Raw genomic sequence first — 57,671 nt, forward strand, 5'->3', positions numbered from 1 at the left:
TACTGCTCTCTGTCGCTTCCCTTCATTTGGTCCAGCAAATGCTCGCGTACTTTGGCTGTGGCCGGAACACCGCGTTCGCCCAATAAGATTTCGTTCGCTTCAAGATCATTAATGAAAAAATCAATAAACAGGGCAGCCTCCTCGGATTGCTTGGTATAGGAAGAGACAGAAAAATACATTGATGGCTTGACGTAGTTTCCTTCGGAGCCGCCCTTAAGCGCCGGGAATGGCAGGAGCCTCATGGCTGTGCCCGACAAGCTGCTGTAAGAACCGACGTTGTTGCTCGTGATGGTGTGGAAAGCGGCTCGCTTGTTGATGATCAGCGCATCCTTATCGGAGGACAAGGCATTGATCACATCGGGACTCGCCATCAGCCCCTCATCAATGAGCATTTTCTCCATCTTGAAGAAGTCGGATAAATATTCATCCTTGTCATAACCCAGTCCTTTGCCGTCAGCTGCATAGTAGCTGGCTCCATGTTGCCTAAGATAATAGGCGAAGTCAAGCGCGCCAGAACCGATCGGTATAAAATCCGGCTGATTGATTTGTTCTTTGAGCTCCCTCGCTGTCTGAATGAGGTCCTCGTACGTATATCCAGCCGATAGCGTTGGAACGCCCGTTTGCTCGAATATTTCGGGATTGTACATGACGGATGGGGCATTCACGCCAGTAACGATGCCGTAGAGCTTTTCGTCAAACGTGCCCGCCGCGCGTGAACTGTCATCCAAATCGGAAACATCAAGCTTCCCGGAGGCAACCAGATCATCCAGCGGCATAATCAGCTTGCGTTTAATATATTCGTTGATATATTTGTAGTCCATCTGGATAACATCCGGAAAATCCTGATCGGCTGCTTTCATTGCAAGCAGCACCCAATAGTCGCCGTTCGGCGCGTCCGTTGGTTCGACTTTAATGTTTGGATATTTTTTCTCGAATAATTCAATCACCTTCATTGTTCTTTCTTTCCGTCCATCATTGCCCCACCAGGCCACTTTAAGCACTTTTTGACCCTTTGCTGCACCTTCGGCTTGTGGCTGTACGGCAGCTGTTTGACTGGTGCAGCCGGTACCGATCAGAGCCAGGATGATGAGAGTCAGGATAACGCCCCGGATGTCTAATGCTGTCTTCACTTATTTCCCCCCTGCGGTCTTTGCAGACCTGTATGAATGACTTCTAACTAATTTATCGGATTTACAAATGTTTTAATTAGAGCACATATATCAAATTCACAATGTGATTATTTTTCGTTGTTAAAAGAATTTAATGCGTGTATGTAGAGAAAATAGTTTCGCGAATGTAAACGATCGGCCGTGTTATCTGATGACAATCCATTTACCGTTGACTCGTCCCTGCGAAAAAAAGTTAAAAAAACGGCAACCGGTAGTTGGCCGGCTGCCGTCATGTATTGTTCAAAATTAAGAATCTACTGAATTAATAATGCAGTGTCTTCGCTGCTCTCGGGCTGCCGAAGATAACGAGATTTTTGCCAGGCTGCAGTCTGTTCGATGTTTCATTGAGCTATCGATACCCGTCCCTTAAGCTTTGTTGATCGCAAACCAACCCGGCATTGCCTCAATCACATTCAAAAGCTTGTCCGGAATTTCCAGCTGATCGAGTTTTGATACCTTCAACTCTGTATCGATTTCGGCCTCCCGGCCAGTTTCGACCTTTTGAACCCAATCTGGGTCCGTAATTAACGCATGACCGATCGCAATTAACGGTAACCCTAACTCTGCAGCTTTAAGCGCATCGTCCGGTGTTTTAACAGAACCAGCTGCGATAACCGGTACTCTGCCGTTTACTTTTTCGAGAATCAATTCGAGTATCGGTTTATTACCTTCGTTATCAATCGGTCTCGAGGCCAGGTCACCTAAAGAAGCATGGATATAATCGACATCCAATTGAACAAGCCGTTCGATTAATTCGTAAGTATCTTTCATACGCAATCCCCCATCTCCTGATTCTTCGGGGGAAATGCGGAAGCCCAAAATAAACGGTTTTTGCGTATGTTTCTTAATGACACTCTGGATCTCTTTAATAACGGCTGTAGGAAAACGCAAGCGGTTTTCGAGTGTGCCGCCCCATTCGTCGGTACGTTGATTTGACATTGGGGACCAGAAGTTTTGAACCAAGAATCCATGTGCCCCGTGAATTTCGATACCGTCAAACCCAGCTTCAATTGCTCTTCTCGTGGTTTCTCCAAAGGCACGGATCATGGATAAGATTTCCTCGTGGGATAGCTCTCTAGATTCTACGCTTGGAGCAAAAGGCGTCGCTTCCGTTTTCATTGCACTAGCACTTACGATATCGAGGTCCGGCAAAGCTTTATTACCGGCATGGAAAATTTGAAGCAACGCAGGAGCCCCGCCACTTTTCGCAGCATCTGCGAGTTTTCGCAAGCTCGGAATAAAGGAATCGTCGTAAGCGGCATATTCATTCGTAAAGCCTTGTCCGTTTGCAGTGACCTGCGTGCACCCTGTAATCACGAGTCCAACCCCGTTCACTCTTTTGCGGTAATAGCTCGCCTCCTCGTCGGATATAGTTAGATCATCGTTGCTTGCCCAGGTTGTCATTGGTGCCATAACGACGCGATTCTTGATCGTGATGCCGTTATTGAAGGTGAAAGGTTGGAACAGTTGATTATATTTAGTATTCACTTTTTCTCCTCTTTTCATAAAATATTAATCGAACGTTCGTTTATTGTTAAAACAAAAAAATTCTGGATTACCTTATGATCTCCCGATTGATCCATTTTATAATAAACGATCATTCGATTAAAATCAAGCGGTTTTTAATCAGAGGGACTTGACCCTCTGAAAGTATCGAACTATGCTTTTACAGCATCCCAGCACATTTGAATCAATTCGTTCACGCTTTCCTCTTTCAACTCCATTTGTCCACCAAAATATCCTTTAGCATATTGCATGGCTGGATTAAACATGAACATATGGAGCAGACTCGTATCAACCTGTTTGAAAACTTTCTGACTCTTACCTTTTTCAAATAAGTTAAAGATCGGCTCAAATAAATCTATTCCTTCTTTGAGGGATAGCTTATGAAGGAGAGGCGAGTTTGAAAATTGCTCAACAAATAAAAATTCATCTTTGTTGGTCAAAATAAAGTTAATAAACTGTCTCAAGGCATGATCAAATGCTGCTCGGATGGAGATGGAGTCATCGTAATTATAAAACACTTCTAGACTCATCTTCTTTTTGATGCTCAAATACAATTTATTCAGCATATCCTCCTTGTTTTCAAAGTAAACGTAAATCGTCGAAGCAGATACGCCTGCTTTCTTCGCAATCTTGGACATTGAAGCATCCGATAAACCAATTTCATTGATCAGCTGGATCGCTGCCTTAAAAATACTCTCACTTTTTTTTTCATCTTTATGTCTCATGGTTCAAAGTTAAACGACCGTTCGATTAAAGTCAAGTAGATCCTTCAAGGATAAACTATCTTCCCGGTAGCTTAATCCCCATCTGAGTCTTTCTGTTTGTCATAATAAACATTTCATCTTGCCGGCATAACCGATCCCTTTGCTTTTTTCAAACGAGTCGTACAGACGATTAGTTGGCGATCTTGGTCCTGCATCCGTTTCTGCAGAAATATTTTGTGCACGGCGTTATGATCGGTGCGCTCAAAGAATGATGGATAGCATGGTTTCGAGTATACAATAGATAGATAAAACGGCATGTCCCTCTCTTTTACAGGAACACGCCGTTTGCCCGTTTTGGCGCAATGTTTGCTTATTGCATACCTTGCATGATGGCATCAATGATGCCTTGCTGGGTAACGGTATAGTTTGAACGGTTAAACAAAGCGAAACCATGCTGACCGTTATGTCCATTGTCCCAATAAACAGGAACCATTTTGTATTTCTTCGCGGCTGCTGTCACAGCTTTGGCATAGGCTTGACGATATACATGATTGCTTGAATCATACGGCGTTTTATCGATGGAGCCGAATTCACCGATTACAACAGGATAGCCTTGAGTTACAAACTTATCGTACATGGATTTGAATTGCGAATCCAGATAGTCCTCTTGTCCCCAAGTAGACTTTTTGGAAGGATTCGTGGCTGTTGCTCCCCACTGTGTAATCGTACCGGATTCTTCACCTGCAAAATCCCAAGGAGAGTAATAGTGTGCCGAGATCATGATTCTCTTTTGCGAGCTAGGAATTGATGGGGATCTGAAATTGTCTGTCGGAAGGACGAAGCCATAATTACCTGCAGTATAATCAATATTGGTATTCCAGCCCGGAATGAGCAACCATCTGGCATTGTTATTACCACCGGTCTTCCGGACAGTATCCACGAAGATTTGATTGTAGGCGTTCAGATTAGTGTAATATGCCTGATTGGGATTGCCGTAGTTCCCGTCAAACACTTCGTTCATGGATTCGAAAATAAGACGCTCATTATAGCTGCTGAACTTGGTAGCAATCTGCTGCCAAACCCGCTGATACTTTTCCTTAATGGCAGCTTGATTGCCTCCATTCACCAGCAACCATCCACCCGGCATGGAATTGTACCCATCGCCATGGATGTTAATGACGACATACAAGCCTTCATTGTAAGCATAGTCAACCACGGTTTGGATTCGATTCAACCATGCGTCGTTAATCGTATAATTGGGAGCGCTTCCAATATGATTGAAATAAGAAACGGGGATTCGAATCGTTTTGAAGCCCGCAGCCTTCACCTTTTTGATCAGCTCCGGGGTAACGGCAGGATTGCCCCAAGCTGTCTCATTCGGTATGCCGTTTACCGTTGCTTCAAGCTGATTCCCCAAATTCCATCCTGCACCCATCTCCGACACCATTTGCGAAGCCTGCAATGACCTGAAATCAGCTGCTGATGCGCGGGTACTCCATCCGGTAAAGACCACAGAAGCCAGCAATACAAGTGCTAAGCTGCAAACTCCATATTTCTTCATTTTTTTGAGCATAACCCAACCTCCGCTTATCATATTGTTTTCCTTATCGATCAAACAAACGAAATCACCCCCATTACCAACAATAACACATTTATGGGAAATAAAGAAGCGTATTCTGTGTTTCCTTTGACTATTTGTTACAAAATACTCCATCCCCAAATTAACTGAGAAAGCCTTTGCCTTTAGGTATGGGATGAAGCCAACAGCCTTTGGGCCGTTCAATTGCTCGACATGGTTTTACTTGATATAATAAAAACAAGTGTTCGCTCTTTTGGAAACAGCAACATAGATATGCGGTTGCTCGGTCTTAAAGAAAAATTCCCAAATGTTTATACGAATGATCTGGCAATGGTACCGAGTTATCGTTTATAAAGTTCCATTTACGGGTACATATGCGCGTACTATTGCCTTTGAGGTTTTTATCAATCTTGTCGGATATAGTTTCTTCTGTTTGTCTTATGTTTTTAAAATTCTTTTCACACCATTTGCGGTAATGATGTTATGTTGGGGCTTGCCTTACATTGGTTTTTATACCAGGAAACATGGTAGGCTGGCTGGCGGTCGTATTAATGTCATACTTTTGACAATCATCGTGGCTTTAAACGTTATAACTTACTTATGGGGCACGATTCTGCAATTGTATTTGTAACTTTCGGTTTTTTTCCTTCGATATGAATTGATGTTGTGATAACGGTCTCAGTTCTCTTTCTGTTGTGACCGTGACCATACTACAACTGGGATAAGCAATAGCGACAGAATTGCTCCGGACATGGAAAGTGTCGCATAACTAGATTGCGCGACAACCATACCGGACAGCGCACCTCCCGAAGCACCACCCAAAGCGACTAGGACATCTATGGTACCTTGTGTCTTCGCCCGGACTTGAGGCGTAGTGGCATCCACGATTGCTGCAGTCCCGCTAATGAATCCAAAGTTCCAGCCTAGTCCAAGAAGGATAAGTGCCAGTACAAGGAGCGTCATTGAATCACCAGGAACAATGGCTGCTAATATACCAGAGAGCAATAATGTAAAGCCGGCTATGTACGACATCAAGACACGGCCCAGTTTATCAACAAGATATCCGGTAAGTGGAGATGGCAGATACATCGCTGCAACATGTAGTCCGATAACAATTCCTACCTCACCTAAGCTATGACCATGGTGTTTCATATGAACGGGAGTCATGGTCATAATTGCGATCATCACCACTTGGGTAAGAACCATGACGGTTGCTCCAACAATAATACCTTTTATATTACCGCTTTGTTCTTGCACACGAGATTGATCATTTTGAATACGATCACCTGCTATACGTTGCTGCTCAGCAATAGCCTTGGATACAATGAGAGGATCTGGGCGCAAAAATAGCAATAGAACAAGCCCAGCTACAAAATATGCCGCTGCGGCCAACATGAAAGGCCCCGACAGTGCTGGAGCTCCTAATGATGTGGCAAAGTGCCCGGTGACATTCACGAGATTAGGACCTGCAACAGCTCCTAAGGTGGTAAATACCATAGCCGTACTAATTGCTTTTGCCCGATGAGCGGGTAAAGCCAGATCCGTACCTGCATAACGCGCTTGGAGGTTCGTCGCTGTCCCTCCTCCGTAAATCAACATGGAAATAAAAAGTAACGGAATGTTGTCGTAAATAGCTGCGAGGACCACGCCAATAGCTCCAATGCCGCCTGCGAGGAATCCGGTAGCTAAACCTACCCGGCGACTCAATCGTTGAGAGAGACGGCCGACTAATAGAGCAGCAATAGCAGAGCCAAGCGTAAATAGTGCAGTAGGCACTCCAGAATAGCTATCTGTTCCAAGCATAGCCTGTGCTAGCAACGCGCCTACCGTAATACCTGCTGCCAATCCTGCTCCGCCAAAAATCTGCGAAACAATAACCACTTTCAATGTTCTTGCATGCAGCCGACGCTGTTTCTCTGGTGAATTCACATATTCCATGATAGGATCTTCAATTATGTGTTCGTTACCGCCAAGCTCTAACGGATTTTCAGCCATGATCTCCCTAGTCCTCTCTTTGCTCATTTCTGGTGCCAGTTAACTTTCGAAATTTAGGCTATATCGTTAACCACGTGCTTCCCGTTTCTTCACATTGAAAAAGCCGCTGAAGCTGAGGCTTACTACATTCTCTTCTTACCATACAGCAAGGGGCTGTTTTATGCTAGGTTTTGGATAGATTGAGTCTAATGAGTGAACGTAAAAAAATCGGCAGCTGTCATGTGCTTGATAGCTGCCGATTCGTATTTTTATAGCATTTTCATGTTTCAATATTCATGAGAAATATGCATTCAAATTTAAATCCTAGTCATAAATACTGACGTTCACCGGTTTGTGCTGCTTTTTCCACAGTATCAAGGAACTGATGAAGTTTTACCGCGTCTGCAAAACTTGGAGTAAAGGATGTTCCTTTTTCGATATCCTGAGCGAATTTGCGGTAGGCCTGAGCAACATTCAGAACAAAACCTGAGTCATTTTTCAGGGAATCAGGTACCCGGTAATAGGAATCGGGAATTGTTAGCTCACTAAGCTCTTTGTCAGTAGGTCCTGCACCGCGTAGTTGGTGTGACCCGAATTGAATGGATGCAGGCGCGCTCAGCACGATCGTGCCCTTGTCTCCGAAGATTTCAAGCGTGAATCCTGTCTGATGTTTGACACCTCCTTGGATATGAACGCTGGCTGCTGCACCGTTTGTTAATTTTCCTGTAATCAGTATTTGATCATCTGTCGTTTTCTCAACGACTTGTTGGATATCCACCAACTCGACTTCAGGGAATTGTTGCGCTGTAACGGCTGAAAGTTCTGTAAAGTCCCCGAGCATGTAAGTGAATGCATCCAGATTATGTCCGCCTACAATCGTGAGCAAGTTGCCTCCGATCTTGCGATCAAATAAGTATGCCGTAGCTTTGTCAGCGACGCCACCCATTCCATCGATCGAAATCTTCAAATTGGCCGAAAGGACTTTTCCAACATAACCTTCTGCCAATAAATCCTTAACATAATTGATAGCTGGAGCCTGTCTTGCCTGTAAACCGATTGCGTTTGGCAATTGGCGGGACGCTGCCCATTCCTGCATTTCGAGCGCTTCAGCGGTATTTGATCCCAGTGGCCACTCGCAGTAAATCGGTTTTCCAGCAGGGGCAATTGCTTTTACTGCCTTATAGTGATCTTTAACGTTTATGCTGATGACTACCATATCCACATCGGGATGTTGAGCCAATTGCTCCATGTTATCGAAACCATGCTTTGCCTGAAAAGCCTCAGCACTCTTCTTTGCGCTCTGCATATTGCTTGTTCCAATTGCCGTGAGCTCAAATTCATGCAGATGCTCAATGGCTGGAATATGAGTACCTCTTGCCCATCCGTTGTTAATTGACCCACCAATAATTCCTGTGCGAATTTTTTTACTCATGTAAAACAGCTCCTTATTTTGAGTGATATATAACTTTGGTATCCACTATTTAGCTTGCTAAATATTTATGAAAGACGGAAGAACTCATGATAAGTTATCCTCCATCTTTTGCATGAGTTGTCTTAGTATCAACCGTTCCTCCATTGAAATAGAATGTAGCAATTTTTCCTGTTGCGCTCTCCATTTTACTCCAACTGGGACCTCTAGTTCTTTGCCTTTGTCTGTAAGATAAATGCGCATTACTCTTGCATCTTGTTTATCACGTTTGCGGTATATAAATCCATTTTGCTCTAGTGATTTAACCATATTCGTTACCGTAGGAGGTTCGCATTTTAAATGTTCACATAGTTGCATTTGTGTGACCCCATCGCCTAACCACAAACGATACAGTAAATTATCCTGGCCAACATAAAGGTTAAGCTCTCTTAGAGATTCGCTGTAATGTCGACGCATTTGGGAGGAGATTCGATCTAACGACTGACGAATATCACAATCCACTGAATCTGTCATGAATTAATCATCCCTCAAATATTATTTAGCGGGCTAAATATATCATGACGGATTTGCTGTGTCAAATTCATTTTTTGGCATATCCCTGTTTGTGATTACTGCTCCGGTTCCATACAGGCGCAGGATGTTCGGTGGCCCCTGAAATGCGCAGAACATGATCGTGATTCGACCGTTCTCTTCGATATGGGCACTGGTCTCATTGCCGCTGCCGGTCAAATCCAAATACGCGACCCTAGACTCGGACAAAATCCGAAAACTATCATATCCTTTCGGCGACAGACCACAAAACTTGAATTTTGGTTCGCATGATGCATAGATACACTCAGGTTATGAATGAGCCAAAAAGAAGGCAAATAAAAACCCGATGAAGTCGATTCACCGGGACTCTTGCTTATGCGGATTCGTAGTGTCTATTTAATTTTAATAGCCATCTCCTGAGCTTTCAGGCACAGCTCCGCCGCGAGGAAGGCATGCTCTTGTGTCATCGCGTTTTCGGTTCGATGCAAGCAATCCAGAATGAGCTCACCGAAGAAGGGATAGCCGATTTGTCCGGCCACCTGGAAGTGGAATTCTCCTTCTTGATTGACCAGATAGACGTGATCTCCTGAGTCGTCCCGGGCAATATCGACATTCTTCCGCAGCTCGATGTAGCCTTTTGTTCCCAAAATTATCGTACGTCCGTCTCCCCATGTACTTAATCCGTCCGGGGTCAGCCAGTCCACCCGGAAATAATTCGTCGCGCCATTATCCCCCAGCAAGGTCGCATCGCCGAAATCGTCAAGCTCCGGATAATCGGGGCAGCTGTAATTCGCGATCTTGCTGTGCAGCACTTCGGCATTCTTACACCCGGCATAATAAAGAAACTGCTCAATCTGATGGCTTCCGATATCGCAGAGAATGCCGCCATAGTACTCCTTCTGGAAAAACCACTCCGGACGTGAGGGCGCGTTCAAACGATGCGGGCCAAAGCCGGTGACTTGTACGACCTGGCCAATCGCTCCCTCCTCGACAAGCTGGCCGCCATAAACGGCCGATTCGTCATGTAACCTCTCGCTATAATAAACCATGTATTTTTTGCCCGTTTCACGAACTTTGGCACGGGCCTGTTGCAACTGTTCCAGGGTCGTGAACGGAGCTTTATCCGTAAAATAATCCTTGCCCGCGTCCATTACGCGCAAGCCCAAGTCGCAGCGTTCGGAAGTGATAGCGGCTCCGGCCACCAGTTGTACTTCCAGGTCCCCAAGCACTTCCTCTTCCGACGACGCTATTTGTACTTGAGGATACTTGTGCTTAAAAGCCCCCGCTCTATCCGGGTCCCGATCATATACCCACTTTAAGGTGGCGCCCGCTTCGAGCAGACCGTTTACCATTCCATAAATATGACCGTGATCAAGCGCAATGGCTGCGATGACGAATTCCCCGGGCTTGACGACAGGCATCGGTTTCCCGACAGGTGCATAGTTCATTCCATCCTTCTTATCCATAATTCACCTCGAATTATTTAATGTGATTGGCTATTCCAATTTCGTTCCAATCGTGATTTGCTGGTCGGCGAAGTTATCAACATGACCGCTTTTCTCGTAGAAATGAATGGCATTCTGTTTAACGCCTGCTTGCGTATAGAACGAGTCGCCCGCAGCCAGCGGAAGGCGGACGTTCTCTCCCGTGCTGGCGGACTTATAGATGCCCATAATCATCTCCAGGGTCGTGCGGCCGCTGACTCCGTCAATTAACGGCGGCTCTCCCGAATCGATGGCATGCAGGACGTTGTCGATTTGAGCGGTATGCCCTTCATACGGCAAATCCGGCAAGCTGTCGTAAACCTGCTGAAGCCGTTCTTCCAGCTCCGTATTCTTTTCCGGGAATCCATTCGATTTGGACGAGGAGGCCGTTACTTTCCAGGGAGCCGAGATGCGGGCATGTTGCCCCTGGAAGATAAACTGCTGCTCCTCACCATGATGAACGACCGAGCTCGTGATTTGCCCCAATGCCCCATTCGGATAACGAAGCATTGCGATCGATAAATCTTCGACCTCTGCATTGTCATGCGCGACATTGCTCATGAACGCCTGAACCTGCTCGGGACGGCCCATCATCCAGAGCAAAGCGTCGATGTGATGAACCGCATGATTAAGCGTACAGCCGCCTCCTTCCTTCTCCCAGGTGCCGCGCCACCAGAGATCGTAGTAGCAATGGCCACGCCACCAGAAGGAATCGACCTGCGCATGCAGGATAGGGCCGGCCAGTCCGGTGTCAAGCATCTTCTTAAGCTTCATGATGGGATTCGTGAACCGATTCTGCGCCACGACCGACAGCACTTTACCGCTTTTTTGCGCTGCTTCGATCATGAGATCACATTCCTCCAGCGAGGATGCCATCGGCTTTTCAACCAATACATGACTTCCAGCATTCAGAAAATCTACCGCAATCGGCGCATGCATATACGGAGGCAAACAGATGGAGACGAGATCGATCCCCTCATCGAGCAGCTCTTTGTAATCGCTAACAACTTTAGCATTCAATGCATACTCCTGCTTCTTCGCTTCTGCCTTGTCGGGATACATATCGCATAAGGCAGCAATCTCGCATCGCTCCTTAAACCGCAGGTAACCCTCGATATGAGCTTTGGAGATCGCCCCTGCGCCTATTATCGCAACCTTTAACATGATGATTTCCTCCCACGAAATTGATGTCCACAACATGATAGTACCCGAGGAAGGCTGCTCATTGTGAGGCTGCAAGGTGGAAAAAATAACGCTATATTGCGGTTTTGCCGGAGACTCGTTATAGTGAAGATGATTGAAGCAGGGGGTGTTTATTCATGCGATATGATCTGTATAAGTTTAATGAGCATCCCATTTATTTCGCCTATAAACGCAAAAGCGTAAACAACGAGCATAAAGAAACCTTTCATTCCCATCTGGGCATCGAGCTGCTGCTGATCCACCAGGGCCGGGGCACGATGATCGTCAATAACAGGAGCTACGAGATCAAACCCGGCATGCTCTGTATTTTTCAGCCTTTTCAGCTTCATCATCTGACGCTGGATTATTCACACGACCAATGTTTCGAACGGTCTTTGGCTATTTTTGAACCCACCATGTTCGAAGCGTATTTCGAGAAATGGCCAGCGCTTCATGCCTTCTTTACCTATATTTATCTAGGGAAGCTGCCCTTCCCTTGCCTGTACGGAGTTGACGATCAGCATATCCTGGTTCATCTATTTAGAAACTTTCAGGAGAGGTTGCCTTTAGGGGCAGAGACGAATCGATCGGAGGAAATTTCGCTTTTTCTCGTGAATTTCTTTCATTTTCTCAAGCCGATGTGGGGTCATCTGGAGGGGAACTACGCAGCGTATCCTGCCGGACGCAAAAACCACCAAGTGGAAAAAATATTAAGCTGGATCGAGACGAACTATCATATTCCCTATCGATTGGACGATTTGGCCAAATCGCTGCATCTATCCTCCTATCATCTTTCCCATTTATTTAAGGAAGCAACCGGGCTCAGCATTTCGGAATACATCGCGGCCCGCAGGATTCATCAGTCCGTTCGCTTATTGACAACAACGACCAAACCGATTTCGTTCATCGCCGAGGAGGTCGGCTTGACGAATGTCTCGTACTTCTGCAAATTATTTAAGGAACATATGGACATCACGCCCCATCAATATCGCAAAAGGTGGACAAATCATTCGTTCTACTAATATTTCCATTTCCTTTTCCTTATTTCTATATCCGGGATGCGGATGACATAAAAAATTAGCGAGGGGGAATTGCGTCACGTAAAATGACACCATTCCCCCCTCGGTGGTCTGCTTGCTTTAATATTCTCCTTTAATTACAAAAAACGAGCCACGAATGGTTCCGGCCAGTTTAGACTTCTGCCTGGCAAACTTAAACTTCCCTTCTAACTCTTCTGGTACCTCCATCCCCTCAGAAAGCTTCAAACCAACGGCCCGCTTTTTAGGGTCATCAACCGTATACATGACATTGAGCCCCAGACCATCCTCATAAAAGACGTAGGCAAATTGGATATTTGCCACTTGAAAACGCGATGTTTCCAAAGGCTTGGCCGCAAACTCAAGATTACGTTCTTCTTTCAAAATCCGGTTCACATAATCAAGGGTTTCCTGGCTTTCACTAGCTTGTACAACCGTAAATTCATGCTTATATTTGTTCATAAAGTAGCGGGCTTCATTAGCTCGTAAACCAGCCAGCGCTTCTGCTACTGGTGAAGACTCCAAGCCAACCGTAGACACATCTTTAAAATCAACGATATAGGACATTTCATTCCTCCTAAAAGTTTTGCAAGCGTTGCTTCTTAGAGCCAGCTTCGAGCAAAACTCGCATCGGAAGCATTCGCTTAAAGTTTTGTGAGCGTTATTTCCTTACAACAGGAATCCACATTTCGCCAAAAACTAAGCCGTTTAGCTGTCCCATCTCAACCGTTGCATTTGGCCCGCCAACATAGGCAACATTCTTTGCTTCCGCCAAGGCTTGACCAAATGCAATGCCAGTGAGCATATTACTCAACTCTTCAGCCGTCTTGCCTTCCCCTTTTACAACCAGGTATTCCCCTTTAGGAAATTGAATAATCCTGGTTGCTTCCGGCAGCGATGCCTCTGTCATGACGCCAGCATAATGCATCATCTTGTTATTCACCGCTTCGTTCACGGCAAAAATGTAGTCATTTGCGGCTATAGCCTTTAAAGTGTCGAGCCTTCCATCTTGTTTTACTGCCTGCCAAAAGTCTGCTTTTTCCTTGTTAATGCCGGCATAGTCTGTGTAATCGCTCTTAAGCTCAGTTCCAATGCCTAAAACGATAAAGCTGTCTTTTTCCTCAAGAGTATAATTTGCCATATTCAAAACCGTCCTTTTTTTAAAATTAATCAAGTGATGTTGTCTTTTCAATTGATGAGTTTATAATAACCATAAATCATGTCAAAAAATGAACCTGTTTAGGGGGGCCAGATGAAAAAAGTTGAACGGATTAATACCATCATGCGTTATGTCAACAACCGTGCCCACTTTACCATTTCTGAAATCATGCGAGAATTTAACATCTCTCGTTCGACAGCTCTTAGAGATATCCGAGAAATTGAAGCCATGGGGTTACCGCTAGTCGCTGAAGTTGGCAGGGATGGGGGCTATTTTGTCATGAGCAACTCTGTCCTGCCCACGGTTCGCTTTACCGATAATGAACTTAAAGCTCTGTTTATTGCCTTTATGGCCACAAGAAATCAACAGCTCCCTTATCTGAAGAGTCGTCAATCCTTAGCCGAAAAATTACTGGGCCTGATCTCGGAAAGCCAGCAAGATGACCTTGTTCTTTTAAATCAAATATTGCTGTTTGAAGGGACTAACCCCCATAATCCCGATCTGCTTGATCTGTCAGACCTGCCCCATCCTATGTTGGAAAAACTCATCCAACTCCTTCTGTTAGACAGCTATTTATTGGTTTCCATCGAGGAAGAGAAGGAAATAAAGTCTTATCCCATTGTTCTTTTGCACCTATATCGGGAAAAAAGCTTATGGTTAATTGAAGGTTTTGACTTAGAGGAAGAAACGAGGCGGATTTTTCCTGTCGACAATCTGGCCGATGTAGAACCATACTCTGCGAAGAAAAGAGTAAGCAAGAAAAAGATATTAGAAAAACTAAGCAAGCAGGAAGAAGTCATCAACCTTGTCCTTGAACTTGGTCCAAAGGCGATTGCCCAGTTCAAAAAATACCATCCTTTAAAAATTTCACTTTCCTATACGAATCCTTACCAAACCACAGCCATTCTAAAGACTTTTATCAATGTTCATCATTCAGAAGAATTAACCGAAATCACAAATTGGCTGCTTTTCCTGGGTGAGGATATCAAGGTCAGAGAAGTGCCAGGTGAAGTCTTGGAAGGTTTACAAGAGAGATTACGCTCATACTGCCCATAAGCAGTGCCGGTCAGGTATTTACTGCCAATTACCTAATTAAAAAGCTTAATTAGAATTGGGTGTTCCAAGGTCGTGTATACGATCTTCATCTAGGCACTGTCGTTGACTCCCGAACGACCAACTCCGGCTTCAGGATCATATTCCGCGCAGGCTGGCGTTCCTGCTTCAACTCTTCAATCAGCAGGTCAACTGCATGACGTCCCAGATCTTCGATCGGCTGTGCAATCGTCGTCAGCGGCGGGCTCGTTACGGAGGCGAGAATCGTGTTGTCGAAGCCAATGACGGACAACTCCTGCGGCACCCGCAGGTTCAGCTCCTTGGCTGCTTGCAATGCGCCGATGGCCTGAATGTCGTTGCAGCAGAACAGCGCAGTGGGCTGAGCGGATTGTCCGAGCAGTTCCAGCACAGCTGCTTTGGCAGCATTAAGCTCGGCCGTCGATTCCCTGATCCGCTCTGGTGCCAGCGTGTGCCCCGCCTTCTCCAGAACTTCGCGGAAGCCGCGCAAGCGCTCCTGACTGCTGCTTACTCCCGCAGGCTCCGACAGCACCGCCACACGCGTATGTCCAAGGTCCAGCAGGTGCTGTGCCGCCAATGCACCACCGAGCCGGTCATCCGTGGCAACCGTATGAACAGCGAGTGACGGCATATGACGGGCAATCAGCGCAAAGGGGATTGACTGCTGCAGAAGCGGTGTCAGTATCCCGGCATTGCTGATACCTGTTCCAATCATCATGCCGTCGACTTTTTTTTGCTGAAGCAGGTTCAGGTATCGCTCTACCCGCTCGTCCTTGTTATCGGTGCTGCAGATCACGACACTGTAGCCCAGCTGCCGGCTCCGATCCTCCACCGCCCTGGCGAGCTCGGCGAAATACGGATTGGAGATGTCCGGCACGAGCAGCCCAAGCGTATACGTCTGCTTGCCTGTCAGGGCAGTGGCGATAGCGCTGGGCTGATAGTTCAGGCGCTCCATGATTTCCATAATCTCGGCGCGCCGCTTTTCGCTGATTTTGCCTTTGCCGTTAATGACCTGGGAGACGGTGGCAATGGACACTCCCGCCTCCCGTGCAATATCGTAAATAGTTGCTTTCATTGTGACTCCCCATTGTTTTCGTTTAACTCCCATTATGCAGGCGGATGCCGCCATAAGCAACCTGATGCACACAGACGGCTCACGCGCTGAAAAAAGAAGATGGGTTGGGTTGGGTTGGGTTGGGAGCTTCATCAATTAGCTGGGCTTCATCAACCAGTCATGATCCGGGTCATTCTGGAATCTCCAGGTTCGCGTCGGTCCGGCCATCACGTTCAGATAGTAGACCTCATAGCCCGGAGGAGCGCTTACCGGGTGGTATCCGCAAGGTACAAGCACGACTTCCCCATTGTTCACCGCGAGAGTCTCATCCACGGAGCGGTCATCCGTGTAAACCCGTTGAATCGCAAATCCCTGCTCCGGTTCTACGCGGAAATAATAGGTTTCCTCCAATAAGGATTCCTCTGGCAGCGCATCCCGATCATGCTTGTGCGGCGGGTAGCTGGACCAATGTCCATCCGGCGTGAATACCTCTACAACAAGCAAACTGTCCGCTTCCTTTTGCTCCGGTAAAATGTTGTGGATCTGCCGCTCCAAATTGCCGTACCCGCGCATCTCCACTCCAACATCTTCAGGGGCAATCAGCCGCGCCGGATAGGTGCCATGGCCCGATGCCGAGCAAATAGCCAGTTCTACGTTTGTCAGTGCCGTGATCTCTACCCGATCCGAGCATGGAACGTATACAGCGTACGGCGGGATTTTTTCGAAAACGCTCATTCGTTTCCCTATATTGTCCCATGTCTGACTGCGGGTCGCGACATTCGCCAAACCGCTGAGCAGCACAATGCAGAGCTCCTGATCCCCGCTCTCGCGGGTCAGCGTCTGCCCTTCTGCCAGCTTTGCCACCTGAAACCCGACATAGCTCCATCCGGCAGATTCCGGGGTTACGGTCAGCACCGTTCCATCTTCATCCGGTGTCCGCTTAGGTTTAATGATGTAGTCTGACATTGTTACCTCCACTCCCTCCCCTGGTGATTTCTTTCATCCGATTCTCGAAAACAATCCTCGAAAAGGCAGCAGCTCATGGGGCAGCCGTCTGTGTTCCAGCAGTCATCCCAGGCACCTCGCTCAGCTTCACGGGTCTTTTCTGCTGCAATGACATGCGAGCCGCCAGCGCAATGCGCTCCGCTTGTACGGCATCGTAGCCGCCCACCATCACGGGGGTGTCCTTCAGAATGGACTCGATAAAAAGGGCTGTTTCCTCCACATACGCTTCATTGTAGCGTTCCAGGAAAAAGTGCAGCGGTTTGTCGCGCAGCAGGCCACCCGCCGTGCTGATTTCAGCCGTATTCGGATGGTCATTGGCAGCCGCGGCGTTTCCAAGCGATCCGAACACTTCGACACGCTGATCATATCCATACACCGCCTGACGGCTGTTATCAATAACACCGATCGCTCTGTTCGCAAATTTCAGGGTGACAATGGCCGTATCCACGTCCCCATGCTCCGCAAATACAGGATCAATCAGCACATTGCCCAGGGCATACACCTCCTCCACCTCACTTCCCGTCAGGTAGCGGGCCATGTCGAAATCGTGAATCATCATGTCCATGAATATCCCGCCAGACACCCGAATGTACTCTGCCGGGGGCGGACTTGGATCGCGTGACGTGATTCTGATAATGTGCGGCTCCCCGATCGTACCCATCTGCACATGCTCACGCACCCGTCTGAAATTATGGTCGAACCTGCGGTTGAACCCGATCTGCAGCTTCACACCCGCCTGCTGTGCCGCAGTCACGGCGGCGAGGGTCTGTTGAAGGTCCATGCTGACAGGCTTCTCGCAAAAAATATGCTTGCCTGCCCGCGCCGCCTGCTCCATCAGGGGCACGTGCGTGTCGGTGGAGGAGCAGATCAGCACAGCATCCACTTCAGGCATCGCGATCAGCCTGCTGCTGTCAGTTGTGACGGCCGCAATGCCGCGTTCCGCTGCCCAGCTCTGCAGCTCCGGTCCGGCGAATATATCACTGATACCCACAATTTCGGCAAGCGGGTTGCGCAGCAGATTGTAGGCATGGATTTTGCCGATCCGCCCGGCCCCGATAATTCCGATTTTCACTTTATCCTTCTCCATTCGCTTATCCTCCCTGTATGCGTCTGACCCTGTGCGCATCTAGGCATACTGCAGCCAAACTGTGAATTTCGCTGTGGACTACCAGCGCGCTGTCAGCATTTTTTTGCGTGTATAGAATTCAACTCCATCCGTACCATTGGCATGCAGGTCACCATAGAAGGACTTCTTCCATCCGGAAAACGGGAAAAACGCCATCGGCGCAGGTACGCCCAAATTAATGCCCAGCATACCCGCATCAATCGTTTCGCGGAACTGCCGCATGCTCGCTCCGCTCCGGGTGAACAGACACGCCCCGTTGGCAAAATCCGAGCGGTTGGCCAGTTCTACCGCCTCCTCCAGCGTCGCAACCCTTGCCACCGAGAGCACAGGCGCAAAGATTTCGTCCCGCCAAATTTTCATACTGCTCTCCACTTCATCGAAGATGGTGGGTCCAATAAAATAACCGGACTGATCGGCAGCCTCATCTTTCCGGCCATCCCGGATCAGGGCGGCTCCCTCCTGTTCCCCGGACTCGATATAGCCCAGCGTACGCTCCTTATGCGGGCCACGGATGACCGGGCCAAGGAAGACCCCTTCGTCCATGCCGTTCCCGATCGTAATCCGGTCGGCGGCCTCCGTCAGTTTCTGTACGAGGGTGTCCGCGATATCACCAACGGCAACAACGACCGAGCAGGCCATGCAGCGTTCCCCGGCCGAACCGAAGGCGGCCCCCGTAATTTCCTTGACGGCCAGGTCAAGATCAGCGTCAGGCATGACGATGGAATGGTTTTTGGCGCCGGCGAGCGCCTGCACCCGTTTGCCATGCGCAGCGGCCGTGGTGTAGACATATTCGGCTACAGGCTGTGAGCCGACAAAAGAGATGGCTTGAACATCCTGGTGTTCAAGCAGTCCGTTCACGACGTCATGCGCACCGTGAACGATGTTCAGCACGCCGTCCGGGAGTCCTGCTGCCTGAAACAGCTCTGCCAGGCGGCACGCCAGCAGCGGTGTACGTTCGGACGGCTTCAGGACAAAGGTGTTCCCGCATGCAATCGCCAGCGGGAACATCCAGCACGGTACCATCATTGGGAAGTTAAAGGGGGTGATGCCCCCCACAACGCCGACCGGGTACCGGTACATGCCCGATTCAAGTCCTGTGGCGATGTCGGGCAGCTGCTTGCCCATCATGAGATTCGGGGCGCCTGCCGCGAATTCGACGCACTCGATGCCGCGCTGCACTTCGCCGTAGGCTTCGTTATAGCTTTTGCCGTTCTCCAGCGTCACCAGCCTGGCCAGCTCCTCCCAATGCTCGACCAGCAGCTGCTGGTAGCGGAACAATATCCGTGCACGCCGCGGAACCGGCGTGCGGCTCCAGGAAGGGAAGGCCTCCCTGGCTGTGCGTACGGCCAGATCAACGTCCGCCCGCTCAGACAGCGGCACGTAAGCAATGACCTCCTCCGTCGCCGGATTCACGACCGGCTCAGTGTGGCTGCCCGCCGGGGTGACCCAGGTACCTTTAATCCAGTTTTGTACGTGAATGATTTCCGTCTGCTCTGTTAATGCTCCTTCTCCCATAATCTTGTCTCCTTTGCTCCTTCGTACTATGACACTTGCCTTCGTACTATGACATTGTGATCTCGCCCCGGTTACAGCGCTCGATATAATCATGCACCTGGTCCACCGTTGGCATCGCATCCGAGCAGCTGTGGCTGGAGATGACGATGCAGGCGGCCGCACTGCCATAGCCCATGCTCCGCTCAATCGACCACCCCTGCATCAGACCGTACAGGAACCCGGCTGCATAGGAGTCGCCTGCCCCAAACGTTTTCACCACCTGCGCCGGATAGCTGGCCGCACGATGGGAAAGCCCTTCACGGGTATAGGCGATGGAGCCCTGCTTGCCATGCTTGATCACGACGATTTTTGCCGTAAAATCAAACCACTTCTGCGCCGTCAGCTGATCGCTGTGCTCCGGATTATGATCAAACGTCTCCATCATGTCGAATTCCTCGCGCGTGCCCAGAATGATATCGCATTTCTCGGCAGCAAGATTGTAATACACCGCCGTCTCCTCCGGCGACGTCCATGTATAGGGACGATAGTCAAGGTCAAACACGATCACGACACCATGCCGCCTGGCATAGGTCAGTGCCTGAAATACCGCCTCCCGGGACGGGCTCTGGGCCAGGGCCGTGCCCGAAATCAGCAGCACCCTGGAGTCGGCAATCAGCTGCTCCTGCACCTCGCGTGACTTCAGCTTCAGGTCGGCAACATGGTCACGGTACATGAGGATGCTGCAGTCGGCTGGGCTTTTGATCTCGGTAAAAGCGAGCCCGGTCACCGCACCAGTATCATCCGTTACGACATTGGATGTGTCGATGCCGTTGTTCTCCAGATAACGGTGGATGAATCTGCCCATCTGGTCATTCGCAATTTTGCCAATGAAGGCCGTCTTCATGCCAAGCCGGGACATGCCGATGGTGATATTGGCCGGAGAGCCACCAACGTATTTCGTAAATGTCATCGTTTCCTCCATCGGACGGTTGATCTCATTGGCATTCAGGTCGATGCACAGACGCCCGATCGCCGTGAAATCCAGCCTCTTGGAAGCAGGAAAGGATACATAGCTCATAACTGTGGACTCCTTTCTGTGCCGGGCTGCTGCTCAAGCAGAGAATGGAGATATTGCAGGGAACGGCTCGCATACGCATAAGGATTATGGATTGCCGGATCCTGCTCTCCTTCAAGCATCGCCCACCCGTCATAACCTCTGGTGATCAGCTCCTGCACAATCGCACCAAAGTTAATACAGCCATCTCCAGGCACTGTAAATACCCCTTTACGAATGCAGCCGACAAAATCGCTCCCCTCAGCCCGCGCCTCCTCCAATACATGTGGACGCACATCCTTGAGGTGGATATAGGCGATCCGGTCATAATGCTTGCGCAGCACCTCAAGCGGGTCGGCACCGCCATAGTAGGCATGGCCCGTATCATACAGCAGATACACCAGCTTGGGGTCAGTCAGCTCCATCAGCCTGTCAATCTCCTCTGGCTGCTCCACCACCGTGCCGCCGTGATGGTGGTAGGTCAGCTTCAGTCCGTGCTCACGGGCGATCGCTCCGGCCGCATTCAGCCCTTCCGCCAGGCTGTACCATTCCTGCTCACCCAACCTCAGCACTTCCTTTTCATGCGGTGTTCGCCGTGGATCAAAATGCAGGGAGCCTCCCACCTCGGCCGTGCTGATCACCACACTTCCCATGGACTGCAGAAATTCGGCATGGCGGCGATAGCTGTCCAGCTCGGACTGCCGATAGGCCGGATCGGAGAACAGCACCGATTTCCACTGGGATACCAGGCTAATGCCGCGCTTGTTCAGCTCCTCCCTCAGAACCTCCGGGTCTGTTGGATATTTGCGCCCCATCTCCGTGCCTGTCAGTCCAAGCCGCTGAATATCATCCAGAATCTGTTCACACGTCGTATCCTCACCGTGCTCCTTCACATCCTCGCCGACCCAATTGATCGGATGAATACCGAGCCGGAATGGCAGCTTGCTCATAGCTCCACGTCTCCTTTGTGAATAGATTAGATGAGTCTTGCTTTGGCGCGATTTTCCTGCATGACACCATGGGCATGAACGACCTTTTCCGCTGTGGACACTTCGGGAACGCTCACATTCCACCACGAATCATACCCGCCGGTGTTGGTGCCGGGAACGACCGGAATTTCAATCAGTGTGGTTACGGTCTCCGCCTGTGCCGCTCTGAGCGCCTGCTCCAGCTCTATGGCGGTTTCCACCCGATAGCTCTTGGCCCCCAGGCTGCGGGCATGGGCGGCAAAATCCATCGGCATATACTCCCCGGTCAAACGTCCCGTGTCTGCTTCCCGGTAGCGGAATTCATTGCCGAATCCGTCACTGCCATGTTCCCGCTGCAAATTGTGAATGCATTGGAAGCCGTTGTTGTTGAACAGTAAAATCGTGATTTTACGCTGCTCCTGCAGGCTGGTCACCAGCTCGGAATGCAGCATCAGGTAACTGCCGTCACCCACCATGGCGTACACCTCGCGCTCCGGCTCGGCCAGCGCGGCTCCCAGCGCTCCGCTCACTTCATAACCCATACAGGAGAACCCGTATTCCATGTGATACGTCTTTGGCTCCGCGGACCGCCACAAACGGTGTAAATCACCGGGCAGGCTGCCTGCCGCGCACACAATCACTGAGGATGGCGCAATAGTCCGGTTGATGACACCAATCGCAGCGGTCTGTGCCAGTCCCGCCTCATGTCCAAGCCCGTACAGCCGCTCCACCTCGGCATTCCACGCCTGACGCAGCGACGCGATTTCGGAGTCCTCATATCCACTGCGGTATCCGCGCTGCTGCAGAAGCGACTGAAGAGTCTGCAGACCTTCCCGCGCATCGGCCAGAATAGCTTCGCCCCCCAGCTTGGCGGCATCCATGCCATTCAGGTTAATGTTGACGAACGATACATCCGGATGCTGGAAAGCAGACCTGGACGATGTCGTAAAATCCGAAAACCTCGTACCGACGCCGATGACGATATCCGCTTCCCTGGCCAGCCTGTTAGCCGCCAGAGAGCCGGTTACGCCGATGGCCCCCACATTGAGCGGGTGGTTCCACGGCAGAGCGCTCTTGCCTGCCTGCGTCTCGGCAACCGGAATGCCAAATGCCTCGGCGAAGGCCGCAAGCTGCTCGGATGCCTCGGAATAGAGCACGCCGCCCCCCGCGATCAGCAGCGGCCTGCGTCCACGGGCGATCTGTGCAGCCGCCCGTTCCAGCGCTGCCCGAACCGGGGGGCGGCGATCCAGATAATGCACTCGCCGGGTGAAGAACGCTTCGGGGTAATCGTACGCCTCAGCCTGCACATCCTGCGGCAGCGCCAGCGTCACTGCTCCTGTCTCTGCCTGATCGGTCAGCACCCGCATGGCGTTGGTAACAGCCATCATCAGCTGCTCTGGGCGAATGATGCGATCCCAGTACTTGCTGACAGCCTTGAACGGATCGGTGGCCGAGATCGTATAGTCACTGCCTACTTCAAGCTGCTGCAGCACCGGGTCCGGCTCCCGTGAGGCAAAATTGTCACCAGGCAGCAGCAGCACCGGAATCCGGTTGACCGTGGCGGTAGCCGCCGCCGTGATCATATTGAGGGCTCCAGGCCCAATGGAGGTGGTGCAAGCATAAATCTGCCTGCGATTTGTCTGTTTGGCATAAGCCGCTGCGGTGTGCACCATGCCCTGCTCGTTTTTGCCCTGCAGGTAGGTGAGGCTGCCCGGGCTGCGCTCCAGCGCTTCCCCGATTCCTGTCACATTGCCGTGACCGAATATGCCAATGACGCCTTTTACAAACTTCGTCTCCACCCCGTCTACGGAAATGTATTGCTGGTCCAGATAACGGAGCAGTGCCTGAGCCATCGTCAATCGAATCGTTGTCATGATGAACCGTCTCCCTCCCCCAAAGGTTAAGCGCTTAATCTATCTGAAATTAAACGCTTACCATTAAAGGTTAAGCGCTTAATTTCATAATATTCCAGTCAACATGGTTTGAGCAATAACTTTTTTGCAAGCGTTATCATTTTTCATCGGATTCTTTAATGACCCTGCTTAAACAGTAAGTAAAAAAATAGGAAAGTAGGACAGCAGCAATCGGCGATACCAGGTACGGAACAATAGACAATCCCCCTCCTACAACCATTGAGTTACAAGGACGCGGTGAGGCCACTGATCCACGCGCCCTTACAGATATTCGACTGCTTCTTCCTGGATGTTTCTTCCGCCCGAATTGCTGCCATTATAGCATATACGAATGGATTCGCTCCCCTATTCGATATGCTCAAAGAGGAGAATACTTTCAATGAAATTGGAGCTTCTTCTTAATTCTTTTTCCTGTTCTTTATTGATTTCTCCCGTTTCATACATCGTGCGTATAGCCAGTCGTTCTGCATCAATTACTTTGAGCCTTAGTTCTTCCTTGAAGCTAACATATAGATCATCCTGATGTTCGTTTACACGCTTGAATCTCATGAGCATACTTTCATATTCCAGCATAACAGCATACACGTACTCCGGCTGCTGCAATGTTTTTGCATGTGCCTCAAGGCCTGTAATAGCAGCCTGAATCGCTTCCATTTGAACAGCCTTGACCTCACGCCATGTATCTTGATTGGGAAAAGCCCATTTCCGGAAGATTCGACTGAAACGAACAGCAGCATGCCTGATTCTTTTGGTCATTAATTTGGCTCCGGAACGCAGACTATACTCGAATGCCGCTTCCTGCATATCATAAAATTGGACTAACCGATCATGAACCAGCATATCAATTTTGTGGTTGTCTAAAAGCGTGGAGACATAATTCCTCTGAATATCAATAGCCAGCTTTCGAAATTCATCAAGGTTATCGTTAAATCGCATCACGTATTTATCATTAACATTCTGTCCTGAGAAGTTTTGTTCAAAACTGAGTATATATTCTTGCATCAGTTTGAGTGCAGCCGGTTTATTCTGATCATTCATTTCTTCTTTGATTTTTCGTAGGGCAACAAGTAAAAGTTTGGTTCTCGCTGCTCCCAATTCTAACTCATCCGCTTGATTATTTTCTTCCTCGCCTCTGCTGAGTATGGGAAGAAAAACAGTAGCCAGAATTAAAAGCAGCAAAATGACCCCGGCAGCAAGGAAAATAATTAACGAACGTTCAGGAAACACGTCCCCATTGGCAACGGAGACAGGGATCGTAAGCACGCCGGCCATGGTAACAGCACCACGAACCCCGGTTAAGGTCGTGATCAGATCCGTCTTTATTTGTGGTTTTTCTCCTTGTCTTTTGTTAGCCACGTTATACGTAAGCAGCGAGGTGATTATGGACCAGACCAATCGTGTTACAAGAATGGTCCCCCCGATCGCGGCAACATAGCCAAAAGCCAACCATCCGTTTATATCCGGTTGCGAAAAGATATCCATCATGGAAGACGGAATGTTCATGCCCAATAAAAAGAAAACGAAACCATTCAGGATAAATAACAGCATGGACCACGTATTTTCAGTAAGAACTTGCTCTTCCGCAATCAACGTCTCCGTGTATTGTTTCACGATAGAGTGAACAATGCCTGCAATAACTACAGCAATGACACCTGAAGCATGAAAAAAATGTTCTGTAACCATATAGATGCCAAATGGAGTCAAAATTTGCAGCAGCGTATGGAATGTGACGTCATGTATTCCTGCTTTGCGCAATCTGAAGCGAAGCGAGGTTACAACTACGCCAAGGATAAGCCCCAAAATAGCTCCGACTACAAAAACATAGGAGAAGTTTAAAGCAGCATCCTTCAAGGAAAAAAAGCCAGTAACCACCGCAGCGATGGCGAATTTGAAAGCGACCAGTCCTGAAGCATCATTGATCAGGGATTCCCCTTTGACCAAAACCATAACTTTTTCCGGTATTTTAATTCTCTTGGCGATACCGGTAACTGCAACAGGATCTGTAGGTGACAGAATTGCTCCCAGTGCAAATGCGGCTGCAAGCGGAATGCTGGGGATTAGAAAGTGAATGACGTAACCGCAGCCTAATGTTGTCAAAATGACCAGGAAAAATGCGTTCCCCAATATGAGAGTTCTCATTCCCCACAATTCCTTTTGCGGAAAGAGACGGCCATCATTATACAAAATGGGTGCGACAAATAATAACAAAAACCACTCGGCGTCAATTTCGAATGAATAATGGCCTGGTATTAGTGTAAGGATGATCCCTAAAGCGATCTGCGTTAAAGCAGTAGGAAGGGCTGGTACATAATGACTCACAATATTGGATACCAGCAATCCTACCATGACTAACAAAACAATCATTAGAAAATCCATCGTTGGCTTCTCCGTTTCCTATAGTATTTAGCATATCAGTAAAGGATAGGTTTATTTAGTATTTCTTGCGGAGAAGGCTCTTTATTCAGTTCGTATCAAATCAGCAAGCACCTGAGCAATTATTCCAGACTAAACAGTCTGTTCATGGGCACTTGCAGATCTTTAAAAACGATAGATTGGATTATCTCTTGCTCCGTATACAGAAATGAAATCGGTTGTTCCAATTACAATATTTCGATATAGCCTTCTGTTCCATGCACACGAATTCGTTGCCCGTCTTGGATCAGTTTGGTAGCATTCTCCACGCCAACAACGGCCGGCAAGCCATATTCACGTGCGATCACGGCTCCATGGGTCATCAGTCCGCCAACTTCGGTGACCAGACCTTTGATGGATACAAACAAGGGGGTCCAGCTAGGGTCCGTAAAGGCAGTGACCAATATATCCCCATCCCCCAGATCAGCATCTTTCATGTCTAAAATGACACGTGCGCGCCCCTCGATCACTCCGGAAGAAACAGCTAGACCTGCAATAGCCCCGTCTGGGAGATTTTCCTGTTTATACTTACCTGTAATAATTTCACCATCAGACGTGATCATACGTGGTGGAGTTAGTTTTTCATATCGTTTGTGATCGTCTTTTCGTTGGCTGATGAGCTGGTAATCCAGTTTGTTGGTGCGTACAGCTTCGTGAAATTCTGCAAAAGTGAGATAATATACATCTTCTTGTTCGTGAATAACGCCCGCTTGTACGAGTTGTTGTGCTTCTTTCAGCAAAGCCTGCTTGTAAATGAAATAACGATTCACCATGCCGTATTTTGGATATTCCCGATAACCGATGAAATTCCGGACGAGATCGATCATTCGTTTGGTTTCTGCGGCTTTTTGTTCACCATCCGGTAATCGCTTCAATCGCTCCAATATTTCTTGTTCTTTGTTTAAAGCTTCCTGTCGCCCTTGCTCAAATTTCCGCTGGCTGGCATTAGGCGTAAAGTTTTTGATATTACCCAGAATCATGGGGACAAGGGTACTTGGTTTTTCGCTCCAACGAGTTCTGGTTATATCGATTTCTCCGGCACAGCGCATTCCGTATTTGTCCAGATAAGCATAGATCGCATCTCTGGTTTCCCGGCCGCCCTCCAACTGAAGCAGCTCATCCAAGAAGTGATCATCTTGTACATGCTGCAAATATTCAATGACTTCCGGATAAGGACGAATCACATCTGCGACATCCAAGAGCGCCAGACCCATTTCGGAAGTAATATTGTTAGGTACGGATTGAGAAAGCATGTCTGCCGCGTTTTTTTCACCCAACCATTTATTTATGTTTTCATTGATCCATGCTGAAGCATCCATCGCAGCCATAAACACAGCTGAGCTTTGCGGGTCAAATAAAATCTTCTTTAATTGCTGCATATCGTCCACAATAAAATCAAATAAATCCGAACCTGATTTCGTATGAATGCTTTGTTTTAACTCTTCGATTGATGTTTGACTGCGCTTAATCAAATCAGAAACGATGGCCGGATCGCTATCGATTTGTGTTCGAGCACCTGCAGACGGCATAGCTTTATTGCTATTAGCAGGTTTTTTTTCATCATTTGGTAACAATTTAATAAAATCTCGTTCGATTATGGTCATAAGTGCGTCTTCAAAGAGCGGGTCGGATTGCCCCATATTTAATAAAGCTTCTCTGCCGGCAGGCGAAGCCAGGCGAGATGTGATATCGACAAACAATCTTCCGCCGGCTGTATGCATAGGTGCAAGAGTTGTTGACAGAAAAAAAGACAATCCTAATGGTTTCATGGCATCGGTCATCATTTGCTGGTGGCCGACAGATAAGTAAACGTGATTTTCCTGATCATTTGCTTCAGGGATGGGGTATAAAGTCGTGATGGGGCGGCTCTGGACAATATAAAATGTATCATCAGCCAAACACCATTCGATATCTTGCGGTTGGCCAAAATAAGCTTCGATCTCTCTTCCGATGTGTGCCAGTTGTAAAATTTGCTGATCAGTAAGGGTTTGCGTGTTTTGCTGCTCAGGGGTGATCTGCTTTGTCTCGGTTCCGCCTTCTTTCCGCCCATAGATCGCCAATTTTTTGGCTGCGATCCTCTTCTCGACGATTTCCCCTTCCCGTACTTTATAACCATCTGCAGATACCAGGCCAGAAACCAGCGCTTCTCCAAGCCCAAAACTGGCATCAATGGATAACAGCTTGCGGTTTCCGGTCATCGGATCAGCGGTAAACATAATCCCCGAAGCCTGCGGGAAAACCATCCTTTGCACGATAACGGATAAATAAACCTGGCTGTGGTCAAATCCGTTTTGCATGCGGTAGATGACCGCGCGATCCGTAAATAAGGAAGCCCAGCATTTGCTGATATGCTGCAGGATTGCTTCTTTGCCGATAATATTTAAATAGGTGTCTTGTTGACCAGCAAAAGAGGCATGTGGCAAATCTTCAGCAGTCGCACTGGAACGCACGGCATAAGCATGTTCATCACCAAACCGGGAAAGATAGTGAGTGACTGCTTTCACTACATCCGTAGGGATTTCCACTTCCATAACGATTTGTCGAATCTTGCTGCTGATTTCAGCAATTTGAGCCCGCTCTTCTGCTTTGAGCATGGTTAGTTGCTGTAACAATGCTTGAAACATTTCGTTTTGTTCGATGGCTTTTTGATATCCCTCGGTTGTAACACAGAACCCTTCTGGTACCTGGATTCCTTGAATTTTCGATAATTCCCCTAAGTTTAACCCTTTTCCGCCAACAAGCAAAAGCTGCGTTTTTTCCATTTCCTGAAAACCGAGCACCAAAGAACTCATTCAACATCTCTCCTAACCATTAATATTGAGAAAAAACATTTGACAAGAGTTTAATCTCTGCGTTCTGTCGCTCAAAGTCAAGCGGGCTCATTCTCAAATAAATTTGCAGGCAATGCCTGCACAAACGGCGACCATTCACCTGTCGTGTAAAGATGCAGCCGGTGCATGGCCCGCGTACACGCCGTATACAGAAGCTTGCGTTCATTGTCCCGGCCGTAAGCTTGAGGGGAAGCCTCATAGATCAGAACTGCATCAAACTCAATGCCCTTGGCGAGATATACGGGAATGATCATCACCCCTTTCTCAAAGGTGACCGTCTCCTTCGTAATGAGCTGTAATGCTTCGCCTCCTTGCATCCGTAATGATTCAAAGGCAACGCGGCTTTCGGCCGCAGTCTTCGTAATGACGGCAATAGAGTCGAAACCTTCGGCTTTAAGTGCCGCAATATCTTTCAACATTTGCTCATCACGCTTCTCTCCGCCTTCTAACGTGACAAGAAGAGGCTTCGGCCCACTCCTTGCAAAGGGGACGATTTCCGACCCGTCAGAGAGCAGTGCCTTCGTAAATTCCACAATCTCCCGAGTTGAACGATAACTGCGCACAAGACGGATCAAGCTCGTTTCGGCTTCGCCATAAAGCTGAAACAACGGCGAATCGGGCTCCTGCAGGTTGGTAGCCTGCATAAAGATCGCCTGCCCGAAATCGCCGAGTACCGTCATGCGGGCACGAGGAAACAGTTTTTTAAGATACTCATATTGAAACGGCGAATAATCCTGCCCCTCATCAACGAAGACATGCCGAATCTCCGTGTTCGTGCGGACGCCTTCGATCAGTTCTTTTAAATACAAATACGGAGTCGCATCCTCATAAAATAATTCGAGCCGGTCCAGCTTTTCTTTGGTTTGCTTGCAGATTTCAGGCCATAGAACAGGGATTTCGATCTCATTCGTCTTCTCCAGATAAGCAGCTTCATCGTCAAATAATTGGGCGTACAGGCCCTGGACATCGATAAACGCAAATTTCCTGACGCTTTGCCTTAACGGTTTGAAGCCCATCTTTACGATCCTTTGGCTGAGCAAATCTTCCTCCCGCTCGGCGAAGTCAAAGTCGCCTTCATCTCCCCGGCGCTTGTTGCTTATTTTCTCGTAAACTGCGGCGTAATGCTCGGCAATGTCAAAGACTTCCCTGTCCTTGTGCAGCTCGCCGAAAATTTCCGCATATTGCTCGCTGTCGAGATAATTCATTTCCTCCTCTACCCAGGACGCCCTGCGCTCTTTGCGTTCCAGCAGTGACAGCTCCTTCAGAAGCCATTCCTGCAGCAGTTCAACACGATTGGCCAAGCGCAAGGAGGGGTCGTAACTGTAAAATTGCGATCTCATTTGCTCTGCGGTGATCAGATCACGGTCCCGAAACCGAATGCCGTTGAAAAGCATGCCTGCCCGCCCCAGCCACAACGCATAGTTTTGCAGGGCTTTCGAAAAAGCCTCGGACGCCTTGTACTTCATCCCCTGCAGGCGAGCCTCATAATGTGGAGTTGATTGTGCGGTCAGCACATATTCGATCTGATCGAAGGCATCCTCCAGACGTAAGGATGAACCAAGCCAATATTCGAGATACTCCTGTAAAGTCGTCTGCTGCATGTTCTCCTCGCCGAGCTCAGGGAGGACGGAAGATACATAACTGTTAAATATCGGATTTGGTGAGAAAAGAACGATCTGGTCAGCCTTAAGCGAATCGCGGTTTTTGTACAGCAAATACGCTACACGCTGCAAGGCCGCAGAGGTCTTCCCGCTGCCAGCTGCCCCCTGCACGATAAGCAGCCGGCTATGATCGTTGCGGATGATGGCATTTTGCTCCTTCTGGATGGTGGATACGATACTCTTCATTTGTGAGTCCGCGCCTTTGGCCAGCATTTGTTGGAGCAGTTCGTCGCCAATTGTTACGTTCGCGTCAAACATATTACGGATTTGTCCATCGTGAATCTGATACTGCCGTTTCAGCTCCATCATACCCGTGATCCGCCCGCCCGGCGTGACGTAAGAGGCTGGGCCGGGGGAATGATCGTAGTAGAGACTTGCGATGGGAGTGCGCCAATCATACACCAGGAAGCTCAATCCATCTTCAGCGACGAAGGAAGATACGCCGATATAAATCTGCTCGCTCAGGTTCAGGCCATCCTCCAGAAAATCGATGCGTCCGAAATACGGAGAGGGCAACAGCCGATTTAAGCTCTTCCATTGTTGCGTCAGAAGCCGATGGCCACGCTCCCGTTCGGATAATACGGCGGCCTGTTGTTTAATCGTATAAAATGTTTCTTCAAATTCTTCGTCCGAGTTCGTATTGACCGTAACTTCTTCCCAGAACCGCCTGCGAATCTCAGCAGCCTGATCGTGCAGCCCGCTAATCTCCGGTTCCAACTGGTCGATCCTTGCTTTCAGCTTTTCCCTGACCTGATCCAGCCGTTCTTGTTCTGTCCGCCATTCTTTCGCTTCCATGTTGTTCTGAACACACTCCTTTTCGGTCTAGTCTGCAAAAAAGAGCATTGACAAATCAGAGGTCACTGGTATAAAATAAAGTTAGGAAAAGTAATTAATATACCATTCTTGACATGATTTTCAATCGCGCTACCGATTATAGCATAGCGTTTTTTTGTGTTCAAATGTTTTTTTGTATCTTGGCTTATCTGCCAAGCTTTTTTTGTTTTCCGCATAATATGAACACCAATAAAAAAGCTTTTTATAGTCTCCCTTTCGGGCGATTATAAAAAGCTTAAACTGCTCTGCAGCACCTATCGCGTTCCCTTTAAAATTTTCCGGGGAATTGTTTGACAATGCCTTCTGTCAGGATATCCGCTAAATGAATCATATGGATCTCGTTTTTGTCGGTTGCTGCAATATCCGCTCTCCAATCCCCTTTGAGACAGTCAAGGACGATTTCCGTAATCAACTGAAGGTGCGTATACAGCATATCTTGCAGCACTTTAAAATGCCAGTTCGGATTCGCTGTGCTTAAAAATTTGGCGATAGCGTCAGCATTTCTGTGCCAATCCACCTCTAACTTTTTCACATTCATCTGCCCCTCTGTACGTTTGGATATAAACCGATTTGTTATATTATGGTTGGAATATCCGATTTTATACAGAGTATTACATCCTCCTCGGCCGAGCGTTCATAGAGACCCGGCACCGGAATATCAAGCAACATTTTACTTTCATATTCTCCGCGTCTCCCTTTTCCTTCTATAATGCAGTGGCGCATGGCCCGTGACCGCCTTGAACACCCGGCCGAAATGCGTCACGCTTCCGAAGCCTACCTTTCTTGCGATCAGGTTCACCTTCATGGAAGAGCTCTCCAGCAGCTTCTTGGCTTCCTTGATCCGCACGCTGTTCATGTATTCTACAAACGCGAAGCCTGTCGCCTCCTTGAAGGATCGACTCAAATAATAAGGACTGATATAAAACCTGTCCGCCAGCAAATGAAGCGATAGTTCTTCCATGTAATGCTCGTTAATGTAGCGAACGATCTCCGATACTCGTTCATGCATGGGACTGGGTGATGCCAGCGGCTCCGCATCATGCTGCCGGACGTGTCTGCAGCACAGAATGAGCAACTGCACGGCAAGCGTCTGGGCAAACAGTTCGAAACCGCTTCCACGTTCCTGCATCTCCTGAATCATCGCTCTGGAAAGTGTCTCGATCGGCTGCCTATTGCGCAAGGAGCCGTTCATAATCAGGTAATCCCGTTCCAGCAAAGGCTGAAGCGCTTCCTTATGAGAACCATCCGGCGAAAAATACCGTTCATGCATATTGATAATGAGCCGCTCATGCTTCGGCCGCTCCGCATTGGTCGTACGGTGCAGAATATTGGGAGCGATAATGACGACATCGCCTTCGCTAATGGTAATCGTCCGGTCTTGAATAAAAATTTCCCGCTTGCCGGACATCAGATAATAGATTTCGTAGGTACTGTGAAAATGGCTCACCGGCATATGGTGGCTTAACGCTTTCCGGTGGGATACCTGGAATGTGCCTGCATTATTTTCAAAATATAGATCTCCCAAGCCGCTCCCCTCCCCCTTCCTTACCTGTTGTTCATTATACCGCAAGAAATAAGAAGAAAAGGTGGCATTCCGCAAAATATGTACATATTCCGATGCTAGAATAGGAGTACAAATAACCAAGGAGGAAGGATACGCATGCAAACCGCTTCATCCCTTATGACCCCGATCCAATGGGCGCTAAAAGCTTGCGAAGCATTAATGAATAAATTCGAGCCGGAAAATCTTCCGCCAGACCGGTTCCACTACCATCAAGGCGTCTTCCTGTCAGGCATGGAGAAATGCTGGCGGCAGACCGGAGATCAGAAGCTGTATGACTACATGAAAGGGTGGGTGGACAGCCAGATCCTGGAGGACGGCAGCATCAAAAAGTTTATGTCCGACGAGCTTGACGACATACAGCCCGGCGTGCTTCTTTTCACTCTCTACGAGCAGACAGGAGACGATCGGTACAAAAAAGCGCTGCACACGCTGGTGCCCTTGCTGAAGTCCTGGCCGACGAATCCGTCCGGCGGGTTCTGGCACAAGGGGCATTATCCGAACCAAATGTGGCTGGATGGCTTATATATGGCCGGACCGATTGCCGTGCAATTTGCCAAAACATTTGGCGAGAGCGATTATTTTGACATGATGGCTTTTCAGGCGCTGCTCATGGAGAAGCATACGAAGGACCCTGTCACAGGTTTGCTGTACCACGGCTGGGATGAAACCAGGCAGGCCAAATGGGCCGACCCCGTTACGGGCCTTGCACCGGAGTTCTGGGGTCGCGCCATCGGCTGGTATCCCGTCGCCTTGCTTGAAATGTTCGAATACATGCCAGAGGATCATCCGGATAAAGCCAAGCTCGTAACCATTGTACAGGATCTGCTTATCGCTCTGACAAAGTATCAGGATCCCGCCACCGGATTATGGTATCAAGTCGTAGACAAAGGCGACCGCCCGGATAATTGGCATGAAAACTCCTGCACGGCGCTGTATGCGCATGCCATTGCAAAAGCCGTTCGGTTCGGCTATCTCGACGCCAAATACATGGATTATGCATGGAAAGGCTACCAAGGCGTCATCGATACGCTGAAGTTCGACGAGAACGGCAACGTCGTGATCGGCAACATTTGCATCGGCACGGGAATCGGCGACTACGCCCACTATATCAACCGCCCAACCAGCGAAAACGACCTGCACGGCGCAGGCGCTTTCATCCTTATGTGCGTAGAGATGAACCTGGCGGATAAATAGGTCATAATAGTTTTTTAACCCAACTTGTAAAAACAGATCACTTGGGGGCAATAGATACCACCTGAGTGATCTGTTTAATATTACTTCAAATATCTACCCGTGATTGACTGCTCCGCATGAATGATCTGTGCAGGTGTGCCTTCGAACACCACCTGGCCGCCCTTGCTGCCTCCGTCCGGTCCCATATCGATGATCCAATCCGCCTGGCTAATCACATCAAGGTTGTGCTCGATGACGATCACCGTAGATGATGATAATTAGTGGAATATGTACGGCAAGATGAATTCTGCTTTATTTTCCTTGTATAAGACCATTCTAATAAAGTCTATATAATTCTTTTCAAGTCCACTTCGCGGCTTGCTGGACCTTTTTTCTTTTGCGTGAATCAAGAATTTGCTTTAGTTTAGGACGTTCCCGCTTACGATCCTCCAATAACAGCCTGACTCCCCGTATCAGAAGTCTGTATCTCATGTCATCGTCATGGTCAAGTTTGTGCATCTCTTCGAAATAATTCTTTTTCACTCACTATCTCACTCCATGCTTCTCTCAAATTTTACTTTAATAGTACCATATAACTCTAGACAATTTCTAAACATGACCAATAGAACTACTTTATCAGGATCTTATAGACCAAAATACTTAGACCATCCTTTATCGGATGACCTCTGCGAATAGAATATCATTGCAGTTATTGACTTATGAACCTCCCCTACTTACGCTTGACTTAGAAGTAGGGGTTTCTTACCAGCCACACCGTTACTTTCTGCAAACCAATAGGTTGGCTATTGGCTTTCGCTGCCAGCAGCGGAAATCTAACGGGATGGTTCAGTAAGCAACACTTTTGCAAGTGGGTGGGAACTCACCATCTACTACTTCTCACTCATCTAAGCGATCCGTAGATACTTGATCGATTTCGTTTCGCCCAAATATCGGATGTCTCCATGCAGATATTTGGACAATATTCCTTTGCTTCCATGAATGTCCCGATGTTCTTCATAGCCGCAGGTACAGGTATAGTTTCTTGTAGAAGTCTTTTTCCTTCTACCGCAACAAGGACATTGTTGACTTGTGTAGCTTTCATCCACCTGTTTCACGCTTGTTCCATGGGCTTCAAGCTTGTATTCGAGTTGTTTCCGAATCTTGCCGAAGCTCCAATTGGATAATTTTTGTGTGACGGTCTTGATTCTCTTCTTTTTCGTATGGCGCTGCACGCCCTCCACTTGGCCAATCACGACTTCCTTGACGTCATTTTCCGTACACCACTGCACAAATTGCTTGGTTGTTTTATGAATGACATCCTGGAGTTGACGCTCGCTTTTGCTGAGGATGTACGTTTTGGCTTTCTTGTACTTTTTCCATTGCCGACTGCCTTTCTGGCATTTGCTCATCCGCTTCTGGATTTCGGCCAGCTTCTTGTTGCGTAACCGATGAATACTTCTGGCTTTTCTGCCCGTGATCATGATCGACTGGTTTGCGGTAGTCGTTGCTGCGATCGAGTGGATTTCCCCCAAATCCACACCTGCAACCTCGCTGCCCTCATTGACTTTGGCCACTTCCCCATCCTCATAGCAAAAAGAAACCATGAGCTTTCGGTCGTACACCAGTTCGATTTCTTTGATCTCGGCATCAGGCAAGTCGGCCACGACGATCTGAATCGGTTGCTGGCGCTTTCCATTCTGGATGCCTAAGCTTAATTGGATGGTGTTGCCCTCGATTTTGAACGATTGGTCTACCCATTTCGTGTTGAAAACCTTCTTCTTTTTGTAGGGGTATTTGGTCTTCAGGCCTTGCCTTTTCGCTTGCTTTGCGCTCTCTCGGGCAAACAAATATTTATGACAAACAGCCTGTACAGACTGGGAGTGAAGGGGGAATCGATTTTTCAAAGCGGCTTGAAGTTTGGTTTGTCCAATCCATTTTCCATCGTGTTGCAGGAAATAGTTCTTGGCGATGGACAGACACTCATTCCAGACTTCGGCTGAAATCCGGTTGCACGCAAACAGTCGGTCCAGATCGGCTTTGGAAGCTTGAAACACTGTTTTGACACAGCGGATCATGGGGTCTTCGCCTCCTTCCCTTGATTCTCAATATAAGTTTTCAATACTTCCAGAGGTGCCCCGCCTACGGTAATCAGACAGTAACTTTGCGACCAGAAATATTCTTTCCACAATTTCTTTTTTACATCGGGGAAATCTTTCTTGATCAGACGAGATCTGGCACTCTTATAAGCGTTGATACATTGGGGTAGTTCCGTGTTGGGATGCGCCTTGAAAAGCACATGAATAGGATCGCGATCGTGATTCCATTCCCTTCATGCCATATGATCGTTTGCTCCAATGTGTTCAAAATGGTAGTTTAGAGCGAACACTGAATGATTATTTGGGTCTAATTTCATCCACACACCAACCTTGGGGTCGGGTAGAGGCGAAATTGATACGTGATTTGCACGAGGGGTCACCGCCTTAACGAGAACGTATATTCCCATCATACCACACCAACATTCGACGAGGAAAGCACGAGCTTTATACAATAGACAAGTGCATTTAGGCTTCGCCTAACCGAGATTCATCCCCTCCTCAAAGTTTTGTGAGCGCTGCTTCCTGAGTAAGCTTCGAACAAAACTCGCTTCGGAAGCATGGGCTTAGAGGAAGGGGACTTCTCACGGAAACATGTTAAAGTCGAAAATCTCATTAACAGCTTGATGATACCCATCTGATCTTCGAAGGGATTGCAGCAGCTTTCCTGAAAGATGAGAGGTTAAACACATGATCTGCGGCTTCACACAGCTGCTTTGCAGTCAAGCTTTGCATTTGCGATTTCATGCCTGCTCCGATATTGGCGACTTGCTCCGCAATGATCGGCTGATCCGGCACGGCATTTATAAATAAAAAACGCGCCATTTTTACGACTCCTTAGGAATACTGTTCTCTTCATTGTAGAGCTCCGAAATTGAAGGTTGTTGCTTTTTCATCGTTATCCGTCCCTTTATCTAATAGTGTAAGATTGTGCTTTACAAGTCTATAGGTGCATGATATTATCTAATACTGTAAGGCACAATCTAACATCGTTAGATTGCGTCGAAACTAATGAAGAAAATAGTGACCCGCATGCATATACCGATGTGGTCATGCGCAAGCTAATTTCTCTGAGTTTAAGGAGAATTTGAAAGGAGAAAAACATGACACTTCAAAACCAACCCGCGTACATCATCAAGATGCGCGCCAAGCCCGGAAACGGCGACAAGCTGTTCGAACTGGCTACCATCGGCATGGAAAAGTCAGGCGCGTCCGACCGGTTCATCATCCTTCGTGAGGACGACGACCCGGATGTGCTCTGGAACGTCGAAGTATTCCGGTCCATCGAGGCAAAGGAAAGCTACGAAACCAGCGCCCTCGCCGACGAACTCCGTGACGAGATCATCGATCTCCTCGCCGAGCCGCCAATGCGCATCCCGGTCCACCCATACTCCGCTCTGCCGCTCGACCCAGCGTGAACTGCCCGCCGGGATGCAAATGAACGGCCTGAAGCATCTAACGAAGACAAAGCCCTCCCCCACATAAAGTGAGAGAGGGCTTTGTTTTCGTTAAGGATACTTGGGTAATCTGCTACAAATTCACAATTATAATAGAGTTCAGTTATAATACATTGAGCGAGAAAAGAAATTTGCCGGTAAAACCATAGTTATAATTACCAAACCATTCTGATGTCCGGATTTGCGTCCCATTTTTCAAGTCTCTTGTGCTAAATGAAACGGAGGTGGCAAAATGTTAACCTTTTTGAGACTTAATGGGTTAAGTGCATTGTATGCCCTTATATTGTTCGTCCAAGCGGAATTGATGGTAAATGTTTACCGCATTGAAAGAATCACTGGAATAATAAACGTAAGTATATACATTAATTTATTGATCGTATTCATTTTTATAGCAGCTTCTAATATTGTTTATTTCGATTGTATATCCAATCTATATAGCCATAATTAACTTTGCTACTTCGTTACGAAGTAATGACGGTAACATTAATTCAGGTTTCAACAAATAAAATACTGGTGACGAAAAGTTTGCCATCTAAGGCCATTCCTTTCATTGAGCCTGAACATCTCAATTTTATCGGAATGGTCTTGTTGGTCAAACCCGCGATCCCCCACCCGCATAGCGGGTGGTTTTTTGTTTCGCGCGTTTCACGCACTCAACTGGCTAAAGCCTAAATCAAAAAGCCGCCAAAGGCGACTTCTTATGCTCGTATGTTCGTATCCTTCAGCCCACTAAACATCATAATTCTGCAAGGTATTTTGCGGTACGTATCAACTGGCTGGTGAAGGAGTTTTCGTTATCGTACCATGCAGCGATTTTCACCAGTGTATCTGTCCCTAACTCTGTTACCTTCGTCTGTGTTGCGTCAAACAAGCTGCCGTAAGTCATGCCGATGATATCAGACGAAACAAGCAGTTCATCTGTATATCCGTATTCATCCGATTGGGACTGCTCCATCTTCTTGTTGACCTGCTCTGCTGTCACGGAGCCGCTCACAACTGCGGTCAATTCTGTCAGTGAGCCTGCCATAACCGGCACCCTTTGAGATGTTCCATCCAGCTTGCCATCCAGGGACGGGATCACGAGCCCGATTGCCTTTGCTGCCCCGGTTGAGGTTGGGATGATGTTACCCGCCGCAGAGCGCGCCCGGCGCAAGTCACCTTTGGCGTGGGGGCCATCCAGGGTATTCTGGTCGTTTGTGTAGGCGTGTATCGTGGTCATAAAGCCCTTTTTGAGCGGTGCAAGCTCGTTCAAGAAATACGCCATTGGCGCTAGGCAGTTCGTTGTGCAGGAAGCAGCCGAAACAATGGTATCGTCCTTAGTCAACGTGTGTTCATTGATACCGAAAACGATGGTGGGAACATCTTTCCCGGCGGTGGTGGATATCAGTACCTTTTTGGCGCCTGCTTCAATATGTGCCGCTGACGCTTTTTTTGATGCGAAGAAGCCTGTGCACTCCAGAACAACATCAATTTGCAGTCCTTTCCACGGGAGTTTGCCGGGGTCTTTTTCGGCATAGATTGGAATATCCACGCCGTTTACGGTCAAGCTGTTCTCGCTATAGCCAATCTTGGCGTCATAACGTCCCTGCGTTGTGTCGTGCTTCAGCAGATGCGCAAGCATCTGCGGACTTGTAAGGTCATTGATGGCTGCAACTCTATATCCTTCCGTATCAAAAAGCTGTCGAAATGCGAGCCTGCCAATTCTGCCAAAACCATTAATTGCAATGTTAATTGCCATCATCATAACCACCTTTCTTTGTCTTTATCCAAATTATATCCTGTGAATTATTGTGATACACTGTTATAAATGAAGCATTTGACTATACTATCTGTCAGGTGAGAACCATGCCGCAAATTGACCGCCATAAAAACAGAACTGTAAATATCGAATTTGTACCAGCCGAGGATTTTACTCATTTTCCCTGCCCGGAGCGGTTGACTCTGGTTTTTGTTACAAATGGGAGTATAAAAGGGCTATTGAACGAGCTCCCGGTCACCATTTCAGCACCCGCTATTCTTTGTTTGTCTGCAGATGATACGTTACAAGTTTTAGATAAGCATAACGCTTCTGCATCATCATTTTGTTTTCATCCGGATTTTCTTGACACGATCCCCATCCCTGAAACACAAGATTACTTTCCGACCAATTTGAAAACAGGTCTTTCGCTTTTTCGTAAGTCTCCTGCACGCACCGGGATACCTCGTATAACCGAGAAAGCATATCCACAATTATTTGAGTGGTTTTTTGTGCTTGGCACAGAAGTGTATGCACAAAGCGATGCACTCTGGGTATGCAGAATCAAAAAATACCTCATACAAATATTGGGGGTGCTTGAGGATTTGAACCGCCACAGCGAACAATCACCTGTTGATGTAGTTCTGGAATATATACACACAAATTATTCCGACAAAATAACCCTGGAAGATTTAACGAAATGCGCGTACTTGAACCGCGTTTCTCTCAATAAGATGTTTCAGGAAAGATGCGGATGTACGGCAATGGGCTACTTACTGTCGCACCGCTTGAAAGTTGCGGGGAATTTACTGACTCATACAGACATGAGCTTGAATGAAATTGCACGTGCTACCGGATTTGAGTATGACACTTACTTCATAAAACAATTTACAGCTAAAAGAGGCATGTCTCCTACAGCATATCGGGAAACCTCCCGCAAGTTCGCTACTGCTCAATAAGGAGAGCAGGAAAAGCCGCCATGCAGGCGGCTTCTTAAGCGACTATATTTTGTTCTCTGACATTGGTAAAGAAACTGATCCACCTTTTCGCTTCACACCAATAGCGGCTGTGCTTTCTCATAGCGCAACCGCCTGGCGCTGAACTGCCGTAGCGGACGCGCGCGTTAGTCCGTATGTGCGACGGCGCTGACTTCAATCAGTTGCTCAGGGAACGCCAGGTATGTGACACCGATAAGACTGCCGGCTGGCCGGTGTTGTCCCACGTATTCCTTGAACATCTGGATGACTGGCTCGGAATGCTCTTGCGGGTTTGTCAGATAGAGCTCTACATAAGCGAGGTTCGACTTCGTGACACCAAATCCCGCCAGCACGCGATCGAGATTTTCCAGCGTCTGCCGGGCCTGTGCCTCGATATCGCCCTCGCCAACGAACGCGCCCTCCGTATCGTGGGAAAATTGTCCCGAAATGTAGATGGTGCCATTAACGCTGTAACCCTGGGAGATGCCGTGATCCCAAAGATCGTGATTGTAGGTTTTGATATTAGCCATTTTATTCTCTCCTTTACTTCAATGTAAGGTTAGTATAAACTGGGCACAAATAAAAATGTAGTACGCACTTTTTTGAAAGGTACTACCCGAAAGGATAGTGTAAATATGAGCATGGCTGATTATAAAGGTGAAGGAAATATTCAGGAGACACCTTTTGGTTACACATTGTCAGTGATTGGTGGTAAGTGGAAAATGCTTATTCTTTACCTGCTGGCCGAAAAGCAACCTGTTCGCTTTAATGATATGAAAAGACAAATAGGAGCCATTACTTTTAAAACATTGAGTTCACAGCTAAAAGAATTGGAAGCAGATGGTATGGTGAATCGGAAAGAGTATCCTCAGGTTCCCCCTAAAGTCGAGTACAGTCTTACTGAGAAAGCGGAAACACTATTACCCATTTTGGAACAGTTGTGTGATTGGGGAACAAAAAATCAAAATAATTGAACCAGTGTCAACACAAGACACATTGTCATCAGCCACTTTAATCGACGGTGAATTCGGAACCGCCAATTAAAGTGGCTTTTATTGCTAACGTTCTTAACACGTTGAATCGCTGTATTATTTGCCCTGTTGTAGTTTATCTGAGTCCTCTAGATTTTTAAAAAAATTGATTTTCTGATCGATTTTCTCCAGCGTCTTTTCAAGCTCATTCATTTGATCGATAACTTTCCTGCGGTAAGCTTCCATGAATTCTCGTCGTGCTGTTATTGTAGAGACTTCACTACTGCGCAAGGCGGTATAATGCTGCATCTCCCGAATGGGCATCCCCATCGCTCGAATATAACTTAAAACTTGAAACCATACGATATCGGATTTTGAATACTGACGATATCCATTTTCGTCCCGTTCTATACCGTCAATTAACCCGATTTGTTCATAGTATCGCAATGTATGGACGCTTAATCCCGTCATTTCAGAAACTTGTTTACTCGAAAATTTGTTTTCCATATTTTTATTATAGCATTGGTTCGAACTATATTGATATCGAGTGCACTCTATACCTTATCATTGCACATGTAAGTAATAATTTCATTTTAGGAGAGCGTCATGACTATGAAATACAAATTTAAGATAATGGAGGTTTTTTTGTAATGTCTGATAATACAACAAGCAACAATCCAGGGAAAATGCACTTCATGTTATGGTCTACACCCTTGAGAACGACTTTTTTTCAGGATATGACCGAAGAAGAAGGCAACATCATGCACCAACATATCGCCTATTGGACGGACTTGCAGAATCAGGGGATTGCTTTAGTTTTCGGACCCGTATTAAATCCGAAATCTCCGCATGGGCTTGCAATCATTGAAGTTGAGAACGCAGAGCAAGTCTCACCACTCGTCACAGAAGACCCCGCCTTTATTGCAGGATTGTTGACTGCCGAGTTCTATCCGATGAAGGCTGTGTTACCGAAATAACACTCTTCACTCTGAAGTAGATGTAAATGGGGGCTAATGCGACAAAGGTATTGGCTCCCTATTGCGTTAAGGGGGCTTCGATGTCTTTCCCTTACTCTCAATATAACGCATCAGGTAACACTTCTTACTTTGTTCCACCATAGGAGCATACGGCGATGATATCCTTCACAGAGATACTTACTTTATATTCACTTACTTCTTTATAGTTACCAGATGCTTCCAGAGCTTGCAAAAGGATTGAATAGGAAATTTTGGTATTATTCACTACGAAATGAAGTTGAATATTAGATCAAAGACCGCCCTTCTAGGACGGTCTTTGATGGTTTAGGTGTGGATTTACTGATAGTTGTAAAAATTACTGTCTAGTGTCCCATCCCATGCTCAGTTGTTGTATAATAATCATTTGCACTCACAGGAACCCCAAAAAGACTAATTAACCCTATTGTAAGCATCATCGTTAGAAATACTTTTCTCATTTTTAATCTCCCTTTCCCAAATTCCGTTCATGAATTTTGCATAGGTGTTCTGCTGATCTTGATCCGCATGAATACGATAGTGCTCAAACAAAACCACGCACTTTTTAAAGACTGCCACATTTTTAAATTTATCAGATACTGCTAAAGTAAGTAGGATATAATGTAAGGCAATTTGATAATATTTCATTTTCAAATGATATTCTGATAGGGTGTAGTAGAACTTTGTCACATACACTACTTCTTTGCTGTCTTTACTACAAGCCTCAATCGCTTCTTCAATAGCTCCCTCTAAATCGTTCAGTACAAAATCGACAGCAAAACCATGCTGAATGGCTGAGTTGAGTATTGTTATCATACCGGGCAACAACTCTTCAACTCTGGATGCTTTGAGAAATTGTACATACTGATGGAGATATTCCTGCCTCCCTGCAAGTAAATTCACGCTGTATGTATTGGCTTCCGCAAACGTTTTAAAAGCTGCTATTTCTTCGGCAGCATCTTTGCTCCCATCGTCCAACCAAGACAGATCAGCATAGTTTTTTATACAAATCAATGACTCATTGTACAGTTCCTTTTTCTGTAAAGCAATACCTTTCGCCATCTGACTGAATCCGAAATAGTAGACGATATGCCTCTTCCCATCCAAATAAACGTATCGTTTCCCTGAATCTATTGATTGTTTTTGCCTAGAGTATACTCTCTCTGCCGATAGAAGAAGTTTATCAGCTATTTCAATCATATGTTCGTAATCCTCTAACGTGTACGATGCTTTAAGTAAGTCTACTAAGGAGTCAATTCTTAGATCATCTAAATATAAATCATCCAATGTATTCCCTCCACTTCGAACCATTTACTCCAATTTTATAGTATAATTTCCCATTGGTCAATTACAAAATTTCGTATTTTACTATTTTTGCATTGGTATTGAAACATATTCGAAAATATGGTAATTGGATTTCCAAAACGAAAAAAGCGAGTGCAGCGGTTATTCTACCTCTTGCACTCGCGCTTTACATCATGCAAACAGCACTTCTTCACTTCACTGCATGTTCTTGTATCACTGCTGACAGTGGCAGGCCGGTCTCAGCACTGATTTGCATGTAACAGTTCCAGGCTTCCTCTTCTGTTGCTTTTTTAGTGCGAAGTATGCCCTGCAGCAGTTGCAGTGCCTCCCTTCGCTCCTCTTCGGTCTCATGCCATCCCTCCTGCTGCATGTGCAGGTTGCGGTTTGTCAGTTGCTGGCAGGCATGAACGACACCGCTTGTATATTCATCCATGATGCTGTTGCGATTCGGGATAAGCTGGGCCATGGACAGGCAGGCTGCCGTCACAGTGGATCGGCTTTGCTGCTGCAAATCCCGCAAAATTTCGATGATTTCATCATAGTCATGATCAACGGAAAAGCTCCGAATATGGGGATACGCTTGCCGGATCGTATTGCGCAGTGCTGCTCTGGGGCCAATCTCAATCAGGACGTTTACGCCTTGCCGCAACATGCACGCGATGCTCTCCGACCAGCGGACAGGATGCAGCATATGGGATTGCAGCCCGGCACGAACATACTTCTTATCGCGGTATGGCTGTGCATCCACATTAGAAATGACAGGCCAGCTTCCATTCGCAACATTTACATGCTGCAGGGCTGCGGTAAATTCGGCATTGGCCGAGTTCATATATGGAGTATGAAATGGTGCCGATACATGAAGCGGATAGGCGGTGCCGCCAAGCTTGACCAGCAGATCGACTGCGTGCTGCACCTGTTGGCTTTCGCCTGAAATCACAGTTTGGTCGGCCGAATTATAGTTGGAAATCTGAACGAGCCGCTCAGGATCTGACAGCCGTGCACATACCTCTTCAATGACGGACACATGCACACCTTTGATGGCAGCCATGCGTCCAAAGCCGCTTTCAGTTGCGCGCTGCATGCATGTTCCTCGCTTCTGAATAAGACGAAGCGCTTCTTCAAACGGCAGAACTTCTGCACAGGCCAGAGCGGTAAGCTCCCCCAGACTGTGACCTGCACCGAAGGCTGGTGCAAGAAAGGTTTCTTCAACCAGCATCTGATACCAGGCATAACTGTAGGCAAAAATGGCAGGCTGAGCATATTCCGTCTGCTCCAGACGGTCTGAGCCGGTTTCATTCATCACGGCAGTGAGATCATATCCCAATATGTTGCTGGCCTGGTCAAAAATACGTCGGGCAATGGCCGACTTGGCGGCAAGCGACCGCCCCATCCCCGCATACTGACTTCCCTGTCCGGAAAACATGATGCCAAGCTTGATCATTGTCCATCGTCCTTTCTTATAGAGGGTCTCGTCTCATACACGATTACCAGGAACCGGATGCCGTCTTTTGCGTTTCCAGTTGTATCATTTGACCGGATTCCATCTTAACCAGCCTATCTGCCAGCTCAAAATAACGATCATCATGGGTGACAGCGATCACGCATTTCCCTTGCTTCTTCAGGTCCGGCAGCACTGAATGGTAGAAGAAGCGGCGAAACTCAGGGTCCTGGTCTGCTGCCCATTCGTCAAACAGATATACCGGTCTGTCCTCCATATAACTGATGAACAACGCGAGGCGGCGTCGCTGTCCCGAGGAAAGCTGAGTTGTGCTGAAACAGCCATCCTGTATGTACACCTTTTGATCCAGATGAAGCTGTTGCAGATGATGGCTCACCACCGTATCATCCAGGCTGTGGCGAACCCCGTACAATTTGTCAAAAAGATGGTACTCGCTGAACACCGCCGTAAACTGCTCACTAAGACCCGCAGGCGATACTGGACGGCCATTCATCGAGACAAAACCGGCGGAAGGCTCGTAAAGGCCCGTGATCAGCTTGACCAGCGTGGATTTGCCGCTGCCGTTTCCTCCTGTAATAAAAGTAACTTCCCCTGCCCTGAGGACGAGGTTAACCGGACCGACGGAAAATGTTGTCCCATGATCATTCTCATACGTGTAACAGACATGATTGAGTTCCAGCGTGCTGAAGCCGGCCTCCAGCCTGTCCTCCATTTGCACAGGCTCTGCCGCTCCGGGCTCCTTGCCCAGCTCTGCGGACAATTGATGAATCCGGTTCCAGGCAATGCGCATACGAATCAGATCAGGCACGGCATCCAGGACACCCCGAACCGGCGCCCCCATGTACAGAAAGATAAAAATAAAACTGCGCAAGGAATGGCTCCGGATGGAATCAAACCATAACGGGAACATAAAAGCTGCGACACCGATCACAACCGTAAACATGACCTCTCCAATGACAAACACGTTGGCAAAGCGTGTATCCCCCTGGATTCGCTTCACCCGGTACTCATTACAGCTTTCATGCAGATCAGTCCGGAATTCGGACTTTTTGGCATGATGCAGACTGAGCTCCTTGAACCCCTGTGCCATGTGACCAATATACTTATAAAAGACATTCTGAATGTCACGAGTGGACTCCCAATGCTTGTTGGCATCACGCCCTGCGGCATAATAGGCAAGGGCAGCAAATGAAATCACGAGCATGGATGCCAGCAAGCCGTACACATTAATGAAACCGAGATAGACAAAACAAAAGATCAGGGTGATCAAGCTGGTCAATCCGAATACGAGCACATTGATGCCACCGCTGATCGTTTCAATATCGTGATTTAACACAGAATACAGCTTTTCCTTGGCAATCTTCTCTACTTTGCCGTAGGGTGAATGCAAGATACGGTCGATAATTTCCGTTTGTTTGACGTAAATGAGATCGTTGGTGAACCGGATGAGCTGTGTGCGCACGATTCTTTGACTCAGCACATATACCAGCAGACCGACGAGAAAAAACGAGAACAGTCCGGCCTGAAACGCACCCGTTCGCGCCAGTGCTTCATTAATAATAAAAATAATGAGTGTGTTGCCGATACCGCTCACCAGGCACAGGACGATAAAAGGAAATAAAGGCGACCTGCCTTGTCCGGGGAACAATGAATTGAGCAACAGACTCAGGGCAAATAAAAGAAGTGCCGCATATAGAAAACACATGGACATCTTGAAGCTGGACGGCGCCCACACTTCGGCAACCCCCCAATTCACTCCGTTGAAAAGCACCTCGGGAAGCAACAGGAAAGCATAGGTCAGCCCGCCGGAAAACACGACAAAACTGAGCAGCCGCAGCCCGTTCATAAGGATGCCGGAAGCCGCTTGCCGCCGCTTGTGGCGCAGATCGCGTCCAATGGAAATGACAAACCATAACGACAATCCGATAAAGGGCAGCGATATGGCCAAAAGAATGACCGACATCCGGTCCACATTACGATAAATATCCCCGATCTCCGTTACCGGTTCCTTGTCTAGCAGCAGATCAAGGATGCCCTGTCCGATGACCAGCGTATTGGCCGAGTTCAGATTGGCCATCACCGCTACGCCAAGCTGTTCCCCGGGACGAAATGCAATAAAGGAGGAATATGCCGGATTGCTGCCTGAATGGGACAGCTCTCCGCCTCCGCTCTGGTATACATACCACCCGGCGGCGTAAGAAGAGCCGTCCGCATCCGGGGACACTGTCCGGTCCGGTTGGTGCGATCCGGAAAGGACTGCTGCCATTTCCGGGTTCACAGACACCGCTCCCAACTGGATTTTGAGCCATAACGCCATGTCCCGGCTATCCGTATATATGTATCCAGCGGGTGTATTTCCCTCGTAAACGGGAGCATCAAACGGTCTGGGCTTCAGATATCCCAGCTTGTAGCCCTGAACCACCTCATCATGGCGGCTTGCTTCTGCTGTCGATACATAGGTGTGATGCAGTCCGAGCGGCTGCAGCACTTGCTCGCGGAGATAATGTTCGTAGGACTGGCCTGTGACTTGTTCAATGACATATCCCAGAATGTCATAATTGACAGTTGCGTATTGGAACCGTTCACCTGGTGAAAAATCCAGCGCTGTTCCGCTAAGCTTTTGTACCGTTTGCCGGAGCGCAGCCTCTCCTGCCCCTGCGGGAATATCGCCAATGGTGGAAAAAGGAATGCCGCTTGTCTGATACAGCAGTTGTCCAATTGTAACACTGGCCGCCTCGGTGCCGGGCTTGAACCCGGCACCTTTGACATGGAATTGAAGCCAGGGAATATAGGCTGTCACAGGGTCCTCCAGCTTCAGCTTGCCTTCTCTGACCAGCTTGAGAACGGCCAATCCAGTATAAGCTTTGCTGGTCGAACCAAGCTCAAATACGCTTGCAGCGGATAATGTCTGCCCACGCTCGGTATCTGCATAACCAAATCCCCGCTGATATACCGTTTCAGCACCTTGCACTATCGTGACCGCAACGCCGGGAATGTGTGATTTTTCCATCTGGCTGTCAATCAGACGTTCAATTTGCGCGATACGGCTTGCATCCGGCGGAACAGAGGGGTCCCCTGCCGCAGAGGCAGAGGCGAACGTGTGTCCATAGCTCGGTAACCCCCACAATCCCAGCATCAGAAGGCCAACAAGGATTAAGGCAAAGCCATTGTTTTTGTGTATTGCCGCTCGTTTCTTCATACTCCGCTCCCCTTATGGACTTTGCGCGTTATCCGGCTACCATGCGTTTTAGGAAAAAATGCTGTCCAATTCGGACTGTGTCAATTCGACGCTTTCGAAATCGGAAGGTGTAAACTCCGTATGTGTCTGGCGGGAGCAATATTCCGCGACTTCAAGCAGGCAGGCATGGAAGTGCTCCATCAAAGCTGCCGCCAATCCTGTGACCGCTTCTCCGCTCCGGCGGTTCACCTCAAACGTCAGCTTGCGGTCAAATACGCCCCCGTTGACTTCCATGGCGTAAGCCCCGCTGCTCCGGGAAGCTGTCATAGCCATCGAGTTATCAGCCAGTACAAATGTGTCATCATCACGGCCTCTTGTGAACTCTCCCAAATAGTTGAATACGAGATCATTTGGCGGCGCTTCCGGCAGTGATTTTCTCAAATAACGAAGCACCCCGTATCCGATGCCTCCTCCCGGTACCTGCCGCAGATGCTCTTTGACCTGCTTTATCAAGCTGCCCCATTCCGTATGCAGTGACTGGATGGAGATCGGATACAGACTTGTAAACCAGCCCACCGTTCTGGAGAGATCCACCTCGGAGTCGATCTGCTCCCGCCCATGTCCTTCCAGATCAAGGCTAACGTTGCGCTGCCCGGTTGCGGAACGAATGGCGGCTAGCAGGCCGGCCAGCATCAATTCCACAGGACGGGTGTTGTAAGCGCGATTGGCTGTGGTCAGCAACTGCTGAGTAACGTCCGCTGGCAGAGCAAAATGTAAACGCTCCGTCGCCTGCCGTGATTCCCCCTCTTCCAGGGAGTTATCCTGTGATTCAAGGAGGATCGGAGCAAGCTCGCCAAGAACCGTTTCCCAATAGGACTGCTCCCTCTCATACAGGAGATCACTATGGTGATGCAGGCTTTTCGCCCAGTCCAGATAGGAGGTGGTTTTGTCCGGAAGACATACATCTTCACCCCTCAGTCTCTGGTTTGCTGCCCGGTTCAAATCCTCAAGCACGATTCTCCAGGAGAGCCCGTCGATAATTACATGATGTGCTGTAAGCAGAAGATACGATGGGGTCCCGTTCCGATAAAAGATAAAGGCTTGCATCAGCGGGTCTGCGGCGAGATTCAGCTTGCGCTCGGCTTCGTCTGCCACACGCTGCATTTCGGCATACGCTTCCCCATGGAGACCCGATGTCCCTCCCAATTCATGTGTCGAATAACGCAGCGAGCGATGGTTTTCATTGTAAAAAAAGCGCTGCCCGGCCCGTTCCTGATTGATGCGGAGGGTATCGTGATGATGGATGAGCCGTTCCAGCAGCACGCTGATGTCCTCACCGGACAAGGGCCGCCGGATTTCAAGCAAGAGACGCTGATGATATCGCTGCGGCTGATCAAGCGACAGATTTTTGAACCAGACGTGCATGGGTGTGTCAGGCAGCGAGCCTGTACAGCGGTGATCCAGGGTGCCTGCACGTTTCTTCTCACGAAGTAAAGGCTCCATGTCACCAACCAGCGGATTGGATAAAATGTCATTCGCCGCAATAACATATCCTCTTTCCTGCAGCAGGGAGACCGCTTGAATGGCTTTAATCGAATCTCCGCCCAAGTGATAGAAATGAGCGCCCGCGCCGACGTCATCCTGCTCCAAAACTTGCGCTAGCACCTCGTGCAAAGCGGCTGCGGCTGCACTTGCCGGCTCCGAAGCATCGCTGCGGCTGCCTTGCCCGACAGGCTCGGCCAGCGCCGGTTCCGGCAGACGTGCTCTGTTCAATTTGCCGTTGTGTGTCATTGGCATCTCGTCAAGAAACACGTAATGCTGCGGAATCATGTATGCAGGCAGGCGCCGGGCCAGAAACGAACGGAGCGCCTCCCTTTCTTCCCTACTATTCATGACCAGATAAACGCATAATTGCGGGGAGCTTCCGTTTACGGTTACCGCTGTCACTGCGGCTTCGCTGACGGAGGGATGGGCGAGCAGCGCATTTTCAACCTCACCCGGTTCAATACGGTACCCCCGCACGCTGAGCTGGGCATCGGTCCGGTTTTTGTACTCCAGTTGGCCGTCCGGACGGAATCGGCCCAGATCCCCTGTTTTGTAAATGCGTTTGCCGGGTACAAAAGGATGTGGCAGGAAATGAGCCGCTGTCGCTTCAGGCCGGTTCAAATACCCCTCCGCCAATCCGTCTCCGGCAATGTAGATTTCCCCCACCGTTCCCGGAGACCGCAGCCGGAGACGCTCATCCAGCACATAGATCTGCACATTGTCAGCCGGAATGCCGATTGGCAACGAGCCAGCTTGATCCTTATGCCTGTCATACGTATAGATCATACAGCCTACTGTAGCTTCCGTGGGACCATATTCATTCATGATTTCAATATTTCCGCCCCAGGCCCGGTCGATGGCTGTGGCAAGGGCTGATTTGAAATCTTCTCCCCCTACAATGAGTCGCCGAATGGAAGAGTCGCGAAGATCCATGCCTTTAAGCAGAGACAGGTGGGACGGGGTCAGCTTGAGAATGGTGACCTGATCGTCCCTCACAATGCGGTATATCGCATGCTCCTCTCCATCATCGGGATAGACCGCTATTGTTCCTCCGCTAACTAGCGGCGTGAAGATCGAGGTGACGGTCAAATCAAAGGCAAGCGAAGAATACAAAGCAAATACCTCGGACTCTTCGCGCACATAGGTTTTGGCAGCCCACTCGATATAATTGACCAGTGCCCGGTGGCAGATCAGGGTCCCTTTGGGCTGGCCGGTCGAGCCGGAAGTATATATTATATAAGCCAAATCATCAGGGTGTCGCTCCACACTCCACTCCGATGCGGCATCCGCGCTCATGTGTCCATCCTTCTCAAGCTGAGCAGCGGCCAGGATCCACTCGCCGGGAAAAGAAAACGTGGCTTCACGGTTGGTCACGATCAGTTGCACACCGGCATCATGGGCCATAAAAGCAAGCCTCTCCGCCGGCAATGAAGCATCCAGCGGAAGATACGCCGAACCGGATTTGAGCACAGCCAGAATGGCGATGACCGTATCCATAGAATGGTTCATGTATAGACCGATCACTTGTCCCTTGCCCGCTCCCTTTGCAATCAGGCGATTCGCAAGCACGTTCGCCCTTGTGTCCAGCTCCTGATAGGTTAGCTGATGCAGACCATCAGTCACGGCTGTCCGATACGGCGTACTGCGCACTTGCTGTTCGATCCGTTCAGTGATGGTCAGTTTTGCGGGATCATTGCTGGCGGTATCATTGAATACATGAAGCTGCCAGTGTTCTTCTGCGGATGAAAGCAGGTTCAGCATGTGAACGGGGAGCTCCGGTTCTTGGGCAACCTGTTCCAGAATACGGCACACCAGCTCATACATCTGTTCGATTTCTTCGTCACTGTACACTGCAGTCTGATAGTCCATATCCAGGGACAAGCGCGAGTCGGCCGACCAATCCCTGACAATCCATTGCAGCGCATACCATTGCTCGCCACTGTAAAACTCGGTGTTGCTCACAGACAGCTCCTGCGTTTCGGTCACATGGCGCGTATTATAGTAGTTGATGGATGTAGCAAAAAGCGATTTTTGCTGAAACCCGCTGGCATGCAAATCTTGCAGCAACAAATCGTAAGGATAGCGATGATGCTTGTAACACAGCTTCATTTCGTCCTGGATATGGGACAAGAGCTCCGCAAAGCTCCATTCATCACATATCGTAAAACGAAAGGGCATCGTGCCTGTAAACATGCCAAATGTTTGTTTTTGCCGTGCTCCGTTCCGGTTCAGTACAGGTGTGCCAATAACGACCTGCTCTTCCCCTTCCATACGGTTCACGTAAACGTAATAAAGGGCGATAAACAACAGATTCAAGGAGGAGGCAGTTCTGCCGACCAGCTTCCTTGCCGCAGCAGACAAAGCTCCGGAAAGCTGGAAGGACTTCCGCTTGCCTCTCAAATCCGCAGCAGAGCGCAGTTGAGTTTCTGGCATCTCGTCGAATTTCTCCAGCCAGAAGCGGCGATCCTGTTCGAACCTGCGCGAATTTTTGTAGTTATTTTCTTGGACAACAGCATCTTGCAAATTCGAGCCCTGTATCCCTCCTGAAGTGGGGGGCTGGACCAACGATTCCATGTTTTCCTTACCGGTCTGCAGACTGTCGTAAATGGCCCATAGCTGATCGGTCAGCAGCGCAACCGACCACCCGTCTGCGATGACGTGGTGCAGCTTGATCAGAATGGCGCTGCTGCTTTCCCGAATGGCGCATAATGCGAATGTGTACAAAGGTCCCTCGGTCAGACGGAACGGAAGGGCCGCCTGCTGGCGGACCCATTCTTCAAAGCGTTCTTCGGGACTCATTTCCCCGCTAAAATCCAAAAAGGCTGCGATCCGTTGCTCCGGATGAGGCACATCAGCAACCACAAGCTGCAGATCGGAGCCTTGCTGCACCAGTTGCCCCCGTATGCCTTCATGTATACTGACAAACAAGCGAATGGCCTTATCCATCCGTTCCGGATCAAAGAGGCCTTTTACCCGGATGATACCGCCAATATTGTGGAGAGGGGAACCGGGAAACAAGGCTTCAACCGCACAGATCCGTTTTTGCGGATGTGTCAGGGGCAGTGCTGTGAGGCCAGCAGACACGCAGTTATCGTTCATGGACAAATTCCCTTCTTTCTATGAAGTCAGTTTGTCTTACACCATCTGACCGTGCTTTTCGCCTGACAGGATATCTGACACCCGGTTATGGTCATCCACCAATATGACCTGGGGAACATGCCCTGCCACTTCCTCGGAGCTTATTAAGGCATAGGTCATAATAATGACCACATCTCCCACCTGGACCAGCCGGGCTGCCGCCCCGTTCAGGCAGATGACACCCGAGCCGGGCGCTCCCGGAATCACGTAGGTTTCCAGTCTTGCTCCGTTATTGTTGTTGACAACCTGCACCTTCTCGTTCTCCAATATGTCGGCCGCGTCCATCAAATCACGGTCAATGGTAATGCTGCCTACATAATTGAGGTTGGCTTCCGTCACCGTAGCCTTGTGAATTTTGGATTTCATCATCGTTCGGAACAGTTAAATGACCCCCTTCAAATGCTGAATGACTGCTGCGATAACCCGCTCCTGATCCTCATATATAAAATAGTGGCCGCCTGGAAAAGTGAGCGTATGACAAGGAGCGTTAACCAGCTCGTACCACTCCTGCTGCTCTCCCTGAATGCTTTCATCGTCGGCTCCATTCATCACGACAACGGGGCCTGTATACCTGCCTCTCCCTTCAATATAGCGGTAGGAGTCGCATACATGCAGGTCTGCCCGCAGAATGGGCAGGTACATGTCGCGAATCTGTTCGCCATATTGGTGATCGTCCCAGGGGGTCTGGCTTCCTTCCAACAGGATGGACCACAGCTCGTCATCGGACAGACCAGCATAACGCGGGCCAAGGGCAAAGCGATGAGGGGGTCTTTGACCCCCGAGAAAAAGCAGCGCTGGCGGTTGGCTTTCTTCCTCCTGCAGCCTCATCGCAAGCTCATAGGCAAGCAGGCTCCCCATGCTGTGCCCCAAAAGGGCATACGGCTGCTTCAGCTTCTGTCTCAGCAGTTCATTGTAGAGATCGTTAAGAGCCGCCTGAAAATCGGGATATAAAGGATCATTAAATCTCCGGCCCCTTCCTGCAAGCTCCAGCGGTACAAGCTGAATGTGACTTGGCAAGCTTTCCTTCCAGGAGCCGAACATGCTGGCCGAGCCTGCGGCATGGGGGACGCAGAATAGTTGAATGTTTTCGTTAGGAACGGTTTGCGTCATGCTGTTTGTCACCTTCCATAAACAGGGTTAATTCTTCAATGGTCTGGTATTGATATAAATGTCGCAAAGACAAGGCGATTCCCAGTTCCTGCGTGATGTCGGAGAGCATCCGGGCGGCTTTTAATGACTGTCCGCCAAGCTCGAAGAAATTATGCCGAATTCCGATGCCCTCTGCCTTGAGATGCTTTTCCCACAGCGCAATCAGCTTCGCCTGCAGCTCGGTTTGAGGCGGAACATATGCGTTTTCTTCAAAGAGAGACGTGTCCATTCGCTCCAGCTTCTTGATATCCAGCTTTCCATTCACGGTGACAGGCATCTGCTCCAGACGGACAAAGAATGAAGGCACCATGTACACCGGCAGAGAGCCTGCCAGGAAGCTTTTGAGTTCAGACGATGAGACGGGTGTGGCTTCCACGACAAAGGCGCATAAAAAGCGCTCCTGCTGTGCATTCGTGCTGACGATGACGGCAGCATCCCGAATCGCCTGGTGCTGCAGCAGCGCCAGTTCAATCTCCCCCGTCTCAATGCGGTATCCCCGTAATTTGACCTGGTTGTCTATCCGGCCCGCATATTCAATGTTGCCGTCCGGAAGCCAGCGGCCCCTGTCCCCTGTTTTGTACATCATCGTGCCAGGCTCGAAAGGATTGTCCACAAACTTCTCGCGGGTCGCTTCTGGAAGTCCCAGGTATCCCTTGGCCAGACCCGCACCTGCGATGCAAATCTCACCCTCGACACCAATCGGCTGCAGCCTCCCGCTATCGCTCATAATATAAATCCGGCTATGCGCAACAGGCTTCCCGATTGGAATGTTAGCCGGTATTGGCCGCGTGGGGTCAGGTATCCACAAGGTCGCTAGAATGGTTGTCTCGGTAGGCCCATACAAATTGGCAAAGCCAAACCCGTGCCAGCGTTCGTACTCATAGGCCGAAATGGCTTCACCAGCCGAGGCCACCAGCCGAATGGTTTGCAGCTCCTCCGGGTTCAGATAGGCAAGGTGTGATGGTGTCATCGCCACAAAGGTAATGCCACTGCTGTTCAGCAAATCAGTGAGCGCCACCGGGTCAGCCGAGGTTGGTCTCGGCACCAGATGCAGCTCCGCGCCAGTCGTCAGAGCAGCAAAAATTTCAAGTGTAGCCAGGTCAAACGCGATGCTGGCGATTTGGGCAATCCGATCATCAGGTGTCAGGCCCAGTTCTTCTTTGTACAAAGCAATCAAATAAGTCAAACCACGGTGTGGAATCAGGACCCCTTTCGGTTGTCCCGTTGATCCCGAAGTGTAGATTACATAGGCCGGATGACCGGCATGTACCACTGCATTCGGATTGCCAACGCCGGCAGTCTCGCCCGGAGACCGATCTGTATGGCTATAGATCAGTACAGGTGTCTTGTCCACCATTGCGCCATATTCGGCATCGGCTATGACACAGCAGGAACCACTGCTCTCAAGCATAAATTGTACCCGGTCCGGCGGATATTCCGGGTCAATCGGCAAATAAGCGGCGCCTGCTTTCAAGATGGCGAGGATGGCTATGAGCGTGTCCAGCGACTTATTCATATAGACAGCGACCACAGCGTTGGCCCCCGCTTCTTGCGCGAGCAAGGCATGAGCCAGTTCATTCGCATAGGCATTCAGCTCACCGTAGCGCAAGGATTGTCCCTTCCAGACGGCAGCGATGGCTTCCGGTTGCGATGCAGCCATTCGTTCAAAGGCACTATGAATCCATTCATTGGTGTTGACGGCGGGCAGCTCCGGACTGAACTCATTCAGGATCCGTGCCTGCTCTTTTTGCGGAACCATGTTCAACTCCCCGATGGTTGCCTCCTCGCAGGAGACAATGGCCTGGAGCAGCTCCCGGTATTGATTCATCATTCGGTCTGCCGTCTCTTTCCTGAACAGGGAGGTTGCATATTCAACAGTGCAGAGCATGTGATCTTCACGTTCGGCAAGAGATACCGAGAAATCAAACTTGGAGCTTACATGACTGCTGTCCCAGCTGCTGATCGTCATTCCGTCAAGATGCAATTCGGGAACGCTCATGTTCTGCATATCGAACGTGACCGTAAACAACGGATTGCGGCTCGGGTCAGGCTGCAGATCAAGCAGATCGATCATGCGTTCCAACGGATAATCCTGATGTTCAAAGGCTTCCAGCAGTTGGTCCTTCACTTCATGCAAATACCGGATAAACGGCTTGGTTCGTTCAGGCCTGCTCCGGAACGGCAGCGTGTTCACAAACATGCCGACGACACCGGCCACATCCTCATGGGTTCTTCCTGCCACAGGCACACCAACTATGATGTCTTCCGCTCCGGAATATTTGTGCAGAAAAACCTGAAAGGCTGACAGCATAATCATGTACAGCGTTGTTCCGGTTCTCTGGGCCAGATGGCGCAAAGGCTGCAGCAAGTCCTGATCAAGCTGCATAAAGGTTAGTTCGCCCTCAAACCGTTGCTGCGCAGGTCTGGGAAAGTCTGTGGGAAGCTGGAGAACAGGCAGCTCGCCAGACAGATGATGCATCCAGAACGCTTCTTTGCGCCCCGCCCCGGCTGACTGGAGCTGCTGTTGCTGCCAAACCGCAAAATCCTTGTAGGTGACCGGCACAGGCAGAAGCTCCGCTCCCTGATAAAGATCGATAAAGTCCTGAACGAGAATGCCGATAGAGGTTCCATCGGATACGATATGGTGCATGTCCATCAGCAGCAGATGTTTGCTGTTTTCCAGCTGAATGACGCCAATCCGCAGCAGCGGCGCTTCACGAAGCTGAAAGGGACGGATAAAAGATTCCGCAAGCTGGTATACCGCCGCTTCCTGCATTCCCCTGGCATCCCGAAACCAGAGCCCGGCAGGTGAAGGCTCGGTCACCATTTGTACAGGCTCGTCACCATCCATATGAAAAGTCGTCCGCAAGCTCTCGTGACGCTCCAACAAAGCGTTATACACGCTTTGCACCCGTTTCGGATCAAGCATTCCTTCCACCAGAAGCGCGGAAGACAGGTGATAAGCTGTGCTAATGCCCTCATATTGATCCAGGATGTACAAGCGCTTCTGTGCCGAGGACAGAGGATATTTCTGCAGAGCATGTACAGGAGCGATGATGGACGGGCTATCTGCTGGCATATCCATATGGCTTATATGTTCCGCCAGTGCCTGCACGGTTGGATATAAGAAGATATCACGGAGCGTCACAGCGGCGTTCAGTTCCTTGCGGAGTTTAGCCACCAGTCTCATAGCCTTGAGCGAATGCCCTCCGTGCTCGAAAAAATCGAAATCCCTTCCGATCTCAGCTTTTTCCAAAATACTCTGGAACATCTGGCCGATTTGCTGCTCCAGCTCCGTCTCAGGCAAATGCAGCTCGCCAGGGATTCGGGTGGAATGTGCCGGTGAGCTCTCTGCCAGTGCACGATAATCCACCTTTCCATTGGCGGTATACGGCATTTCCTCAACGGGGATCAGGTATGGCGGCACCATATAGGAGGGCAGGCGTCCGGCCAGGTAATTTTGCACCTCCACAGCTTCGATTCCGTCACCCGAGGTATAAAATGCGTACAATTCCTTGCTTCCGTCCTGCTGCACCCGCACCGTTGTTGCCGCCTGGCTGATCCGTTCGTGCTGCAGCATCACCGCTGTAATCTCGCCCGGCTCTATTCGGTACCCGCGGATTTTCACTTGCTGATCGGCCCGTCCCATCAGCTCTATTTCTCCACTGGACAGCAGCCTTGCCAAATCGCCTGTCCGGTACATCACAGTATCTTGCTTGAACGGGTTGGGCAAAAATTTAGCCACAGTCAGCTCTGGT

41 protein-coding genes and 5 pseudogenes (2 of these 46 cut by a window edge) are annotated in these 57,671 nt (G+C 48.8%); 8 read left to right on the forward strand and 38 right to left on the reverse strand.

Going from position 1 to position 57,671, the window contains the following annotated elements; translation table 11 throughout:
• The 3 genes from ACE41H_RS02295 to ACE41H_RS02305 form a co-directional block, all read right to left on the reverse strand.
• Positions 1-1,130, reverse strand: the 5' portion of a protein-coding gene (locus tag ACE41H_RS02295; protein WP_375353046.1) for an ABC transporter substrate-binding protein. Its footprint begins 190 nt before the window's first position; the window shows 1,130 of its 1,320 coding nt (coding positions 1-1,130); it begins with the start codon at positions 1,128-1,130; the stop codon falls past the left edge of the window.
• Positions 1,131-1,535: 405 nt separating this feature from the next.
• Positions 1,536-2,657 carry an NADH-dependent flavin oxidoreductase gene (locus ACE41H_RS02300; RefSeq protein ID WP_375353048.1) on the reverse strand — a complete coding sequence of 374 codons (1,122 nt, stop codon included), beginning with the start codon at positions 2,655-2,657 and terminating at the stop codon, positions 1,536-1,538.
• A gap of 170 nt (positions 2,658-2,827) precedes the next feature.
• The gene (locus tag ACE41H_RS02305) at positions 2,828-3,400 is read right to left on the reverse strand and encodes a TetR/AcrR family transcriptional regulator (protein WP_375353050.1); all 573 of its coding nucleotides are present in this window, start codon (positions 3,398-3,400) and stop codon (positions 2,828-2,830) included.
• A 173-nt stretch (positions 3,401-3,573) separates the two neighbouring features.
• Here ACE41H_RS02305 and ACE41H_RS02310 point away from each other — a divergent pair.
• Positions 3,574-3,651, forward strand: a pseudogene (locus tag ACE41H_RS02310) (ABC transporter permease); the annotation flags it as partial.
• 98 nt (positions 3,652-3,749) lie between these two features.
• Here ACE41H_RS02310 and ACE41H_RS02315 read toward each other — a convergent pair.
• The 7 genes and pseudogenes from ACE41H_RS02315 to ACE41H_RS02345 all read right to left on the reverse strand — a co-directional run bounded on the left by ACE41H_RS02315 (position 3,750) and on the right by ACE41H_RS02345 (position 11,540).
• Entirely contained in the window at positions 3,750-4,952 is a 1,203-nt protein-coding gene (locus ACE41H_RS02315; RefSeq protein WP_375353052.1) for a glycoside hydrolase family 5 protein, read from the reverse strand.
• A 684-nt stretch (positions 4,953-5,636) separates the two neighbouring features.
• The gene (locus ACE41H_RS02320; protein WP_375353159.1) at positions 5,637-6,896 is read right to left on the reverse strand and encodes an MFS transporter; all 1,260 of its coding nucleotides are present in this window, start codon (positions 6,894-6,896) and stop codon (positions 5,637-5,639) included.
• Between the two features lie 364 nt (positions 6,897-7,260).
• Positions 7,261-8,364: a Gfo/Idh/MocA family protein gene (locus ACE41H_RS02325; RefSeq protein WP_375353054.1), complete on the reverse strand. Its 1,104-nt coding sequence runs from the start codon at positions 8,362-8,364 to the stop codon at positions 7,261-7,263.
• Positions 8,365-8,448: 84 nt separating this feature from the next.
• Positions 8,449-8,874: a MarR family winged helix-turn-helix transcriptional regulator gene (locus ACE41H_RS02330; RefSeq protein ID WP_375353056.1), complete on the reverse strand. Its 426-nt coding sequence runs from the start codon at positions 8,872-8,874 to the stop codon at positions 8,449-8,451.
• 93 nt (positions 8,875-8,967) lie between these two features.
• Positions 8,968-9,153 (reverse strand): annotated as a pseudogene (locus ACE41H_RS02335) (PNPOx family protein); the annotation flags it as partial.
• A 131-nt stretch (positions 9,154-9,284) separates the two neighbouring features.
• A complete protein-coding gene (locus ACE41H_RS02340; RefSeq protein ID WP_375353058.1) occupies positions 9,285-10,358 on the reverse strand; it encodes a Gfo/Idh/MocA family protein in 1,074 nt (357 codons plus the stop codon).
• Positions 10,359-10,388: 30 nt separating this feature from the next.
• Positions 10,389-11,540 (reverse strand): Gfo/Idh/MocA family protein, encoded by a 1,152-nt coding sequence (locus ACE41H_RS02345; RefSeq protein ID WP_375353060.1) that lies wholly within the window; start codon positions 11,538-11,540, stop codon positions 10,389-10,391.
• 155 nt (positions 11,541-11,695) lie between these two features.
• Here ACE41H_RS02345 and ACE41H_RS02350 point away from each other — a divergent pair, with 155 nt between their 5' ends.
• Complete coding sequence (locus tag ACE41H_RS02350) at positions 11,696-12,580, forward strand: helix-turn-helix domain-containing protein (RefSeq protein WP_375353062.1); 885 nt, start codon at positions 11,696-11,698, stop codon at positions 12,578-12,580.
• A gap of 117 nt (positions 12,581-12,697) precedes the next feature.
• On the opposite strand, the gene ACE41H_RS02355 is transcribed toward ACE41H_RS02350, so the two are convergent.
• Together ACE41H_RS02355 and ACE41H_RS02360 are read right to left on the reverse strand one after the other, a co-directional pair.
• Positions 12,698-13,162 (reverse strand): DUF8821 family protein, encoded by a 465-nt coding sequence (locus tag ACE41H_RS02355; protein WP_375353064.1) that lies wholly within the window; start codon positions 13,160-13,162, stop codon positions 12,698-12,700.
• A gap of 94 nt (positions 13,163-13,256) precedes the next feature.
• Positions 13,257-13,736, reverse strand: coding sequence for a GyrI-like domain-containing protein (locus ACE41H_RS02360; protein WP_375353065.1), 480 nt, complete (start codon positions 13,734-13,736; stop codon positions 13,257-13,259).
• A 111-nt stretch (positions 13,737-13,847) separates the two neighbouring features.
• Between ACE41H_RS02360 and ACE41H_RS02365 the strand changes: the two genes are divergently transcribed.
• Positions 13,848-14,810, forward strand: a complete 963-nt coding sequence (locus ACE41H_RS02365; protein ID WP_375353067.1) for a helix-turn-helix transcriptional regulator — start codon at positions 13,848-13,850, stop codon at positions 14,808-14,810.
• 85 nt (positions 14,811-14,895) lie between these two features.
• Here the strand turns inward: ACE41H_RS02365 and ACE41H_RS02370 are convergent, their stop codons facing one another.
• The 12 genes and pseudogenes from ACE41H_RS02370 to ACE41H_RS02425 all read right to left on the reverse strand — a co-directional run bounded on the left by ACE41H_RS02370 (position 14,896) and on the right by ACE41H_RS02425 (position 32,702).
• Complete coding sequence (locus tag ACE41H_RS02370; RefSeq protein WP_375353069.1) at positions 14,896-15,900, reverse strand: LacI family DNA-binding transcriptional regulator; 1,005 nt, start codon at positions 15,898-15,900, stop codon at positions 14,896-14,898.
• Positions 15,901-16,035: 135 nt separating this feature from the next.
• Positions 16,036-16,845 carry a 5-deoxy-glucuronate isomerase gene (iolB, locus tag ACE41H_RS02375; protein WP_375353071.1) on the reverse strand — a complete coding sequence of 270 codons (810 nt, stop codon included), beginning with the start codon at positions 16,843-16,845 and terminating at the stop codon, positions 16,036-16,038.
• A gap of 73 nt (positions 16,846-16,918) precedes the next feature.
• A complete protein-coding gene (gene iolG, locus ACE41H_RS02380) occupies positions 16,919-17,971 on the reverse strand; it encodes an inositol 2-dehydrogenase (protein ID WP_375353073.1) in 1,053 nt (350 codons plus the stop codon).
• A gap of 78 nt (positions 17,972-18,049) precedes the next feature.
• The gene (locus ACE41H_RS02385) at positions 18,050-19,525 is read right to left on the reverse strand and encodes a CoA-acylating methylmalonate-semialdehyde dehydrogenase (RefSeq protein ID WP_375353075.1); all 1,476 of its coding nucleotides are present in this window, start codon (positions 19,523-19,525) and stop codon (positions 18,050-18,052) included.
• Between the two features lie 46 nt (positions 19,526-19,571).
• On the reverse strand, positions 19,572-20,582 hold the full coding sequence (iolC, locus tag ACE41H_RS02390) for a 5-dehydro-2-deoxygluconokinase (RefSeq protein WP_375353077.1): 1,011 nt from the start codon (positions 20,580-20,582) through the stop codon (positions 19,572-19,574).
• The gene (iolE, locus tag ACE41H_RS02395; RefSeq protein ID WP_375353079.1) at positions 20,579-21,508 is read right to left on the reverse strand and encodes a myo-inosose-2 dehydratase; all 930 of its coding nucleotides are present in this window, start codon (positions 21,506-21,508) and stop codon (positions 20,579-20,581) included. The genes iolC and iolE overlap by 4 nt, the downstream gene beginning before the upstream one ends.
• 26 nt (positions 21,509-21,534) lie before the next feature.
• On the reverse strand, positions 21,535-23,400 hold the full coding sequence (iolD, locus tag ACE41H_RS02400) for a 3D-(3,5/4)-trihydroxycyclohexane-1,2-dione acylhydrolase (decyclizing) (protein ID WP_375353081.1): 1,866 nt from the start codon (positions 23,398-23,400) through the stop codon (positions 21,535-21,537).
• Positions 23,401-23,784: 384 nt separating this feature from the next.
• Entirely contained in the window at positions 23,785-25,815 is a 2,031-nt protein-coding gene (locus ACE41H_RS02405; RefSeq protein ID WP_375353083.1) for a Na+/H+ antiporter, read from the reverse strand.
• 224 nt (positions 25,816-26,039) lie between these two features.
• Positions 26,040-28,643, reverse strand: coding sequence for a phosphoenolpyruvate synthase (gene ppsA, locus ACE41H_RS02410; protein WP_375353085.1), 2,604 nt, complete (start codon positions 28,641-28,643; stop codon positions 26,040-26,042).
• A gap of 77 nt (positions 28,644-28,720) precedes the next feature.
• The gene (helD, locus tag ACE41H_RS02415; protein ID WP_375353087.1) at positions 28,721-31,138 is read right to left on the reverse strand and encodes an RNA polymerase recycling motor HelD; all 2,418 of its coding nucleotides are present in this window, start codon (positions 31,136-31,138) and stop codon (positions 28,721-28,723) included.
• Positions 31,139-31,445: 307 nt separating this feature from the next.
• A pseudogene (locus tag ACE41H_RS02420) lies at positions 31,446-31,718 on the reverse strand (glycosyltransferase); the annotation flags it as partial.
• A 135-nt stretch (positions 31,719-31,853) separates the two neighbouring features.
• A complete protein-coding gene (locus ACE41H_RS02425) occupies positions 31,854-32,702 on the reverse strand; it encodes a helix-turn-helix domain-containing protein (RefSeq protein ID WP_375353088.1) in 849 nt (282 codons plus the stop codon).
• Between the two features lie 135 nt (positions 32,703-32,837).
• Here ACE41H_RS02425 and ACE41H_RS02430 point away from each other — a divergent pair, with 135 nt between their 5' ends.
• Positions 32,838-33,935: a glycoside hydrolase family 88/105 protein gene (locus tag ACE41H_RS02430; RefSeq protein ID WP_375353090.1), complete on the forward strand. Its 1,098-nt coding sequence runs from the start codon at positions 32,838-32,840 to the stop codon at positions 33,933-33,935.
• An 80-nt stretch (positions 33,936-34,015) separates the two neighbouring features.
• On the opposite strand, the gene ACE41H_RS02435 is transcribed toward ACE41H_RS02430, so the two are convergent.
• The 4 genes and pseudogenes from ACE41H_RS02435 to ACE41H_RS02450 all read right to left on the reverse strand — a co-directional run.
• Entirely contained in the window at positions 34,016-34,177 is a 162-nt protein-coding gene (locus tag ACE41H_RS02435) for a hypothetical protein (protein WP_375353092.1), read from the reverse strand.
• Between the two features lie 642 nt (positions 34,178-34,819).
• Complete coding sequence (locus ACE41H_RS02440; protein ID WP_375353094.1) at positions 34,820-35,989, reverse strand: RNA-guided endonuclease InsQ/TnpB family protein; 1,170 nt, start codon at positions 35,987-35,989, stop codon at positions 34,820-34,822.
• Positions 35,986-36,327: pseudogene (gene tnpA / locus ACE41H_RS02445) on the reverse strand (IS200/IS605 family transposase). Before tnpA ends, ACE41H_RS02440 begins: the two are co-directional and overlap by 4 nt.
• 264 nt (positions 36,328-36,591) lie before the next feature.
• A pseudogene (locus ACE41H_RS02450) lies at positions 36,592-36,799 on the reverse strand (macrolide family glycosyltransferase); the annotation flags it as partial.
• Positions 36,800-37,110: 311 nt separating this feature from the next.
• On the opposite strand from ACE41H_RS02450, the gene ACE41H_RS02455 reads away from it, so the two are divergent.
• Complete coding sequence (locus ACE41H_RS02455) at positions 37,111-37,425, forward strand: putative quinol monooxygenase (RefSeq protein ID WP_375353096.1); 315 nt, start codon at positions 37,111-37,113, stop codon at positions 37,423-37,425.
• Between the two features lie 775 nt (positions 37,426-38,200).
• Here the strand turns inward: ACE41H_RS02455 and gap are convergent.
• Positions 38,201-39,202: a type I glyceraldehyde-3-phosphate dehydrogenase gene (gap, locus tag ACE41H_RS02460; protein ID WP_375353097.1), complete on the reverse strand. Its 1,002-nt coding sequence runs from the start codon at positions 39,200-39,202 to the stop codon at positions 38,201-38,203.
• A gap of 107 nt (positions 39,203-39,309) precedes the next feature.
• On the opposite strand from gap, the gene ACE41H_RS02465 reads away from it, so the two are divergent.
• Positions 39,310-40,158 carry a helix-turn-helix domain-containing protein gene (locus tag ACE41H_RS02465; protein WP_375353098.1) on the forward strand — a complete coding sequence of 283 codons (849 nt, stop codon included), beginning with the start codon at positions 39,310-39,312 and terminating at the stop codon, positions 40,156-40,158.
• Between the two features lie 164 nt (positions 40,159-40,322).
• On the opposite strand, the gene ACE41H_RS02470 is transcribed toward ACE41H_RS02465, so the two are convergent.
• Complete coding sequence (locus ACE41H_RS02470; protein ID WP_375353099.1) at positions 40,323-40,706, reverse strand: RidA family protein; 384 nt, start codon at positions 40,704-40,706, stop codon at positions 40,323-40,325.
• A gap of 105 nt (positions 40,707-40,811) precedes the next feature.
• Here ACE41H_RS02470 and ACE41H_RS02475 point away from each other — a divergent pair, with 105 nt between their 5' ends.
• A complete protein-coding gene (locus ACE41H_RS02475) occupies positions 40,812-41,150 on the forward strand; it encodes a winged helix-turn-helix transcriptional regulator (protein WP_375353100.1) in 339 nt (112 codons plus the stop codon).
• A gap of 114 nt (positions 41,151-41,264) precedes the next feature.
• On the opposite strand, the gene ACE41H_RS02480 is transcribed toward ACE41H_RS02475, so the two are convergent.
• Positions 41,265-41,654: a MerR family transcriptional regulator gene (locus tag ACE41H_RS02480; protein WP_375353102.1), complete on the reverse strand. Its 390-nt coding sequence runs from the start codon at positions 41,652-41,654 to the stop codon at positions 41,265-41,267.
• 143 nt (positions 41,655-41,797) lie between these two features.
• Between ACE41H_RS02480 and ACE41H_RS02485 the strand changes: the two genes are divergently transcribed.
• Positions 41,798-42,124, forward strand: a complete 327-nt coding sequence (locus ACE41H_RS02485) for a YciI family protein (protein ID WP_375353103.1) — start codon at positions 41,798-41,800, stop codon at positions 42,122-42,124.
• A gap of 429 nt (positions 42,125-42,553) precedes the next feature.
• Here the strand turns inward: ACE41H_RS02485 and ACE41H_RS02490 are convergent, their stop codons facing one another.
• The 7 genes from ACE41H_RS02490 to ACE41H_RS02520 all read right to left on the reverse strand — a co-directional run.
• Positions 42,554-43,426, reverse strand: coding sequence for a hypothetical protein (locus tag ACE41H_RS02490; protein ID WP_375353105.1), 873 nt, complete (start codon positions 43,424-43,426; stop codon positions 42,554-42,556).
• 208 nt (positions 43,427-43,634) lie between these two features.
• Entirely contained in the window at positions 43,635-44,885 is a 1,251-nt protein-coding gene (gene fabD, locus ACE41H_RS02495) for an ACP S-malonyltransferase (protein WP_375353106.1), read from the reverse strand.
• A 43-nt stretch (positions 44,886-44,928) separates the two neighbouring features.
• Positions 44,929-48,102 (reverse strand): cyclic peptide export ABC transporter, encoded by a 3,174-nt coding sequence (locus tag ACE41H_RS02500; RefSeq protein WP_375353107.1) that lies wholly within the window; start codon positions 48,100-48,102, stop codon positions 44,929-44,931.
• 48 nt (positions 48,103-48,150) lie between these two features.
• A complete protein-coding gene (locus ACE41H_RS02505; protein ID WP_375353108.1) occupies positions 48,151-52,725 on the reverse strand; it encodes a non-ribosomal peptide synthetase in 4,575 nt (1,524 codons plus the stop codon).
• Between the two features lie 36 nt (positions 52,726-52,761).
• Positions 52,762-53,145: an aspartate 1-decarboxylase gene (panD, locus tag ACE41H_RS02510; RefSeq protein ID WP_375353161.1), complete on the reverse strand. Its 384-nt coding sequence runs from the start codon at positions 53,143-53,145 to the stop codon at positions 52,762-52,764.
• Positions 53,146-53,874, reverse strand: a complete 729-nt coding sequence (locus tag ACE41H_RS02515; protein ID WP_375353110.1) for a thioesterase II family protein — start codon at positions 53,872-53,874, stop codon at positions 53,146-53,148.
• Positions 53,855-57,671, reverse strand: partial view of a non-ribosomal peptide synthetase gene (locus tag ACE41H_RS02520; RefSeq protein WP_375353111.1) — the 3' portion only. 5,834 nt of this gene lie beyond the right edge of the window; the window shows 3,817 of its 9,651 coding nt (coding positions 5,835-9,651); its start codon lies off the right edge, out of view; its stop codon occupies positions 53,855-53,857. Before ACE41H_RS02520 ends, ACE41H_RS02515 begins: the two co-directional genes overlap by 20 nt.

This window comes from Paenibacillus enshidis (genome assembly GCF_042136365.1).
Lineage (GTDB): Bacteria > Bacillota > Bacilli > Paenibacillales > Paenibacillaceae > Paenibacillus > Paenibacillus enshidis.

What these genes read in the sequence shown, in the direction of transcription:
- ACE41H_RS02305 (WP_375353050.1), bottom strand. Translation starts at nt 3,400, where the DNA reads ATGAGACATAAAGATGAAAAAAAAAGTGAGAGTATTTTTAAGGCAGCG.
- ACE41H_RS02315 (WP_375353052.1), bottom strand. Translation starts at nt 4,952, where the DNA reads ATGCTCAAAAAAATGAAGAAATATGGAGTTTGCAGCTTAGCACTTGTA.
- ACE41H_RS02320 (WP_375353159.1), bottom strand. Translation starts at nt 6,896, where the DNA reads ATGGAATATGTGAATTCACCAGAGAAACAGCGTCGGCTGCATGCAAGA.
- ACE41H_RS02325 (WP_375353054.1), bottom strand. Translation starts at nt 8,364, where the DNA reads ATGAGTAAAAAAATTCGCACAGGAATTATTGGTGGGTCAATTAACAAC.
- ACE41H_RS02330 (WP_375353056.1), bottom strand. Translation starts at nt 8,874, where the DNA reads ATGACAGATTCAGTGGATTGTGATATTCGTCAGTCGTTAGATCGAATC.
- ACE41H_RS02340 (WP_375353058.1), bottom strand. Translation starts at nt 10,358, where the DNA reads ATGGATAAGAAGGATGGAATGAACTATGCACCTGTCGGGAAACCGATG.
- ACE41H_RS02345 (WP_375353060.1), bottom strand. Translation starts at nt 11,540, where the DNA reads ATGTTAAAGGTTGCGATAATAGGCGCAGGGGCGATCTCCAAAGCTCAT.
- ACE41H_RS02350 (WP_375353062.1), top strand. Translation starts at nt 11,696, where the DNA reads ATGCGATATGATCTGTATAAGTTTAATGAGCATCCCATTTATTTCGCC.
- ACE41H_RS02355 (WP_375353064.1), bottom strand. Translation starts at nt 13,162, where the DNA reads ATGTCCTATATCGTTGATTTTAAAGATGTGTCTACGGTTGGCTTGGAG.
- ACE41H_RS02360 (WP_375353065.1), bottom strand. Translation starts at nt 13,736, where the DNA reads ATGGCAAATTATACTCTTGAGGAAAAAGACAGCTTTATCGTTTTAGGC.
- ACE41H_RS02365 (WP_375353067.1), top strand. Translation starts at nt 13,848, where the DNA reads ATGAAAAAAGTTGAACGGATTAATACCATCATGCGTTATGTCAACAAC.
- ACE41H_RS02370 (WP_375353069.1), bottom strand. Translation starts at nt 15,900, where the DNA reads ATGAAAGCAACTATTTACGATATTGCACGGGAGGCGGGAGTGTCCATT.
- iolB (WP_375353071.1), bottom strand. Translation starts at nt 16,845, where the DNA reads ATGTCAGACTACATCATTAAACCTAAGCGGACACCGGATGAAGATGGA.
- iolG (WP_375353073.1), bottom strand. Translation starts at nt 17,971, where the DNA reads ATGGAGAAGGATAAAGTGAAAATCGGAATTATCGGGGCCGGGCGGATC.
- ACE41H_RS02385 (WP_375353075.1), bottom strand. Translation starts at nt 19,525, where the DNA reads ATGGGAGAAGGAGCATTAACAGAGCAGACGGAAATCATTCACGTACAA.
- iolC (WP_375353077.1), bottom strand. Translation starts at nt 20,582, where the DNA reads ATGAGCTATGTATCCTTTCCTGCTTCCAAGAGGCTGGATTTCACGGCG.
- iolE (WP_375353079.1), bottom strand. Translation starts at nt 21,508, where the DNA reads ATGAGCAAGCTGCCATTCCGGCTCGGTATTCATCCGATCAATTGGGTC.
- iolD (WP_375353081.1), bottom strand. Translation starts at nt 23,400, where the DNA reads ATGACAACGATTCGATTGACGATGGCTCAGGCACTGCTCCGTTATCTG.
- ACE41H_RS02405 (WP_375353083.1), bottom strand. Translation starts at nt 25,815, where the DNA reads ATGGATTTTCTAATGATTGTTTTGTTAGTCATGGTAGGATTGCTGGTA.
- ppsA (WP_375353085.1), bottom strand. Translation starts at nt 28,643, where the DNA reads ATGAGTTCTTTGGTGCTCGGTTTTCAGGAAATGGAAAAAACGCAGCTT.
- helD (WP_375353087.1), bottom strand. Translation starts at nt 31,138, where the DNA reads ATGGAAGCGAAAGAATGGCGGACAGAACAAGAACGGCTGGATCAGGTC.
- ACE41H_RS02430 (WP_375353090.1), top strand. Translation starts at nt 32,838, where the DNA reads ATGCAAACCGCTTCATCCCTTATGACCCCGATCCAATGGGCGCTAAAA.
- ACE41H_RS02440 (WP_375353094.1), bottom strand. Translation starts at nt 35,989, where the DNA reads ATGATCCGCTGTGTCAAAACAGTGTTTCAAGCTTCCAAAGCCGATCTG.
- ACE41H_RS02455 (WP_375353096.1), top strand. Translation starts at nt 37,111, where the DNA reads ATGACACTTCAAAACCAACCCGCGTACATCATCAAGATGCGCGCCAAG.
- gap (WP_375353097.1), bottom strand. Translation starts at nt 39,202, where the DNA reads ATGGCAATTAACATTGCAATTAATGGTTTTGGCAGAATTGGCAGGCTC.
- ACE41H_RS02465 (WP_375353098.1), top strand. Translation starts at nt 39,310, where the DNA reads ATGCCGCAAATTGACCGCCATAAAAACAGAACTGTAAATATCGAATTT.
- ACE41H_RS02470 (WP_375353099.1), bottom strand. Translation starts at nt 40,706, where the DNA reads ATGGCTAATATCAAAACCTACAATCACGATCTTTGGGATCACGGCATC.
- ACE41H_RS02475 (WP_375353100.1), top strand. Translation starts at nt 40,812, where the DNA reads ATGAGCATGGCTGATTATAAAGGTGAAGGAAATATTCAGGAGACACCT.
- ACE41H_RS02480 (WP_375353102.1), bottom strand. Translation starts at nt 41,654, where the DNA reads ATGGAAAACAAATTTTCGAGTAAACAAGTTTCTGAAATGACGGGATTA.
- ACE41H_RS02485 (WP_375353103.1), top strand. Translation starts at nt 41,798, where the DNA reads ATGTCTGATAATACAACAAGCAACAATCCAGGGAAAATGCACTTCATG.
- fabD (WP_375353106.1), bottom strand. Translation starts at nt 44,885, where the DNA reads ATGATCAAGCTTGGCATCATGTTTTCCGGACAGGGAAGTCAGTATGCG.
- ACE41H_RS02500 (WP_375353107.1), bottom strand. Translation starts at nt 48,102, where the DNA reads ATGAAGAAACGAGCGGCAATACACAAAAACAATGGCTTTGCCTTAATC.
- ACE41H_RS02505 (WP_375353108.1), bottom strand. Translation starts at nt 52,725, where the DNA reads ATGAACGATAACTGCGTGTCTGCTGGCCTCACAGCACTGCCCCTGACA.
- ACE41H_RS02515 (WP_375353110.1), bottom strand. Translation starts at nt 53,874, where the DNA reads ATGACGCAAACCGTTCCTAACGAAAACATTCAACTATTCTGCGTCCCC.